Annotated in this window: 40 protein-coding genes and 2 tRNA genes (1 of these 42 running past the window's edge); 5 read left to right on the top strand and 37 right to left on the bottom strand. The window is 62.1% G+C overall.

Features of this window, described 5'->3' with window-relative positions; genetic code table 11:
• The 13 genes from IPP68_11905 to IPP68_11845 form a co-directional block, all read right to left on the bottom strand.
• Positions 1-555 carry a hypothetical protein gene (locus tag IPP68_11905; GenBank protein MBL0351057.1) on the bottom strand — a complete coding sequence of 185 codons (555 nt, stop codon included), beginning with the start codon at positions 553-555 and terminating at the stop codon, positions 1-3.
• Positions 556-663: 108 nt separating this feature from the next.
• The gene (locus IPP68_11900) at positions 664-1,017 is read right to left on the bottom strand and encodes a hypothetical protein (GenBank protein MBL0351056.1); all 354 of its coding nucleotides are present in this window, start codon (positions 1,015-1,017) and stop codon (positions 664-666) included.
• 49 nt (positions 1,018-1,066) lie between these two features.
• Positions 1,067-1,792 (bottom strand): DEAD/DEAH box helicase family protein, encoded by a 726-nt coding sequence (locus IPP68_11895; GenBank protein ID MBL0351055.1) that lies wholly within the window; start codon positions 1,790-1,792, stop codon positions 1,067-1,069.
• 535 nt (positions 1,793-2,327) lie between these two features.
• Entirely contained in the window at positions 2,328-2,528 is a 201-nt protein-coding gene (locus IPP68_11890) for a cold-shock protein (protein ID MBL0351054.1), read from the bottom strand.
• Positions 2,529-2,746: 218 nt separating this feature from the next.
• A complete protein-coding gene (locus IPP68_11885) occupies positions 2,747-3,532 on the bottom strand; it encodes an ATP-binding cassette domain-containing protein (protein ID MBL0351053.1) in 786 nt (261 codons plus the stop codon).
• 574 nt (positions 3,533-4,106) lie between these two features.
• Positions 4,107-4,988, bottom strand: coding sequence for a type II toxin-antitoxin system death-on-curing family toxin (locus tag IPP68_11880; GenBank protein ID MBL0351052.1), 882 nt, complete (start codon positions 4,986-4,988; stop codon positions 4,107-4,109).
• A gap of 284 nt (positions 4,989-5,272) precedes the next feature.
• Positions 5,273-5,353, bottom strand: coding sequence for a hypothetical protein (locus IPP68_11875; GenBank protein ID MBL0351051.1), 81 nt, complete (start codon positions 5,351-5,353; stop codon positions 5,273-5,275).
• A 192-nt stretch (positions 5,354-5,545) separates the two neighbouring features.
• Positions 5,546-6,586: a permease gene (locus IPP68_11870; protein MBL0351050.1), complete on the bottom strand. Its 1,041-nt coding sequence runs from the start codon at positions 6,584-6,586 to the stop codon at positions 5,546-5,548.
• Entirely contained in the window at positions 6,583-6,822 is a 240-nt protein-coding gene (locus tag IPP68_11865) for a TM0996/MTH895 family glutaredoxin-like protein (GenBank protein MBL0351049.1), read from the bottom strand. Before IPP68_11865 ends, IPP68_11870 begins: the two co-directional genes overlap by 4 nt.
• Before the next feature lie 262 nt (positions 6,823-7,084).
• Positions 7,085-7,285: a cold-shock protein gene (locus tag IPP68_11860; GenBank protein ID MBL0351048.1), complete on the bottom strand. Its 201-nt coding sequence runs from the start codon at positions 7,283-7,285 to the stop codon at positions 7,085-7,087.
• 330 nt (positions 7,286-7,615) lie between these two features.
• Complete coding sequence (locus IPP68_11855) at positions 7,616-7,777, bottom strand: DNA-directed RNA polymerase (GenBank protein MBL0351047.1); 162 nt, start codon at positions 7,775-7,777, stop codon at positions 7,616-7,618.
• 157 nt (positions 7,778-7,934) lie between these two features.
• Positions 7,935-10,424 (bottom strand): tetratricopeptide repeat protein, encoded by a 2,490-nt coding sequence (locus IPP68_11850; protein MBL0351046.1) that lies wholly within the window; start codon positions 10,422-10,424, stop codon positions 7,935-7,937.
• A 31-nt stretch (positions 10,425-10,455) separates the two neighbouring features.
• Positions 10,456-12,252, bottom strand: coding sequence for a hypothetical protein (locus IPP68_11845; GenBank protein ID MBL0351045.1), 1,797 nt, complete (start codon positions 12,250-12,252; stop codon positions 10,456-10,458).
• 400 nt (positions 12,253-12,652) lie between these two features.
• Between IPP68_11845 and IPP68_11840 the strand changes: the two genes are divergently transcribed.
• Positions 12,653-13,414 carry a hypothetical protein gene (locus tag IPP68_11840; protein ID MBL0351044.1) on the top strand — a complete coding sequence of 254 codons (762 nt, stop codon included), beginning with the start codon at positions 12,653-12,655 and terminating at the stop codon, positions 13,412-13,414.
• 233 nt (positions 13,415-13,647) lie between these two features.
• On the opposite strand, the gene IPP68_11835 is transcribed toward IPP68_11840, so the two are convergent.
• The 11 genes from IPP68_11835 to IPP68_11785 all read right to left on the bottom strand — a co-directional run bounded on the left by IPP68_11835 (position 13,648) and on the right by IPP68_11785 (position 31,346).
• Positions 13,648-14,250: a hypothetical protein gene (locus IPP68_11835; GenBank protein ID MBL0351043.1), complete on the bottom strand. Its 603-nt coding sequence runs from the start codon at positions 14,248-14,250 to the stop codon at positions 13,648-13,650.
• A 636-nt stretch (positions 14,251-14,886) separates the two neighbouring features.
• Positions 14,887-14,960: transfer RNA gene (locus IPP68_11830), tRNA-Gly, on the bottom strand.
• Positions 14,961-15,401: 441 nt separating this feature from the next.
• On the bottom strand, positions 15,402-21,107 hold the full coding sequence (locus IPP68_11825; GenBank protein MBL0351042.1) for an alpha-2-macroglobulin: 5,706 nt from the start codon (positions 21,105-21,107) through the stop codon (positions 15,402-15,404).
• Positions 21,108-21,290: 183 nt separating this feature from the next.
• Complete coding sequence (locus IPP68_11820; GenBank protein MBL0351041.1) at positions 21,291-23,498, bottom strand: T9SS type A sorting domain-containing protein; 2,208 nt, start codon at positions 23,496-23,498, stop codon at positions 21,291-21,293.
• 2 nt (positions 23,499-23,500) lie between these two features.
• Positions 23,501-24,397: a hypothetical protein gene (locus IPP68_11815; protein MBL0351040.1), complete on the bottom strand. Its 897-nt coding sequence runs from the start codon at positions 24,395-24,397 to the stop codon at positions 23,501-23,503.
• 31 nt (positions 24,398-24,428) lie between these two features.
• A complete protein-coding gene (locus IPP68_11810; GenBank protein MBL0351039.1) occupies positions 24,429-25,802 on the bottom strand; it encodes a sigma-54-dependent Fis family transcriptional regulator in 1,374 nt (457 codons plus the stop codon).
• Positions 25,799-26,893, bottom strand: a complete 1,095-nt coding sequence (locus tag IPP68_11805) for a response regulator (protein MBL0351038.1) — start codon at positions 26,891-26,893, stop codon at positions 25,799-25,801. The genes IPP68_11810 and IPP68_11805 overlap by 4 nt, the downstream gene beginning before the upstream one ends.
• A 13-nt stretch (positions 26,894-26,906) precedes the next feature.
• Positions 26,907-27,590: a response regulator transcription factor gene (locus IPP68_11800; GenBank protein MBL0351037.1), complete on the bottom strand. Its 684-nt coding sequence runs from the start codon at positions 27,588-27,590 to the stop codon at positions 26,907-26,909.
• A 38-nt stretch (positions 27,591-27,628) separates the two neighbouring features.
• Entirely contained in the window at positions 27,629-28,663 is a 1,035-nt protein-coding gene (locus IPP68_11795; protein ID MBL0351036.1) for a response regulator, read from the bottom strand.
• A gap of 3 nt (positions 28,664-28,666) precedes the next feature.
• Complete coding sequence (locus IPP68_11790) at positions 28,667-30,121, bottom strand: HAMP domain-containing histidine kinase (protein MBL0351035.1); 1,455 nt, start codon at positions 30,119-30,121, stop codon at positions 28,667-28,669.
• A gap of 76 nt (positions 30,122-30,197) precedes the next feature.
• Positions 30,198-31,346, bottom strand: coding sequence for an efflux RND transporter periplasmic adaptor subunit (locus tag IPP68_11785; protein ID MBL0351034.1), 1,149 nt, complete (start codon positions 31,344-31,346; stop codon positions 30,198-30,200).
• A 431-nt stretch (positions 31,347-31,777) separates the two neighbouring features.
• Here IPP68_11785 and IPP68_11780 point away from each other — a divergent pair, with 431 nt between their 5' ends.
• The 3 genes from IPP68_11780 (at position 31,778) to IPP68_11770 (ending at position 35,034) form a co-directional block, all read left to right on the top strand.
• Positions 31,778-33,151, top strand: coding sequence for a hypothetical protein (locus tag IPP68_11780; GenBank protein ID MBL0351033.1), 1,374 nt, complete (start codon positions 31,778-31,780; stop codon positions 33,149-33,151).
• An 86-nt stretch (positions 33,152-33,237) separates the two neighbouring features.
• Entirely contained in the window at positions 33,238-34,548 is a 1,311-nt protein-coding gene (locus IPP68_11775; protein MBL0351032.1) for an alginate export family protein, read from the top strand.
• 18 nt (positions 34,549-34,566) lie between these two features.
• Entirely contained in the window at positions 34,567-35,034 is a 468-nt protein-coding gene (locus IPP68_11770) for a hypothetical protein (protein ID MBL0351031.1), read from the top strand.
• Positions 35,035-35,108: 74 nt separating this feature from the next.
• Here the strand turns inward: IPP68_11770 and IPP68_11765 are convergent, their stop codons facing one another.
• From IPP68_11765 to IPP68_11730, 8 genes are all read right to left on the bottom strand, one after another.
• Positions 35,109-35,726 (bottom strand): energy transducer TonB, encoded by a 618-nt coding sequence (locus tag IPP68_11765; protein MBL0351030.1) that lies wholly within the window; start codon positions 35,724-35,726, stop codon positions 35,109-35,111.
• Positions 35,723-36,121 (bottom strand): biopolymer transporter ExbD, encoded by a 399-nt coding sequence (locus IPP68_11760; protein ID MBL0351029.1) that lies wholly within the window; start codon positions 36,119-36,121, stop codon positions 35,723-35,725. Before IPP68_11760 ends, IPP68_11765 begins: the two co-directional genes overlap by 4 nt.
• 10 nt (positions 36,122-36,131) lie before the next feature.
• Complete coding sequence (locus tag IPP68_11755) at positions 36,132-36,791, bottom strand: MotA/TolQ/ExbB proton channel family protein (protein MBL0351028.1); 660 nt, start codon at positions 36,789-36,791, stop codon at positions 36,132-36,134.
• On the bottom strand, positions 36,775-38,055 hold the full coding sequence (locus tag IPP68_11750; protein MBL0351027.1) for a PepSY domain-containing protein: 1,281 nt from the start codon (positions 38,053-38,055) through the stop codon (positions 36,775-36,777). The genes IPP68_11755 and IPP68_11750 overlap by 17 nt, the downstream gene beginning before the upstream one ends.
• A 62-nt stretch (positions 38,056-38,117) precedes the next feature.
• Positions 38,118-40,283 carry a TonB-dependent receptor gene (locus IPP68_11745; GenBank protein ID MBL0351026.1) on the bottom strand — a complete coding sequence of 722 codons (2,166 nt, stop codon included), beginning with the start codon at positions 40,281-40,283 and terminating at the stop codon, positions 38,118-38,120.
• Positions 40,284-40,443: 160 nt separating this feature from the next.
• Complete coding sequence (locus IPP68_11740) at positions 40,444-40,869, bottom strand: hypothetical protein (protein MBL0351025.1); 426 nt, start codon at positions 40,867-40,869, stop codon at positions 40,444-40,446.
• A gap of 390 nt (positions 40,870-41,259) precedes the next feature.
• Positions 41,260-41,333, bottom strand: a tRNA-Met gene (locus IPP68_11735).
• Positions 41,334-41,371: 38 nt separating this feature from the next.
• Positions 41,372-44,119, bottom strand: a complete 2,748-nt coding sequence (locus IPP68_11730; GenBank protein MBL0351024.1) for a proline dehydrogenase family protein — start codon at positions 44,117-44,119, stop codon at positions 41,372-41,374.
• Positions 44,120-44,224: 105 nt separating this feature from the next.
• Between IPP68_11730 and IPP68_11725 the strand changes: the two genes are divergently transcribed.
• A complete protein-coding gene (locus IPP68_11725; GenBank protein ID MBL0351023.1) occupies positions 44,225-45,094 on the top strand; it encodes an SDR family oxidoreductase in 870 nt (289 codons plus the stop codon).
• Positions 45,095-45,112: 18 nt separating this feature from the next.
• Here IPP68_11725 and lnt read toward each other — a convergent pair whose 3' ends face one another.
• The 5 genes in view from lnt to murJ are tightly spaced (at most 45 nt apart) and all read right to left on the bottom strand, a layout consistent with a single transcriptional unit that may run on beyond the window.
• Positions 45,113-46,639 (bottom strand): apolipoprotein N-acyltransferase, encoded by a 1,527-nt coding sequence (gene lnt / locus IPP68_11720; protein ID MBL0351022.1) that lies wholly within the window; start codon positions 46,637-46,639, stop codon positions 45,113-45,115.
• A 13-nt stretch (positions 46,640-46,652) separates the two neighbouring features.
• Complete coding sequence (gene secA / locus IPP68_11715; GenBank protein MBL0351021.1) at positions 46,653-49,688, bottom strand: preprotein translocase subunit SecA; 3,036 nt, start codon at positions 49,686-49,688, stop codon at positions 46,653-46,655.
• Between the two features lie 45 nt (positions 49,689-49,733).
• The gene (locus IPP68_11710; protein ID MBL0351020.1) at positions 49,734-50,018 is read right to left on the bottom strand and encodes an MGMT family protein; all 285 of its coding nucleotides are present in this window, start codon (positions 50,016-50,018) and stop codon (positions 49,734-49,736) included.
• A gap of 4 nt (positions 50,019-50,022) precedes the next feature.
• Positions 50,023-51,357 carry an excinuclease ABC subunit UvrC gene (locus IPP68_11705; protein ID MBL0351019.1) on the bottom strand — a complete coding sequence of 445 codons (1,335 nt, stop codon included), beginning with the start codon at positions 51,355-51,357 and terminating at the stop codon, positions 50,023-50,025.
• On the bottom strand, positions 51,347-52,297 hold the 3' portion of the coding sequence (gene murJ / locus IPP68_11700; protein ID MBL0351018.1) for a murein biosynthesis integral membrane protein MurJ. 639 nt of this gene lie beyond the right edge of the window; the window shows 951 of its 1,590 coding nt (coding positions 640-1,590); its start codon lies beyond the right edge, outside the window; the stop codon is at positions 51,347-51,349. Before murJ ends, IPP68_11705 begins: the two co-directional genes overlap by 11 nt.

Raw genomic sequence — 52,297 nt, 5'->3', positions numbered from 1 at the left:
CTATCTTCGCGGGCGTACCAACGTCCAAAACGAATCCTCCCAGGCTTGTTCAACCAGGGTCCAGACTTTTTTCACCGGGAACGACTCATGTGGGATGCGGGTCACCATCGCCCTCAGGTCGGACACGGCCTGGCGGGCCACCTCCGTCGTGTTGTCGGGAAGCTGGCTTTCCAATAGTTTGAGCCGCGTGTTGAATAAAGACACCAAAACGGGCACTTCAGCGGCGGGACGGTCCTCCGTCTGCTTATTGAAGTCGTTTTGCCAGAAATCGACGATCTTGAATTCGGTCTTCTTTCCTTCGGGCAGACGGTCGAAGAACCTACAAGCGGCATGGTTCCGGGAGCCCCGGCCGATCATCTGCCACAGCTTGATCCGCGACTGCACCGGTTTCATAAAAACCAGGTTCACCACCTCCGGCACGTCAACACCCGTGTCCAGCATGTCCACCGAGACGGCGATGCGGGGCTTGTCGTTCTTCTTGAACTTGGTAATGAGCCCGTCGCCATAACTACCATCCCGCGTCCGTTCGACGCTGGAAGTGATAACCTGAATCATATTTACGTGCTGGGGTACATCTCCTCAAAGACTTGGGCGATGCGATAGGCGTGGTCTTCGTCATGGCGAAGACGATAGTCTTGCCCGGCAACTGACCGGACTGGTCCTTCAGGCAGACCTCCATGAACTCTTCCATTGCTTTCGGAGGGTGTCCTTGTTCGTCAAGTCCACCTCCAACTGCGTCCCGGAGAAGTCCAGCGCATCGGGATCAACCCCCTTTTCCAGCAGGGCACTTTTCTCCTCTTCCGTCAGGTCCACCCCCTTGATGCCCTTCCGCTGAAAACCTGTCTGGGCCTGATACAGGACAAAGTTCACCAGGAAACCATCCTTCACGGCCTGAGGGTAGTCGTAGAGAAACGTCGGGGCGTTGGCATCGCAATCGAAGATTCGGAAGGTGTCCCTTTCAATGAAGTTGGCGGGCGTGGCCGTCAACCCAACCATCCGGGCGTCGAAGTAGTCCATAACCTCCGTGAACCGCTTGAAGATGGAGCGGTGGGCTCGTCGAAGACGATCAAGTCGAAGAAGCCGGGGCTGAACTTTTGAAGCACAGGGACATGGTCTGTTCCGTCGCCACGAAGAGACGCTTCCCCTTGTCGACTTGGTGGGTATAAATGCGGTCGCGGGGCTCGTGTGGCAGGTGGGTTTTGAAGCCGTCCGTTAACGCCTGCTGAACCAGGGCGTCGCGGTCCGCCAAAAAAAGGATGTTCTGCGCCTGCCGGGACCGCATGAAGACGTCAATCAAAGCCATCGTGGTACGGGTCTTGCCCGTCCCCGTCGCCATCACCAAGAGCGCCCGGCGCTTGTTGGCGGCGAAGGCCTCCGCCACGCGGCGAATGGCTTCATGCTGATAGGGCCGGTCCACGATGGATGCATTGATGGGGGTGCTCTCCAATGGCGTGCGGTTCAGACGAAGGGATTTGATCCGCGCCAAGTCCTCGGGAGTGAAGAACCCGGCCACCAACCGGGGGTTGGCGAGGCCCACTTCCCAAAACCAGATGTCCCGACCGTTGGCCATGAACCCGAAGGGGGCAAAGGACTGTTTTTTGGCGATTTCCGTCACGTAGTGCTGTAGTTGAGCATCGGCGTCTCGCGCGTTGCGGCTTGTCTTCTTCGCCTCCACAACAGCCAAAATATCGCCGCTTGAATCATAGAGGCAATAGTCCGTCACTCCATTCCAGGGCGCGGCGTCATAGCCATCCACCGGGACTTCCAACCGGACAAGTGATCGGTCTTTCATCGGCCACTCGGCAACCGCAAGTTGAGGGTCAATAAGTCGTACCCGTGTTTGGGCTTCTGATTGTCGCTCGGGTGGGCTATTTGGGGACATATTGCTGAAGGAGTTGAGTGGACGCCATACTTATCTCCATCAAATTCTTTTAAATCTACCATCCATAGTATACCCCATTCTTCCTCGCTAAAATTCCAGTGTTGCCCCATTCAAAACCATTGTAATGACCCACACATACACTCAGAAGGCCGAGCCAGTAACTGGGCCGCCATTCATCTTTCAAGTGATGCGGGTTATGGGAATCGACCCCACGTGGGCACCTTTGGGATTAAGGTTCCTATTAAAAAAACCGATTGCTCGGCACAGGAGACCCTTGGCGGAAGCGGGGGCGGGGGGCGGGGGAGGCCAGGGGGCCGCGCCATTCCGGGGACAGTTTACCTATTTCAAAAAGAGGAAGTGAAGGGCAATAACGCCCGCCCCGAACTATGCAAAAGAAGGGGCCCCCGCCGTTTCCGGCGGGGGCCCCTTCTTTTGTTTTAAGAGCTTAGGAAACCTTGACGCCGGCTGCCTGCAGGCCCTTGGGACCCTTGGTCGTCTCGAACTCCACCGCCTGACCGTCGGCCAAAGACTTATAGCCTTCGCTTTGGATAGCGGAGAAGTGAACGAACACGTCTTCGGTCCCGCCTTCGGGGGTGATGAAACCGAACCCCTTCTCAGCGTTAAACCATTTGACTGTACCCTTCATGGAAACTCACCAACCTTATGTAAGAGATTTTGAAGCAGCTTAATACTGGAGGGCGACGAAGGGCACAAAAAAACCGCCTGGGAGTATTCCCACGCGGCCTAAAGGCAATTGCATCGGACCAACAACGTTAGAAACTTACCTCAAACTTACTCGATTATTTTATCAAATGCGGCGCCGAATAGTAAGAAGAATCTCCCGATTATTAGGGGAAACCGCCCTTACGGGCGGGCCCGGGCCATGTAGAAGCGGCGCCGGCGGAACTTCACGCGGAGGCGGGCCCCGAAGGCGGCGGAGATGTTGGCGGAGTTGAGGGTCTCCTCGATGCCGCCCGCGGCCACGGCGCGGCCCTTCTTGAGGATGAGGACGTGCTTAAAAGCCGGGGATATTTCCTCGGTGTGGTGTGTGGCCAGCAGCAGGGTGGGCGCGCCCGGCAACCGGCTGAAGCGCCCAAGGAACCGCAGAAATTTCTCCCGGGCCGGGAAATCCAGCCCGGCGCAGGGCTCGTCCAGGATCAGCAGCCGCGGCCGCACCATCAGGGCCCGGCTGATGAGAACGCGTTGTTTCTCGCCCTGGGAGAGGGCGCTCCAGGGCCGTTCGGCCAGCTCCCGGCACCCCGTCAAACGCATCATCCGAAGGGCCCGGCGACGGTCGTTGGAGAAGTACCGCTTCAAAAATCCCAGCGCCCCGTATTGCCCCGACCTCACGGTGTCCAACGCGGCCTCGCGCGGGTTGATCTGGGCCGCCAGGCTTGAGCTCACCACCCCAATCCGATTCCGGACCTCTCCCCAGCCTTTCCCCCCCGGCCGGTGGCCGAGGACGTCGACGGTGCCCCTGTCCGGTGCCAGGGTCCCGGGCAAGGCCGCCAAAAGGGACGTTTTCCCCGAACCATTGGGCCCCAACACCGCCCAATGCTCCCCGGCCTCCACCTTCCAATGGAGCCGGTCCAAAACGGTCACGTCCCCCCGGATGACAGACAACTCCTGAACGTCAATGATTGGCCGCATGCCATAAGTCTAGGCCCTCCGCCCTGCCTTTTCCAGGGGTAGAATTGCCGCCATTGCCGGGCCCCGACGTTCAAATGGTTAGCACTCAACGGATTCTGGTGATGCCGGTTTCAAGCTCCGGGGCTGTCCGCCCGTTTAAAAGGGCATGTCGCAACCGGATTAACAGGGACAGTTTACTAATTTCCTTTTGAGTTCAATTTGAACAGCTCGGGGTGGTCGATATGTCTTGTTTTGAGGGAATAACAGGGACAGTTTACCAATTTGCCTATGGGTCCAATTTCGTGGTTTGCGTTTAACGGCAAGACATGTTTTATGAGGGAATTGGGAACCGCCCTTCCCGGGGATTGAAATCTGTCGAAGGGGCATTTTACGTATTAAGCGATAACACGTTATCGTTTAATACAAAAGAGGATTGTTAAACAAAACTTCAAAGGGCGATTCATGGATTTAGTGGAGATCGTGATGCCCCGTCCGAAGGCGACGGGGCTACCCGGTCTTCTATCGAATGCCGCGCCTTGTCCGTGAACAGGGCGTCGACGGGGTTTTGGGTCGCCGTTCGGAAGGTCCGATGGGGTCACCTGTTTCTCCCGTCGATGAGATTGACGACGACGCGCATCAACACGTCTTTCTCGGCCGGCAGGCTGGAGGCGATCAATAGGGTCATGGCCACCAAGGCGTTGTCGGCCACGCGCTTGGCGCCGTCCCGCCGATAAAGCCGCCCGTTGTTTTCTAAAAACCACAAAAACGCCGTCGCGGCGATGCGCTTGTTGCCGTCCACGAACGGATGGCTTTTCACCAAAAGATACAACAGCGCCGCCGCTTTCTCTTCCAGGCTGGGATAGACGTCTTTTCCTTGGAAGGTCTGAAACACGGCGCCGAGCACGCTTTTTAATCCGTTGTCTTTTTCCCGCCCAAAAAGCTCGGCCCCGCCGAACGTCTTCCGCAGGGACTCCACCAACCGCGACAGGTCTTCGTAGCCGATGGGGCGGACTTTTCCCGCCGTCACGTTCCGCACCGACACCCGCTGGTGGTCGTAGTCGTCCAAAAGAGTCAACGCCAACCCGTAATCGCTCACCACGCGCAGAACGGCCTTGGCTTCGTCTCCCGCGAAGTCCCGGCGTTCGGTCATGTCGGCGATCAGCTTGACCGCCTGGTTCAATTCTTTGAGCCTCCGCGCGTTGACCGTGTAGCCTTTCAACAGATGCGTCCGCAACACCTCCGTGGCCCACTGGCGGAACCGGGTGCCCTGTTTGGAATTCACCCGGTAACCCACGGACAAAATCATGTCCAAGTTGTAAATGTCCATCCGGCGGACTTTTCCGTCCGCGGCAACCTGTGCATTTTTTGCACAGGTTAAAGAACGCGACAATTCCCGGGTCGCGTAAACGTTGTGAATGTGTTTGACGATCACCGACCGATCCCGGCCAAAAAGAACGCCCATTTGATGGGCGTCCATCCAGGCGGTTTTGCCGTCAAAACGGACATCCACGCGCGTCTTTTTATCTTCCGCGTGGTAGACCAGGGTTTCGCCAAACGGGGAGGTTTTTGCTCATCGGTTGGGCTCCAGTAAGCGCGGCTTGCCGGTAAGAAGTTCCTGAATCATGGTCTGTTTCATTCCAGGGACAGTTTACCTATTTCAAATACGGGAGGCGAAGGGCGAAAAGCCCGCCCCGGATCTATGTAAAAGAAGAAGGGGCCCCCGCCGTTTCCGGCGGGGGCCCCTTCTTTTGTTTTATGAGCTTAGGAAACCTTGACGCCGGTTGCCTGCAGGCCCTTGGGACCCGTGGCCGTCTCGAACTCCACCGCCTGACCGTCGGCCAACGACTTATAGCCTTCGCTATTATGAAGTTCCGGGGACGCCGCACTTACCTCCCCCCTGCTATTTTCAAAATCACCTTCGGACTAGAGCCGGAATACATTAATTCACCACAACAAGAAAAGTAATTCAGTATGGCATCCCCGAACTCTGCAAGCGGCGTGAGGCGATTCTGCTATTTTGTGCCTCGAGTCCACTTATCCTTGCAATTTCCCGAAAATATACCCCCCGCTGACGGTTAAGAGGATTATGAGGGCCACGTAGGTCATCGTTCGTTTAAGTCCCATGATCTTGCTGACGACAATGATGCTTGGAAGCGACAGCACGGGGTCGGCGAGCAGGTAGGCCATCAAAGGGCCCTTGGCCATTCCCAGATCAAGAAAGGTCCTCGCCATGGGCACTTCAACCAACGTTGGGAAATAGACCAGAACCCCAAACACAACCGGAATGAAAACCGACCGCAAGGAATTGCTCCCGACAAACTGCAAAACATAGTCCTGCGGCAAGACAACTCGAATGACCCCCGAAGCGAACACCCCGATCAGCAAGAGCGGTGAAATGGTTTTCGTGAATCCCCAGCTTTCCGTCATCCAACCCTTTATTTCCTCCTTCGTAAAAAGAGCTCTGGAAACGAAAACGGACACAGCGACAAATATTGCGACAACGGCGTATTTAATCCACGGCTCCGAAATCCTTGTCCCCGCTAAGAGAACGACGATGAGAGCCCCGAACAAATAGATCAACCGCCGCGTGTTGTGCGGGGTGTCCGTCTTTTTGAATGTCTCGGCGCTTTCCGCGGCCGTTTCCTCGCGGAAAAGCCGGTCCAGCGCCAGTCCGATAAGGACCGCAAAGAATACGGAGAACAGAATACGCGCGATCGCCACGTCCCAACCGATCAAGCTTCCGGTATAAAGCACGGCGACGATGTTGGTGGCGGGCGCGGTGTAGAGGAAGGCGATGGCCGCGCCGAGCCCCGCGCCTCCCTTCCGAATGCCTGCGAAAAGTGGCAGAACCGTACAAGAGCAGACAGCGAGGAGCAGACCGGAGACCACGGCCAGGGGGTAGGCGACGTATTTCGGTGAATTTTTTCCCAGGTAGGGCAAAAGCAGGTCTTTGGGAATGAGGGCGGACATGGCTCCAGCAATGAAGAAGGCCGGCACCAGGCAAAACAGCGTGTGGGCTAGGACGTAGTCATAAATGGCCGCAAACCCCGCGGAAATTAAAGCGGCGGCGGTCACTTCGCTTTTCCCAATAACGCGCCGATTTCCTCAACGCTGGGAATCTTTCCGCTGGCAACGGTTTTGCCATCGACCACTAAGGCCGGCGTGACATAAATGCCCCGTTTGATTATTTCCGAGGTATCGTAAATATGTTCCACGGCGGCCTCCAAACCCGAAGCCGAAACGGCCGCCCGGGTCCTTTTCTCAAGCTCCAAGCACTTTGCGCATCCGGACCCACAGACTTCAATCTTCATGTGATCCTCCAAATTCAGTCGTCGCAACGGCGGGCAAGAGTCCGGAGTCCGGGTCCGGGACGCTCTAAACTATTAAACTATTTTAAACTTCTTCGATCACTTCACACCCGCCTGTACCAGTATTACCGTGCCAAGAACATATAGACAGTTTACCTATTTCAAATAAGGGAGGCGAAGGGCGAAAAGCCCGCCCCGGAACGATGCAAAATAAGAAGGGGCCCCCGCCGTTTCCGGCGGGGGCCCCTTCTTTTGTTTTAAGAGCTTAGGAAACCTTGACGCCGGTTGCCTGCAGGCCCTTGGGACCCGTGGCCGTTTCGAACTCCACCGCCTGACCGTCGGCCAAAGACTTATAGCCTTCGCTCTGGATAGCGGAGAAGTGAACGAACACGTCTTCGGACCCGCCCTCGGGGGTGATGAAACCGAACCCCTTCGCGGCGTTAAACCATTTAACTGTGCCCTTCATATGAAACTCACCAACCTTATGTAAGAGATTTTGAAGCAGCTAATACTGGAGGGCGACGAAGGGCACAAAAAAACCGCCTGGGAGTGTTCCCACGCGGCCTCAAGGCAACTACATCGGACCAACAACGTTAGAAACTTACCTCAAACTTACTCGATCATCGTATCAAATGCGACGACGAATAGGTAAAGAATCGTCGGGGGCCGCCGACCCCCAATCCCCCAATCCCGGGGACGTCGGACCCCACCGGCGCTCAACGCGGTGTGTAATTCGGAGCCCATGAAAGAAGCATGGGCCACCCGAATTGTCCCCGGAATTTGAGACTGTTTTTTCTTAGCGGCCGCTGTCCTTGCGTTTCGCGAAGCAATCCTTGCAATACACCGGGCGATCGCCGCGCGGCTTAAAGGGCACGTCGCATTCTTTCTTGCAATCCGCGCAAGTCGCCTTGTGCATCTCCCGCGGACCGCCGAAGCCACCACCTTGTAGATTGTCCATGTTACCTCCCTAATTTAATTAACGAAATCATACGAATTCCAAGGAGGGAAACGCGCTTTGACCGGGGCATCCAGGCGATTCAAAGATTTAGCGGGGATCGTGATGCCCCGTCAAAATGTCTTTTTGCGCCGGGGGTTCCGGGGGCAGGCGCCCCCCGCTACGGACGCCCCGTGCCGTTGCACACGGGGCATATCCCCATGGAGCCGGAGCTGTAGTTGGTGCGCACGCTGGAGGCGGAGTTGTAAAAATCCTCCCTTTGCGAGGAGCTGGAGCCGCTCGGCGCGGAGACCCGCTCCTGGCTGGCGCCGCCGGCGTGCCACAATTGGCCCGAGCCATTGCATCGGGAGCAAACGCGGCGCGTGGTTTCGGGCACGTAGCTCCGTGCCGCGCGAAGGGCGTCTTCCAGGGCTTCTTTCTCCTCGAACTTTCGTCGGCCTTCCTCATAGTCCCGCCAGGACGGCAGTTTGACGTTTCCCGCCGTCCGAATGGGTTCCGCGCCCGAGGCCGGGTAGGTGACCGACTTTTCCTCCCACACGCCTCCAAAATGGTAATACACCTCCCCGTCTTGACGGAGGACGATGGAGCTGTCGCGCTCCGGGAATTTCGTGGTCGCCGTCCCTTTCTGGGTGGTCGCCAGAAGGTCTCCCTTATAAAACAAGGACCATTGGCCGTCGTCGCGCGTCAACACGCCGGTGTAGGGAAGATGGTTTTGAGTGATGTCGCCCTGAAACCATCCCGCGCCGGGAATGTCGATGCGGGCTTGGCGCCCGGGCTGGGTGGTTTCGACCACCCCATCCGTGAAAGCGATGATGACTTTATCTCCCTCGGTGCGACGGGACACTTCCTTCATCGCGTGAACGGATTGCCCGAAGAGAAAAGGTCCGCCGTATTCCATCCCATTCACAAACACGTGCCGCCCGTTGGACGATGGCGCCACGGGAGCCAGCAATCCAAAATAGAACGAATCGCTGGGCAGCCAAGCGACGCTAAATTCCCCCAGAGGGTAAACGCGTTTCCCCCCGGAGGTTTCCTCCGGGGATTGAACGGGCCCCCGGCCGCCCTTGTCGAGAGCTTTTTGAAATTTCACGCCGTCCGGGAGAAGATAAAAGCCGTCGTCGTTTTGTGTCCAAAACCGGAGCGAGCCATCGGGCTGCCACTGGGTGCGAAGACCGGTTGAAACAAATTTCGGTTCCGGGTTTCCCTTTTCCCGCACATACGTGGGGAGGGGCGCGATCACCTCCAAGAGGTTCGCGGGTTTCACATCGCCTTGTTTTGACAGAAAGGTTTCCCGCGCGGCGCTCCATTTGGGGTAAAGTTTTTTGAAGGCGGATTCGTTCATTTGCATGGCGATCAAATAATTTTGCGCGGCCAACAAGTCGTTGCCCGCCACCGATTGGATATCCCCCCGCAATTCGTAATTTTTCCCCAACGGCTTGTAGGCGATGAGCTGGGCCGATGCGTAAAGCGCCTCGTTCAACCGCCCGGCTTTTGTCAACGCAACGGCTTTGTGGCGCAGCGCGGCGTCGTCCCAGGGATTTTTGGCCAGCAGTAAATTCCAATTTTTAACGGCCTCGTCAAAATTCCCAAGGCCGGCGTGAATAAAGCCCAAATTCGCAAATCCCGCCGGCGCGGAAAGGCCCGGGTCGATGGCGAGGGCCGCCTGGATGGCTTTCAAGGCTTCCTCGAATTTCCCTTGCAAACGAAGGGAGGCCCCCCGGTTGATCAGGGCCCGGGCGTATTGGGGATCGGCGCGGAGGGCCGCGTCGAGCGCCGCATCGGCCCGCTCGAAATCCGGGGCGGGTTGTTTGAGCAGGGTGGCGGCCAGATAGTTGTGGCCGCGCGGGTCGTCGGGCGTTGAACGAGCGGCCTCTTCACAGGCCGGCAGGGCCGTTTCATAGGGACCAAGGAAATTGTACAGGCACCAGTCAACGGCGCCCGCGGTTTCTTTTTTGAGAAACTTTCCGCGCCGGTACTGGCTCACGGGATCCATGTCTTTAATATAGGCGTTGAATCCATTGGGATCGTCGTATTTAATTTTTGTGTGGGCATTGGAATTCAAGTTTCCGACGGATTCGGAGAGTTTGACGGCGTCGAGCAAATCCTTATTTTGGGCCGGGTATTTTCCGAAGGCTTCATACCATTCCGACCGACTAAAATAATCCTTGTAATGCGGAGCCAGTTTGATCGCCTGGGTCATATCGGCAATGGCCTGTTTTAAATTGTTCCCTCTTCTATACGTGTGGGCCCGGTGGCTGTAGGCGTAAGACATCATCCATGGGCCGTAGGCCGCGATTTTCTTGAATTCCTCGTTGCGGACCTGTTCGCCCTTGGCGTCGTCATAATTTTTGAACGCCATTCGCCCCGTTTTCTGGCCGGACTCTTCCGACCGTCTCCAATACTCCTTAATGATTCCCCAGTTGGGCTCTTCGTTATCGACCTGACGTTCGGCGAGAGCAAGCCAGTCCCAAACGTTGGCGTCTGCCGGCAGGTCGCCATCGGCAATTAATTGCCCGCAGGTTTCAAACACTTTCCACGGGTCCTTGGTCTCATAAGCCGCGCGGCAGGCCTGCATTTGGGGGGACGCCGCTCCCCCCGAGATCACAAAGCCAACAAGAATGAAAACGACGACGCAAGAAATTCGTTTCATATTTTGAACCTCAACTTTCCGATGCCCCCCGCTACGGACGCCCCGTGCCGTTGCACACGGGGCATATCCCCATGGAGCCGGAGCTGTAGTTGGTGCGCACGCTGGAGGCGGAATTGTAAAAATCCTCCCGTTGCGAGGAGTTGGAGCCGCTCGGCGCGGAGACCCGCTCCTGGCTGGCGCCGCCGCCTTGCCAAAGGCGCCCCGTCCCATTGCACCGGGTGCAGATTTGAACCGAATTTTCCGGCACGTATCTCATGCCTTCACGGTACAACTCGTCCTGCGCTTCTTTTTCGGCCTGGGCCTCCCGGGCCGCTTCGAAGGCGGCCCAATCGGGTTTAATCGTTTCCATGGTTGTGAGGGGCCGCCCGCCATAGGCCGGATAAGTGATCCAGGTATGGTCGTCCCCTATTTGCTTGTGGTAAACGACATCCCCGTTGGCGTTGAGCTTTACGCCGCTGTAGAGGTCCACCTTGTGGTATTCCTCTTTTCCTTTGTAGGTGGTTCCGCGAATAGCGCCTTCGTAGAAGAGCGACCATTTGCCGTCTTCGCGTGTTAAAACGCCCGTGTAAGGGAAAAAATTGTTCTTGATATCGCCTTGAAACCATCCCGCGCCGGGGATGTCGATGCGGGCCTGGCGGGCGGACTCCGTGGTGACCATCAGCCCGTCGGTGTATGTGACGATGGTTTTATCGCCCTCCACCGCGCGCGACACTTCCTTCACCTCTCTCCAGGGTTGGCCATAGAAGAAGGGGCCTTCGAGTTGATTGTATTCGTCGGCCCTCACGAAATACCCCTCCGACTCCGGGACAAAGGCGGTCAACGGACCGAAATAAAACGAACCGAAGGGAGTCCAGGGGAGCGCGTCGGGAGGAAACCACGCGAGGCCTTCGAATTCGGTCCAAGGATAAAGGCGTTTGCCGCTGGGCATTTCCTTGGGAGACTCCACGGGGCCGCGTTTTCCGTCCACCAGCGCTTTTTGATAGCGGACGCCGTCGGGAAGGAGATAAACCCCCTCGGAACTCCGCGACCAAAGCCGGAGCGAGCCGTCCGCCTGCCATTGGGTGCGCAGGCCGATCGATGAATATTTGGGTTCCAGGTTTCCTTTTTCCCGGACGTAGGAGGCCATCGGCGCCATCATTTCCAGAAGGGTTCCGGGCTTGGCGCTCCCCCGCTTGGCGGTGAACGACCGGTAGGCCTCCTCCTGCTTGGCGCTGAACTTCAGGAACGCAATAACGTCCTTTTTCAAAAAGGAGGCCACCTTATAATTGTACGAGGCGTACAGATCGTTGCCCGCGGCGAACTGCACGTCGCCGCGGAGTCCGTAATTCTCCGGGGTGGGCTCATAGGCGATCAGCGCGGCGGAGACACGCAGCGCTTCCCCCCACTTTTTGGCCTCGGCAAGCGCGCGAATATTTTCGCGCATTTTTTCCGGATCGAACGCGGGGGATATTTTCTTCGCGTATTTATTGTGCAGCGCGTGGTACGCCTTCCAGTCGTCCGTGTGTCGACTGTGCGCATAGACGTTGAACCACGGCCCGAACGAACGAATCTCCCCGAAGAGTTCCTTTTCCCTTTTCTTGTCGTCGGCCCCTTCGATTTTGGCCAAGACCAAGGACCCTGTTCGTTGCCCGGACATTTGCGACTTTTTCCGGAGGTTTCGGATGTTGTCCCAGTTCGACTCCGCGTCGTTGACGTGTATTTGCGCGAGCATCAGCCAGTCCCACACGTTGGCGTCCACGGGTTCTTCTCCGTCGGCGACCAGTTGACCGCAGGCGTCGAACACTTTCCACGAGTCGAAGGATTCGTAGGCGGCGCGGCAAGGCGCCATCCCGGGCAACTCCGCACGACAAAGGGATGCCCCTCCCAACATCACTACCGCGAAAATGAAAATTCGATTCATTTGGCTTTGCCCCTGTTTGCAACCCGCTTCAACGATTGAGGATCAAATGGCGTTTATTTCCGTCACACGGTAAATTGGTGGACGCCACCTCCCCACCATCCCCATTATATCCTTTGGACCGCGTTCCGGTTTTCTTGGAGCCACCCCCCAGGCGCCCGTCGCGCCCTTTCACAAAGGCGCCGGGGAATTTGGCCCCGGGGAACCAACCCATCTTTTAATCGGTATAATCGCCCAAAATCCACGGAGAGGTCCCCCCCCCATGATGCACGATCGCACGCGTCCCCCAATGAAGGTGCCTTTGGCCTTCCTCAGCCTAATCCTCGCGTCAATGCTCGGATCAATTTCCCCGGTCCGGGCGGGAGACACCTGGGAGGGGGGCTGCGGCTCCCCGGAAGAGGCCTGCCGGAACAAAGTCGACGAAACGGGGGCCTTCAAATTCTCCCGGGCGGAGGTCCACGGCAACGTGGCCTATTGCTTCACCATCGCCAAGAAAGACGGGAAAGACGAATTTCACGACGCCTCCGTCACCCGGGACGAACCCGCGGAAAAGCCCAAAAATGACGAAGAAGCCGGCCCGGAGAGTTCCACCCCCGCCGAGGGAGCGAACGCGAGCGCGCCTCCCCCCGCGGCGGCGAACGACGTTTTCCCCACCGCCTGCATCGAAGCCTACGGGACCACGGATTTTGAAACCGAACTGGACGCCGCCTACAAGGCCAAGCCGTCCCCCACCGGCAACGTCGCCGTGCTGGAATGGAACGAGAAAGGGAAGAGGAAGACCCAATGGTTCAACTCCTCGGGGGCCCATTCGGAGCAAAACATCCTGGCCTACATGACGTCCCAGAAAATCCCCAAAGAGGCGGTCACGCGGATTTTCACGGAACTGTCCCCCTGCCAGGGCCAATGCCTGCCGGCGCTGTCCCAGCGCTTTGAGGGCGTGCGGAAGAACGTGACCCTGCAATTCCATTGGATCCACTCCACCGGCCAAAACTACAAGACCTGCGGCACCAGCACGAACGGAAAGATGGAGGACGCCAAACCCATCCGTCAAGCCAAGATGCTGGAGCGTTTCAACCGCGTCAAAGGGAAATGAAATAAGAAGCGGGGGAGTCCCCCCAAGGGCGGCGACGCACAATTATTTAAAGCGCCCTCAAAGGCATTGGCCGGTGTCCCCGCGATGGGCGAAAAGTCCCGGCCAATAAATTCACGCTCCCGTAAAACGAAACCCCCGCCGACTTATGTCGGCGGGGGTTTCGCGCTTAAATGAGGTGGGGCCGCCAAACCCAATCCCCCCGGGCACTGGCGGACGGGCAAATCCCGAAGACGTTACCGGTCCAGGAACGCGCGCAACAGCCTTTTAAGCAAGGGCTCTCTGACCCGACGGGCCGCTTCCATCGATTCGGCGTCCGCCCGAAGGCGATCTTCCCAGCTTTTGAAATGAAAGGAGGCATCGATCGCCGGCGGAATGGCGTCCAACACGACCGCCGGCAGGGGGGCGCCGGGAACGCCGGTCGACGGCGGAAGGGGCGGCGGGGGGCCAACCGTTCCGGGACGAGCCGGAGGGGGCGCCGGGTTCGCCGAACTTGTTCCCGCATTATCGGGGACGAGGCTCTCCAGCGGCACAACCGGGATGGTGCGCATTTCGATTCCTTTGGGCAATACGTTCCACACGTAGGCCGTAAGCGCAACAGGAAACGAGGTATGAATGCGGCCCCAGCCAAACTTAAACCGTTGATTTCCGCTTCCGATGGGATCCATCACCAATCGAACTTGGTTCAACGGTCGCACCGTGGCGGTCAGGGGAAAACCAAAATCCGGGAATAGGTTTCCCCCGCCGACCCCGGCCAATTTGGCTCGGTGCATTTCATTGCCGTCCAAGTCGAAAAGGGTGATTCGAATGTAGAGGTCCTGCGTGGTGTGGTTGGTCACCACCAGGATGGCGTCCTCCCTCTGCGACGACGGGTAACCGCGCACAACAAACGGTATAAGGAAAAAAGGCGGGTCCTCCGGGCGCGGTGGAAAATGAGCGACCTCCCTCCATTCTGGAAGGATGTACGTGTAAGGCAATATCACCGGGGGCATCGAACACCTCGCGAGGAATCATGGAGCAACAAGGACAGTCTACTAATTTCCTTTTCCGCCGCTTCGTCGGTGGAAAAACCGATGGGGCTAATCAATATTCAATGAAGGCACGTCGCCACCGGGCCCTTGACCAAACCATCAAGGGCGATTTCATAGATTTAACGGAGATCGTGATGCCCCTCCAGATGCGCTGTTGGCGCCGCCACACCGTGAAAACATTAAAGGCATGTCGCAAACGGGCCCTTGACCAAACCATCAAGGGCGATTTCAAACATTCAGTGGAGATCGTGATGCCCCGATCGAAACCTATCGGGGCTACCCGCGCATTTAAACAGAAAGCCGGGCCCAGATCGGGCCCGGCTTTCTTCTTTAAAAATAGAGGATGGAGCGAAACGGTGATGCCCCGATCGAAACCTATCGGGGCTACCCGCGCATTTAAACAGAAAGCCGGGCCCAGATCGGGCCCGGCTTTCTTCCTTGAAGTGGAGCGGGTGATGGGAATCGAACCCACGTGTGCAGCTTGGAAGGCTGCCGTTCTACCATTGAACTACACCCGCAACAATTTGTGGTGAAAAGTGCGGTAGCCCTGGCTGCCTTGGGCCAGGGCACCCGCGTTTTTAAAACTAGTGGTAAAAATGTCCGGAGCCCTTGCTAATTCGTGCCAGGGCCAGCACACTCCTACTAAGTTTAATCGTGTGTGCAGCCTTGGCTGATTTAGGCCAAGGACCCGCGTTTTGATACTCCAACCTCACACCGTGTCGAAAAAAACCATCTCGTTCGTCATTCCGGAATGATTTTGTCCGGAATCCAGAATTTTTCTCCGACGGTAATAATCCCCCCTGGATTCCGGCCAGAGGCATGCCGGAATGACGGGCAAGGGGGGAGGTCGGTGACTTGCTAATTTATGTGGCTGCGGAGATTCTAACAAAGAACTCGCAATTCCGATTTACGTCGGACATATGATAGGCCAATCGGCCCAAGCTGGCAAGACGGTTGCTTTAATCCTCGACGGTCATGCGCACTTCGTCGCTGTTGCCGCGGATCTCGGGGATGTACATGGCTTCGCCGATCGTGGGCAGGGCGTGGAACTCGCCGGGGGCTTCGGCGCGCAGGTCGTAGCTCAGCTCCCAGAGGCCCTGGGGCAGTTTGTCGATGAAGAGGGCCACCTTCCGGTCCCGCAGTTCCTGGTAAACCCAGGCGGTGCGGCCCGTGGGGACTTTCGTTTTGGGGTTGATCTCCCGGGCGTAGAGGGGCTGGCCGCTTTGAATCTGGACGGCCTCCAGGCCCGCGGGTTTCAAGTCCTCGATCATCAGGTATTCCTGGTCGGTCTTGCTTTCCAGGGTGAGGGTCGCCAAGACGCGCTCGCCGCTTTTCACCCGGCCTTTGTCGGCCAAAAGCTCCGGCTCGTATTGGATGCCCTTGAGCAATGTGGGCTTCCCTTTCCACCGGTCGTAGCGGCGGCGGACGAAGAGCTCGTTGCCGGCGGCGGCGATGGGTTCTTCCAGAGAGAAGAACGTGGCGTCGACCGAGAAATACACCGGGCGGCTCCCGCTTTTTTCCAATCGAATCTCGTTGGCCCCTTCCTTGAGCATGGACCGCTCCACCTTCCACACCGTGGGCTGGGACAGGCTCTTTTTGGCGTCGAAGCGGGCCTCGCCGACTTTCCGGCCGTTGACCAGAATGCGCACCGTCACGTCGCCCTCCAGCTCCTTGGACTTTTGCAAGTAGCTGGTCAAGGCCAGGATGGAGTACGCCGTGTCCCGGGTGTTGGACCACCGCCCGGCCCGGCGCTCCTTGACCAGCCAGTTGACCACGGGCTCGATGCGCTCGTTGGTCGGGTCGATCTCCAAGAGGGCCAAGAGGCCAAAGGCGGTGGATTCCCCCGCCCCGTCCCACCAGCGCCAATAGCCGGCGGCCTGGCCCCAGTGGGCGGTTTGCATCAGTTCCGCCGGGGCGTTCCCGGCCTTTTCCAAGACAGAGGTGTCGGGGCGGACATCGACCCGCAGGCCGTTCTCCAGGTTCTGGGCCAATATTTTGGCCCGCTCGTCGTTGCCGCGATGGGCGTAGGCCAGGGCCGTGAGCGCCCGGCCGAAAGAGCCGAGCTTCTCCCGTTTTTGCCAGAGGTTGTCCAGGGCGGTGTCCAGGGGCGGAAGGGCGGTTTTCTTTTTGCCCGTCAGGTCCATGGCCGCGGCCAGGGCCTGGACCATCCAAGCCTGAAGCTCCGGCGAGTTCTCCGCCTTGACCAGGTTGTTGGCCAAAAAGGTCTGGCCCTTCTCCACGACGCCGGTGCGGATGGAAATCCCCGCCCGTTCCGTCAAGGTGAGCCCCCAGACGGCGTAGGCCGTCATATAGAGGTCCGAGGTGCCTTCCTTCCACCAGCCCCAGCCCCCGTCGGAATGTTGGAAGTCGTAAAGCCGGTCCAACCCCGCGCGAACCACTTTGTTCAGTTCTCCCAGCCCGGGCGTGCGGCCCTGGGCGTCGGGTTTGGGTTCCTTGGCGCCGGGCTCCAGGCCGCCGAACATTTTGCCTTCGATGTCCGCGGGCGAGAGGCCCAGGTCCGTCAGGGCTTTCTTCACCACCACGGCGGGCAAAAAGCGGCTCAAAGTCTGCTCCGTGCAACCGTAGGGGTATTGGATCAAGTAGGGCAGAGCGTCCAACAGCGTCCCCGCCAAGCTGGGAGACAGGCGAACTTTGAAATCCGTCCCCTCTTCCCGGCGCGGCGGCAGGTCCAGGCGGATGGTGGCGTTGTCGCCCCGCACCTTGCCGGACTTGGAAAGGAATTTTTGAATGCCGTGGTCGTAGACCGGGTAGGTTTTCTCCATGGCGTCGGCGGCGCCGTCGGCCCAGGCCTTGGCCGTGACTTTCACGGGGCCCGGCTTGACCACCTTAAACCGTCGGTCCAGCCGCGCCTCGCCCCCGGTGGGCACGGTGAAGCGCTCCGCCCCCGAGGGGCCCGAGAGCCCGTCGCCCGCGGCCAGGGACACCTGCACGCTCATGTCCCGGTCCGTCACGTTGTTCACCAGGGCCGAGAGAGTCACCTCGTCCCCCACCACGAAAAACCGCGGCGCTTGCAGTCGCACCATGAGCGGCGCCCGCGTCCGCACCGAGGCCTTGGCCTCGCCCACCTGGGTCGCCGTGGTAAAAGCCCGGGCGTGCCCTTGCCAGGAGGTCAGCGTGTCCGGGAACTTCATGGACACCGTGGCCTCGCCGTCGGCCCCGGTTTGAAGGTCGGGTTGCCAGAAAGCCGTGGCCGAGAAATTCTGCCGCACCTGCACCGCGGGCTCCCCTCCGGGCGAGTCGGCATCTTTCTCCTGCTCCAATCCGCTTTTGGCCACGGAAGGCGCCGGGACGGCCTGCATCTCCGACTTTTCCTCCATCATTTCATCCCGGGCCATGCTCTTTTTCATTTTCATGCCGCCGAGGGCCATGCCGCCCGACCGCCGCGCCCGCATGGACCCGGAGAGCGCACTTCCCTTATCGTCCATGGAGCCTTCCGTTTCCCCGTTCGTCTCCCCCGTCGCCAACCGGAAGTTCCGCCACCCCAGGGTGGACCCGGACCGCACGCGGGCATACCTTTTTTGCCCGTAGAAAAACGGCCGCGGGTCCCCCGCGAGATCGGCTTGAATGGCGCTCACCGCTTCGTCGGACACGGCGAAGGACACGTCCGCCGGCACGGGCTTCCCCGCCCGGTCTTTGGTCGTCACGGTCCATTTCCCGGCCTCGCCGGGCTTGTGGTCCGCGTTGTCGGGCTTCACTTCCACGGTCAGAAACTTGTCCTCCGGCGGAACGACGACTTCCTTGTTCACTTCCGAAATTTCATAGTCCGACACCATGGTGGCCGAGAGGAAGAAGTTGGGAATGTGCTTTTCCCCCACCGGCACCTCCACCATCTTGACCGCCCCGTCCATGGAGAGGAGCTTCAGGCTTTCCAACCCCCCGGCCTCCACGCCGAAGAGCACGAAACGCCCCGTGGCCGGCGCCATCACCAGCACGCTCAAGGGCCCGCCGGCCTTCACGGTGTCTTTGTCCAACAAAATATCCAACCCGCCCGGCTGGTGGCCGATCACCGCTTGGTCCTTCGTGGCCACCCACAGGGTCGCCTGGGCAATGACGTTGGTGGGTTCGTCCGCCCCTTCCCACACCGCGCGGTAATAGCCCACCCCCGGAGCGGCAAAGGTCAAGGCCCCTTCGCCCGCCTCGTTGGTGTCCAGGCTTTGCTTCAACACCTCTTCGCTTTCGTAGCCGCGCCGTAGGCACCGGGCCCGGTCCTTGGCGAAATCCGTGGGGTAGGCGGTTCCCGCTTCCCAGCGGCGGGTCTTTCCGTCAACGCCTTCCCAGACCTCCACCCAACGGTCGCGGATGACCCGCAGGCGCCCCTCCGCCCGAACGGGGCGGTCGTTCACGTCGCGCGTCACCAGGTTCAAGGTCACCCGGTCCTGGGGCCGGTAAATCACGTGGTCCGTGGTCAAATTCGCCGCGTAGCGCTGGGACGACACGCGCACCGCGCCGGAACCCACCACTTCCCGTCGGGAGGCGTCCCGCACCCGGGCTTCGATGCGGTATTGCAAATCCCCGCCGTCGCCTTCCTCGGTCTCCACCCGGACCACCGCGCGCCCCTCGGCGTCGGTTTTCAAGGTTTGCCGCAACATTTCGGAGCCGCCGCCGTAGTTGTTCCAGGGGTTTTCGTCCTCGAAAAACCAGGGGTAGCGCCGGTCCCGGGGAAAATACCGGTAATAGGGCGATTGCGTGACGACGATTTCAACATCGGCGTTGGCCACCGCGCCGCCGAAGTAATATTCCACGTTGACGGTGGCTTCCAGCGTGTCGCCGGGGCGGTACAGCCGGGGTTTTCCCCCGTCTTCGGCGGGTTCCACCGCCACTTTAAATTCCGGCAGTTTGTACTCCTCCAGGCGGAAGAGGGACGCCGAACCGATCGTGTCGTTGTTGGCCGTCAGAAATTGGATTTGATACATGCCGAGCGGCGTGTCCGCCGAGAGCGCCACCTCGCCCCAGAGCGCGCCGAAGGCGTTCAAAGCCCCCGAGCCCTCTTTAAGCACCGTCCCCCGGGGATCGGTGAGGCGGTATTTGATCGTGTCGCGCCCCGGCAGTTCGTACCCCCCGCCCCGGGTGCGGCGAACCACGGCTTTCCACTTGACGGTGTCCTCGGGCCGGTAGGCCGGACGGTCCGTGTGCACGTAAACGCGCCAGCCCGCGGCGTCCGATTCCGCCGGTTGGGCGCTCGTCACCGCCACGGCCACGCGCTCGCCCTTTTTGACCGCCACAAAGGTTTCCCGCCCGCCGCTCCCCGTCACGTCGAAAGTGGCCAACCCGTCCGCGCCGGTCCGGCCGTCTTTCCGGTGCCACTCGTATTCCGATTTGCTCGAATTGTATTGCCGCTCCCAAAAGGCCACGACGGCCTCGGCCAGGGGCGCGCCCGAACGGGCGTCCGCCGCGAACACCGCGACCTTGCCGGGGTAGGCCCGGGTCAACGCCAAGGCGTCGGTCACCAAAATGATTTCCCGATGGGTCAGCTTGCCGCTGGTGGCGGTCAAGAGGTAGGCGCCCGCGGGCAGGGGCTCCTCCATGGTCACGGTTTCGTTGCCGGGGGCGTGCTCCGGGGCGGTGAAGGCCTTCTCCCACTGGCGCACGGTTTTGCCGCCTTTCCGCAACCCGTCGACCCAATTGGACGGCGAGTCGTCGGATTTGGGGGCGAAATCGGCCAGGGGGTCCATTTTTTCCAGCCGGAATTTGACGTCGGTCACGTTGCGCCAGGAAATTTGGTAGGTCGGCTTGCCGTTGGGCAAAAACATGTTCCCGACGCTCACGGACAGTTCGGGCTCCGTGATGTTTTTGGCGCTCTCCTGGGCCTGGTCCCAATAGCGGCTTTCGGATTTCTTGAATTCCTTCGTGAGCCGTTGGTAGAGAGCCAGGGCCTTGACGTAATCCGGCTCCTCCTCCCAGCGGCCGTCCCGGCGCACGCGGCGCCCGCCGTTTTCGTAGGTTTGGGCCAGAGCGAAGAGCGCGTCGTCGTAATAGGCCGTCTTGGCGGCGGCCAGGGATTTTTCAAAGGCGTCGATCACCAGGGCGGACCGCCCCCCCTGCTGCCGAAGGGACAGGGCCAGCAAATACTGGGCCCGGGCCCGGTCCTCGGGCGTGACCGCCAGGCGCGCCACGTTCCGCGCCACGGCCACGGGCAGCCAGTTGCCGTAATAGCCGTAGGTGTAGTATTCCGGCACCGACGGGGGCTCCATCGCCTTCCAGGCCAGGCGCAGATACTCCCGGCGAGCCGTTTCCAGGTCCGTCGAACCCGCCCAAAGCTCACAGGCCTTCTGGTAAAAATTCCAACCCATGTACCAGTTGCGGGAATTGACCGGCTCCCAATAGGAATCCCCCAGGCTTTCGTTGATCCAGGCGCGGGTGGCCTCGGGCCAGTCGGCGGAGGCCTTGTCGTTTAAAAGCGCTTGAAGGGTTTCCCGGGATTGCTGAACCCGCTGGTTGTCCGGCGTCCCGCCGGAGGACTCCTCCCGCCAGGCCGTGTCGGCCCGGCGGAAGGCCACCCAGATTTTTTCCGATGGGGACAGGGAAAGGTCCGCGGCCTGTTCGTAGAGCTCGTGGGACTGACGGAAGGATTTTTCCTCGTAAAATTTTTCGGCCCGGGCGCGAAGATCGGCGTAACCGGCGGCGGCGGAATCTTTAGGCGACATGGAAGCGACCCCCAATAAGAGTATGGATAGGACAAAGCGGGATGATTTCATCATAACCCTCCGACACCGTAAAAAGGATTTTGTTCCCGGGAAAATGGGGCTTGGATGGCACCTTGAAAGTATAGTGGAAGGACGGCCGGCGCGCCACACCCCGCCGGTCCCCAGCGCCCGTCAGGGGATGGGCTAGCGGAGGACGAGGATTTTGATGACGACGTCTTCCCCGCCGGCGGCGATTTTGCAGAAATAGACGCCGTTCGCCACGTCGGCCGTGGACCAGTCGTAGGCGTTGCGCCCCGAGGCGCCTTCCAGCGAAGCGTGGTGGATCTCCTCGTGGGCGGCGTTGAAAATCCGCAGGGTCACGCCCGCCGACTGGGAAAGGAAAAACCGAACGGTGGTGTTCCCCGTCCGGGCGGGGTTGGGGTAGTTGTAGACCTCCTCCGGCGGGAGGAGCCGTCCGGCGGATTTTTGCAGGGCCGAGCGGGCCGTCAAAATCAAAGGGGAGTCCGTGGCGGGCAGGGTGAACTCGCCGCCGCTGTCCAAGGTTTGAAAGGTGCCCTCCACCGGATCGATCAAAACGGGGTCTTTTAAAACCGGCAGGGACACCCGCACGCTTCGCGGGGCGAAGGAGTCCGCCGGGGGCGTGGCGATCCAATAGGCCACCAGGGGCACCCGGCCCTGGGTGAGATACGCCGCGGACTGAAAGCTCTGCCACTCCGCCGTTGACAAATTGACGTTGGCAAAGGTCGGCCGGTAGCTCGTCGCCGCCCCCACCCGGTCGTCCAACACGGAGGCCAGGGAAGACAGGGCGGTGAAGGATTTTTTGCGGGCCAGGTCCCCCCGCCGCACCAGGCGGATTTCGCTCAGGGACCCCGAATTGATTTGCACCTTTAAGGTGGCCGTGCCCGACAGGGTGAAGAAGGCCGGGTGGTAGGGAAGTTCCTGGTTGGGGACCAGGCCGACGTTAATTAGAGGAGAGTAGTAATACTTGGACAGATCGCTTTGGCCCTGAAGACCGGCGGCCAGGCCGCTGAAAGCGCCATAGACGTAGGACAGGTCGCCCGACGAAGTTCCCGAACTGCCGTTCACGGCGGCGTTCAGGTAGCCGTAGGTGGAGGCGTCGGGGCCCTTGAGGCGAAACCAGAAAAAATAATCCCCGGGGGTGGGAACGGCAACGGAATACTGGGCGTAGTTGTCGGCGTTGGTGGCGGTCAGGGTGGAGCCCGCGAAGGCGATGTTTAACGTGGCGCTCGTGGACGTGGTGGGGACGACCAGGGAGGTCGTCGGGTCCAGGACCAGGGGGGCGAAAGTGGCGAACTGCCCGAGGGCCATATAGGAGGGCGCGGTGTAGCTCTCCACCCAGGGTTGGCCCGTCGGCGTGTAGGCGTTGGTCAACAGGTTTTGGTCCAGGGCCCGAAACCAGGAGGAGCGCTCGATGCCCAGGGCGCGGTTCAACAGGAAATACCGGCAGAGGTTTTTGGCCTGCTTCGTTTCCGTTCCCGGAAAAAGTCCCGAGGCTTCGTTTTGGGAAGCGTAGCCCGCCTCGGTGCTCCAGATTTTTACTTTCGACAATCCGAGACCCGCCAGGAGAGCGCGCATCACGGCGATTTCTTCGGTGTAGGACGCCGCGCCCACGTTGGTAAAAGCGGCGTTGGGTTTAAGGAAGGGATAGAGGGCGACGAAATCGTCCTGGGACTGCTCCGGATATTGGCGGTAGGGGTGAAGGCCCACGGCGTCGATGTCGCCCCCCACCACGGGCAAGACCGCGGTCAAAAACGCTTTGTCCACCAGGGCCGTGCCGCCCAAAATGATGGTGGCCCCGGGCTGAAGGGACTTCACTTTTTGGATGGTCACCTGGGCCAGGGCCGCGTAATTCGCCGGGTTGGGCGCGGGCTGCCAGTCCAGGTTGGGCTCGTTCCAAATTTCCCAACAGGACACGTCGCCCCGGTAGCGTCGCACCGTGGCGTCCACGAAATTCAGCCAGGGCGGAAGGGCGCCGTTGCCGCTGGTGGGCGAATTTCCCCCGGCGTAAAAGGGGCTCCCCCCTCCCGCGCCGCCGTGGCTTCCGCCGTTCAACGTCATAAAAATCTTAAAGCCGTGGGACTTCAACCGGTTCATCAGGTTGTCCAGGCCCTGGTAAGTGTAGACGCCGGTGCTCCGCTCCACGAAGTCCCAGTTGGCCATGACCCGGGCCCACTTGGTTCCGCTTTGGGCCACGGCTCCCGCCACCTCGTCGGTCAAGGAGGCGTTCAAGGGGTCGTGCAGAAAGGTTTCGAAATCGACGGACAGGGGGCTGTCCGACACCTCCGCGTTGCCCCGGGAGGGAAGGCTTTCCGCCGCCCGGAGGGAGGCGGCGGCGAAAAGGGCGGCGATAAACAAAAGTCGTTTGGCCATGGTTAAAATTGAGCGCTCAGGCCGATCAAGTGGGCGTCGTTCAGCCCCTCGGCTTTAAACTCCAGACCGTAGTCCAACCGCAGGCGGATTTTGGCCAGGGCCGGCACCGACAAGCCGAACCCCAGGGTCGGGTGGTCGTGGTTGAAGCCCGCCCGGACCGCGATGTCCTTGTAGCGGCCTTCGAGGCCCCCGTGAACCCGCAGGGATTGGCCGTCCCCGCCCTCCAGGTCCAGGGCCGACAACAACCACGGATAAATTTGATACCCCGCCCCCGCCCGGAGGGTCGTTAGAAGATCGTCTTTTTTCCCCGTGGACCAGCGGAACTGCCCCAGGACGTTTTGCAAAGAGACGCCCAGGGCGAGGCGGTCGAATTTCCGCGCGGCGCCCAGGTCCAGGGCGGTGCCGCTCGCCCGGTCGGAAAGGCCCGAAAAGGATTGCGACAGGTATTTGATCGCCGCCCCGACGGAGTACCGCCCCCAGTTTTGTCCGTAGGCCAGGGACACCGCCGTCGCCCGGCTGGAGGCGCGGCTCGAAATATCGAATTCCTGCTGGCGCAACAGGATGTCCCCCACGGAATAGAACTGCGCCCCCAGTCCCCACACGCCCCGCCCGGCGGGGGCGACGGCCGACAGGGAACCGTACGTCTGGTCGAACTCCTGGGAGGAGAACAAGGTGGACACTTCGCGCGCGCTCGTCCCCGCCAGGGCCGCGGGGTTATCGTAGATCGCGTCGGCCCCTCGGGCCACGGCCGTTTGGGCGTTCCCCATGGCGAGCGGACGGGCGCCGGGCGCCGCCCGGAAAAAACCGGCCGACCCCCCGGCCCGGGGGTTGTTGCCGGCGAACGCGGTGGGGAAAGAGAAGAGAAGTCCGGCGATGGAACCGACAAGAATTTTTTTCATGGGGAAGGTCGACCCCGGGGGAAACCCCGGCTTACGTCAACCCGAAATCTTTCAGCTTCGCTTCCAGCGTGGCGTCGTCCAGGCCCAGAGCCCGGGCGGCGGCGGCCCGGTCGCCGCGGCAATGCTCCAGGGTTTTGGCGATGTGGTCCCGCTCCACCCGTCGGATGACGTCGTTCAACACGCCGCTCTCCCCGGAGGAGAAGGAACGGGGCCGGGCGTTTTGCACGCTCACGGGCAAATGGTCCGGCCGGATCACGTCGTCGGCCAGGAGCGACGCGCTCCGCAGGGCGTTTTGAAGCTCCCGGATGTTCCCCGGCCAGGGGTAGGACCGGAGCAGTTGAAGGGATTCCGGAGCCACCGAGAGCTTGGCCTTCCCCAACTGCCGTCGGAAATTTTCCAGGAGGGTGGACAGCAGGCCCTCCAGGTCCGCCGCGCCCCGGGAACGCAGGGGCGGCATGTCCACCACAAAAACTTTCAAACGATGGTAGAGGTCCTCCCGAAAGGTGCCGTTTTTGACCGCCGCTTCGAGGTCCACGTTGGTGGCGGCCACCACCCGCACGTTCAGGGCCACGGGGCCCCGGCGGCTTCCCAACCGCTCCACCGAGGGGTTTTGCAAAAAGCGCAAGAGCTTCACCTGGACCGCCAGGGGCAGATTGCCGATTTCGTCCAGGAACACCGTTCCGCCGTCGGCCTGCTCGAACTTGCCGGCCCGGGGCGCGTCGGCCCCGGTGAAGGCGCCTTTTTCGTGCCCGAAGAGTTCGCTTTCGATCAGGGATTCCGGAAGCGCGGCGCAGTCCACCACCACAAAGGGTTTTGACGCCCGGCTCGACAGGCGGTGGATTTGCCGGGCCGCCACTTCTTTTCCCGTGCCGCTTTCCCCCAGCACCAAGACCGGAATGTCCGTCGGGGAGACTTTTTCCACCAGGGACATCACCCGCGTCATCTCCGGGCCCCGGGCCACGATTTCCTCCGTGGGGAGGGTTTCGGGACGGCCCGCCGCTTTGACCGCCGGCGTCCGGCGGGTCACCTCGCCCAACTCCAGGGCCTGGTGCACGACGGATTTCAGCCGCTCCGCGTCCAGGGGCTTGATCAAATAGTCCAGGGCGCCCAGCTTCATGGTTTCCACGGCGGAGTGCACCGTCTGGTAGGCCGTCATGATGATGACGGTCAAGTCGGGGTGGGTTTCCCGCAGTCGCCGGAGGGTTTCGATGCCGTCCATGCCGGGCATTTGCAAATCCAGGAACACCAGTTCCGGCTCCTGCTTTTTGAGAGCCCGCAGGCCCTCCGCCCCGTTGGCGGCGGAGATCACCTCGTAGCCCGCGTCGCCCAAAATTCGATGAAAGATCATTCCCACCGAGGGCTCGTCGTCCACCACCAAGACCCGGGGGCCCGAGGGCTTTTTCACGGCCGCCCCTCCCGCCGCAGGGGCAGGCGAATCTCGAACGTGGTTTCCGGAAGGTCCAGCAGGACCAAGGTTCCGCCGTGGCTTTCCACCACCCGTCGTGAAATGGCCAGGCCGAGCCCCGTGCCCCGCTCCTTGGTCGTGAAAAAAGGTTCGAAGAGCCGCGGTCGGATGTCCGTCGGGATCGGCGCCCCCGTGTTTCCCACCTGGATCGCCGCGTCCTCCCCTTCCACCCGGGCCCGCACCGTGAGCGTCCCCGGGCCGCCCATGGCCTCCACGGCGTTGTCGATCAGGTAGCCCAGCACTTCCGACACCAGTTCCTTGTCCAGGGGCACGGGCGGAAGCTCCGCGTCCAGGGCCCGCGTCACCGTCACGCCGCTCATTCGGACGCCGGAGTCCGCCGCCGCCAGGACCTCCTCCACCAAGGCGCCGAGGTTCTCGGGCCGGAACCGGGGCTCGTAGGTTCGGGAAAAACGGATGAAGTCGTGGGTCATGCGCTCCAGGGCCTTGCCCTTGTCCTCGATGGCCATCACCACTTCCCGGCGTTCGTCCTGGTCGGAAAAACGGGCCTTGAGATACTGGGCGCACATTAAAATCACGTTCAAAGGATTGCGCATCCGGTGGGCCAGCCAGCCCGACACCGAGCCCAGGGCGGCCAGTTTTTCTTTTTCGATCAGCTGGTCCTGGACGCGGCGGAGTTCCATGGCCAGCCGCTGCTTTTCCAGGCAGCGGCCCACCGTGGCCAGGAGCGCGTCCCGGGTGAAGGGCTTGGTGATGTAGTCGTAGGCCCCGTGGCGCAGGGCTTCCAAGGCCGACTGCAGGCCGCCGAAGGCCGTCATGAGGATGATTTCCACCTGGGGGAATTTGACCTTGGCGGTTTTAAGGAAGGTGAGCCCGTCCATGACGGGCATGTTGATGTCGGTCAAAACGAGGTGGAAGGGGTGCGCCGCCAGGAGCTCCATGGCCGCGGCGCCGTTGTCCACGGCGTCCACGGCGTAGCCGCTGTCGGCCAACAGGTCGCCGCACAGTTCCCGGAAGCCCGCCTCGTCGTCCACCACCAGGATGCGGGGCGGAATCGCGGGGCGAAGTTCCATGGCGGCGGGCCGGTCAACCGTCGAAGCGGTAGCCAAACCCAAGCACGGTTTTGATTTTGTCGCCGTGGTTGCCGAGTTTTTTGCGCAGGTGGCGGATGTGGACGTCGATGGTCCCGGTGTTGCCGGGGGCGTCGTAGCCCCAGACCGTGCTCAACAAATGCTGGCGGCTGAGGGCCTTTTTGCGGGACCGGATGATCGTGGTGAGAAGGTCGAATTCCTTGGGCGTGAGGGCCAACGTCCGGCTTTTGACGCGCACCAGATGCTTGTCCAAATCCAACACGAGGTCGCCGGACTCCAGCACCTTGGCCTGGGGTTCGGCCCGGTCGAAGCGGCGCAGGAGCGCCTTGATGCGGGCCAACAGCTCCCGCTGGCTGAAGGGCTTCGTCATGTAATCGTCGGCGCCCATTTCCAGGCCCATGACCTTGTCCATTTCCTTGTCCTGGACGGTGAGCATGAGCACCGGCACGTGCTTGCCCTGCTCGTCCTGGCGGATCTGGCGGCAGAACTCCAGGCCGCCGATGGTGGGCAGCCAGACGTCCAGCACGATCAAATCGGGCGATCCGTCGTAGAGTTTCTTAAAGGCTTGATCGGTGTTGTTGGCGATGAGGGTCTGGTAGCCGTGCTCTTCCAAAATGTCCGACGTCAATTGGCAGAGCTGGATGTCATCGTCCACGACCAAAATGCGTTTGCTCGACATGGAAACCTGTCCTTTTTACGGTGTCACGGGTTGAAAATTCAGCCGGCGGCCGCCGCGGGCGGGGGCACGATGCCCACGGGGCCTTCCAAAACGTCCGCGGTGTTGCGACGCCGGTCCAGCACGTAGGCGCTTTTGCCGAAAGACTTGGCGAAGCTCTTCAATTCGCTGGCCATGGAGCTGATTTCGCCGGGGTGGGTGAAGCGCTTGTCCCCGTTGGAAACGATCACCAGCGCCATTCCGATAAACGGGTATTGGAGGGGTTGGCCCTGCCGGTTTTTCCCCAAAATGAACCCCCGCTGGCGGTCTTCCTCGTCGTAGAGGTTCGGCACCTGGCTGTCGAATTTTGAAATGATTTCCTTGCAGGTGTCCTCCGCCTGGTCGGCCGGAAGGACGATGATGAAATCATCGCCGCCCACGTGGCCGATGAACCAGGAACCGACCATGCCGGAAGAAAGGGACGCGCCCTTTTCCGCGCTCAACACGAGGCACTGGGCGGCCAATTTGATGGCCTGATCCCCCCGCAAAAAACCGTAGCGGTCGTTGAAGGCTTTAAAATTGTTCAAGTCGGCGTAGATGACGGCGAAGGGATTCTGCTGGTGGAGCTGCCGCTCGATTTCCTGAATGATGCTGGTGTTCCCCGGCAGGTGGGTCAGGGGGTTGGCGTCCAGCTCGCGGATGTTCCGGCTGATGGCGTTGTTGAGCCGGGCCAGGAGGCGCTCGGTGTCGATGGGCTTGGTGAGGTAGTCGTCGGCCCCGGCTTTGAGGCCGGCGATTTCGTTCCGCTGGTCCGCCAGGGCGGTCAACATGACGATGGGCACGGTGCGCAGCGTGCTGGTGCGCCGCATGCTCCGGCACAGGGAATAGCCGTCGATGTCGGGCAAATCCACGTCCAAAATGATGGCGTCGGGCGGGTTCTCCAGGGCGGTCCGCATGGCGGTTTTGCCCGTGTAGCACATGGAGACTTCGAAGCCGCTCTCTTCCAGAAAATCCTTGAGGAAAATGGGCAGGTTGGCCTCGTCGTCGATGACGAGGATGCGCGGTTTTCGAGCGGGCCCGTTCTCAAGCTCGGCCAATGATCAACCCCCCCGGGAAAAAATGTTCGCTTGAACCGACGACTCCGTCGCCGCCTTGGGCAGGGTGAACTTGAAGGAACTCCCCTGCCCCACTTCGCTTTCCACCCAAATTTTTCCGCCGTGGGCTTCCACGATGCCCTTGGCGATGGCCAGGCCCAGGCCGGTGCCCTTGGGGCCGCCCATTTTCTCGCGCGTGCCCGGCACCTGCTTGAAACGCTCGAACAGCTGGCTGACGTAGTCCTTGGGAATGCCGATGCCGGTGTCGGTCACGGCCACGACGATCGTGTCGCCGGAATCCTCGGCCGACACGGTGATGCGCCCGCCCTCGGGGGTGAACTTGTAGGCGTTCGAGATCAGGTTGGTGATCACCTGCTTCATCTTTTCCTCGTCCAGGGCCAAAATGGGAAGCTCCGACGGCACCGAGACCGTTCCGGTGATCTTCTTTTTCTCGAAGAGCGGCGCGAAGAGCCCCACGATTTCCTCGATGGATTTGCCCAGGTGCACGTTGGTCTTTCGAATGTCGACCCGCCCGGCTTTGATCTTGGCCAAATCCAAAATGTCGTTGATGAAGCCCGTGAGGCGCGTCGTGCTCTCTTGAATGATCCCGAAGGCCTTGGTGCGCTTCTCCACGGGGATCTGCTCCAGGGGCTTTCGGGTCATGAGCTCCACGTAGCCCGAAATGGCGGCCAGGGGCGAGCGCAGTTCGTGGGACACCGAGGACACGAAGTCGTCCTTCAACTGGTCGAGCTCCTTGAGCTTCACGGCCATGATGTTGAACTCGTCCGCCAAAAAGCCGAGCTCGTCTTTCCGGTTCACGTTGATGTGCGTGTCCAAATTGCCGTCGCCGATGGCCTTGGCGCCGTCGGCCAGCTGGCGGATGGGGTAGACCAACTGGCCCGACAACCAGAACGCGGCGAGGATCGCCAACAACAGGGCGCCGGCGGCCACGACGAACACGATCTGCTGCACCCGGTTGACCTTTTCGGCAACGGAGGCGTCGACGTATTTTTCATAAAAGCCCAACCGGGCGACCCCGTAGGATTCGCCGCGGACCACGATCTCGGCCGACATCTCCAGGATCACGTCGCCGCCCGGGGTGTTGACGTTGCGTCGGTCCGGCCCCAGGCGCGCGGCCATGGCGAGGTCCGAATAAATTTGAAGGAAGCGGGCGTTCTCGCCCAGGGTCCGCTGCAGGGGCACGTTGGTGAAGGCGGCGTAGGCCAGGCCGGGGACCGACTTTTCCAAGCTTTTGCTGAAATTCGAGGCGATGACGGGGTCGGAGGACTCGATGGATTCCTCGCACACCCGCTGAAAACTGCCCAACAGGGTCCTTTGGCTGGAGGCGCTGTCCACCACGAACAGGTTCCGAAGGAAAAACAGGGTGGACAAACTGATGCCGCCCACCAGGGACGCGATGATGAGAACGGTGAAAAGGCTAAGCCGGGCGCGGAGTTTCATAGAAGGGTACCCATCACTAATATGTATGCGACGAACGGGCCAAAATCAAGGGCTTTGTGGGCCCCCGGGCCGGGGATTACTTCTGCGTTTCGATGATCTTGACGGGAGAACCCGCCTTCAGGTCCTGGGGTTTCTGGGTGACCACCAATTCCCCCGCCTCCAACCCTTTGTTGATGAGGGAGAACTGGCTGGACACGTAACCGACCTCCACGTCGCGGGCGTCGGCTTTGTTGTCCTTGGTGACCACGTAGACCCGTTGGCCCGTGGGGGTTTTTTCAAGCGAATCGTTGGGGACGAACAGGGCGTTGTCCTGCTCAAAAATCGTGATGCGGGCCCGGGCGAACATGCCGGGCAGGAGCAACCCGCCTTCGTTTTCCAGCCGGGCCTCGACGCCCAGCGTCCGGCTGCCCTGGGTGACCATGGGGTTGATGTTTTCCACCCGGCCGGTGAATTCCACGTTGGGGTAGGTGTCGACGGTCAAAACGACTTTTTGGCCCGGGAAAATCCGGTCGATTTCCTTTTCGATGACGCCGATGGACACCAGCACGGTTTCGATGTTGACCAGGGTCGCCACTTTCTTGGCGGGGGTGACGAATTCCCCCACTTCGGCGTCCTTGTCCCCCAAAATGCCGTCCCGGGGGGACCGAAGAACGGTCTTTTCCAGTTCCAAGGCCGCCAGGTCCGAGGAGACCCGGGCCTCTTCCAATTTGTTCAAGGAGACGCCGCCGATGGCGTAGAGCTTTTCCATCTGCTCCAATTCCAACCGGGCCTTCTTGAGCTTCAAATAGGCGTCCCGCTGGCTGAGCCGGGCGATGATGTCGCCCTTGCGGACTTTGTCGCCCTGGCGGAACTCAAAGAGGTCGATGCCGCCCTCGACTTCGAAGCGAAGGGGGATTTCCGACCCGCCCTTGATGGAGCCCACGGCGATCATCATGTCCTGAAAATGGTCGGGTTTCATTTCCAACACGTTGACGGCGATGGTGCCGCTGCCGGTGTTTTGGGCGGGACCGGCGGCGGGTTTGCCGCCCATGAGCTTCAGGACCCCCCACATGAGGAAGCCGATGACGAGGAAGGCCCCGGCCATGGCGACGAACTTGTGTTTTTTAACGAAATCGGCGCCCTTCTTTTTGGCGGCCCCGGCGTGGGCGGCCGGCTTGGCGGCGGGGGCCGGCGTCGGCTTCGCCGCTCCGGCTTCGGGGGTATGGGAATGCGGTTTATCGGTCAATGAAAATCATCCTGGTGTAAATGAGTTGCGACAGTTATACCAAATCCGGCCGCGGAACGTAAATCCGTTTTCCGCTTTGCCGCTCCGGCCGGGGTTTTCACTGTGACTTATATATGTATAGCCCCGATGCCGCCCGGCTTTCAAGGATTAATTTAAAAGAAAACCCTTGCAATATTTGACAGCGCCAATACAATTTAATAGAAATAAGCCCGTGTGGTTGGGTCCCCTGCTTGAAAGCCGAGTCTTTGGCCGCTCTCACCGAAGGCGGTCGACGGTCGGTTTTTGCATAGGGGGTCAGGAAGCTCCGCCGTCCAAGGCCGGCTCCCTGTCCCCTTACGGTGGGGACCCCACCGTGATTCGGTGAACATGAGTTGTTCGGACGCGCGCTGACGCGCGGCCGGATTCTCTCCAACGAAGGAGGCAACACACAAATGAGAAACTGGACAGTGGCACTCGCTGCGTTGGCGCTCGCCGGATCCCCGGCGTTCGCTGCCGACGCGCTGGGTCTTAAGAACATCTCCACCGACGGCTCCATCGAAGTGTTGGGCGTGTCGGCCAGCAACGAAGCGGACTCCTCGGATCCCGCCAACGACCATCGCGGCAACACCGTCACCCGCGTTCGCGTGGGTCTCTCGGCCGAAGTGACCGACGACGTCAAAGCCCGCGTGGAAGTCGTGCGCAACCCGTCGACCACCGGTGCCGCCCAATACGGCTCCGCCGCCGTTCCGACGAATCTCAACACCGAACAGTCCGCCTTCGTCATCCAGAACTCCTATTTGGATCTGGCGAACTTCTTCTCCCTGGACAGCGTTCGTCTCGGCCGCCAATACGTCGGCCGCGCCAACGACTCCATCGTTTACTTCGGTCCCGTGAACGATGACAGCCTGAGCGTCAACGCCTTGGACGCCTTGGCGGTTTCGAAGAAAGTCGGTCCCGTCACCTTGCTCGGCGTCACCGGCAAAGTCTTCGACAACGACGCCGTGGGCTCCACGGACGCGGGCGAAGCGGCTCCCGGCGACACCAACGCCACCTGGATCACCGCCTCCTCCGACGAGCTCTTGAAGCTCCCGAACCTCAAAGTGCCCCTGGAAATCGGCTACTACAGCCGCACCCAGGCCAACACCTTTGCGACCAGCGACAACGACAACCTCACCGTGATCGACCTCCGCGCCGGTGTGGCTTGCCCCAAGGACACCTTCCACGCCAACTTGGAATACGCGATCAACGGCGGCCAGCTGAACGCGGGCGCCTCCAAGAAAAAGCACAAAGGCTCCCTCATGATCCTGTCGGCCGACTGGAACGGCGGCAAAGACAACGCCTTCGGCGTTCACGCCGACTTGGTCAACGCCTCCGGTGACAACAACGCGGACAACAGCGACAAGGCCTTCCGCGCCATCAGCAGCGACTACCGTTACGGCGAAATTCTGACCAACGACAACACCTTCGCCGCCTCGCACCCCGGCGTTGGCGCTGGGTTGGACTCCGGTCTTGAAGGCGCCGGCTTCAACATCATTAAGTTGGGCGGGCACTACGTCCTCCCGGTGATGGACAACAAAGTCAGCCTCCACGCCGATTACATCATGGCGAAGACCTCCAAAGCCCTCCCCGTCGGTGGCGGCACCAGCAAAAAGATCGGCAACGAAATCGACCTCGCCGTCAAATACAAACACAGCGACACCGTGATGGCGAAATTGGGTTACGCGATGCTCTCCCCGGACGATCTGGTGACCGGCGGCGGCTCGGCCCAGGACGACTCGGTTTCGAAAGCCTTCGCGAAACTGCTGGTCAAATGGGGCAGCAACTAATTAGACTCTGAATCATCTTTAAAGAAAACCCCCGTCCCGGGAATCCCGGGGCGGGGGTTTTTCTTTTTATGATAGAATCGACTCCGATGATTCGGCCCAAATCCCTTCTTTTTCTGTCGCTCCCCGCGCTTTGGGCGCTCGCGCCGTCTCTTCGGGCCGAACCGGGGTCCCTGAATCTCGGCATCGACTACGGCCTTCGCGGCATCGCCACCTTAAACCCGGACGCCAACGGGTCCACGCCCGGAACCCTCAACTATTATTCCCAGTCCGCCCGGCTTTCCCTCGCCACCGAGCTGTCGCCGGGCTTGAACGTGGATTTTCGAATTCGGTCCCTCAACCTCTGGGGCCTGGAGGGCACGGGCGCGCCGCTCACCCGCTACCCCGCCGCGGACGGCACCCCCTGGGTGGAGCGGGCCTCGGCCCGCCTCACCGGTCTGGCGTGGAACCGCCTGACCCTCACCCTGGGGCGGCAACCGTTCCTCCTGGGCGACGGGGTCCTTGTTTCCGACGATGAATTAGGGTTCAACGGCCTCCGGGCGGACGTAAAACTGCCCAAGAACCTCGACCTCACCCTTTTCACCGCGAAGATTTCCGAATCCCTGGGCGCGGGGAACGATTCCGATCTTTATCTCGGCTCCCTGGGTTTTTCCCGGGACATCAATCGTTGGGAATTGTCCTGGGCGCGGGAAAAAACCGGCGCCGACTCCGTTTACCAATTGGCCACCGGCACGGCGGCCGCGACCGACGTCCGGCGGGATTTCATCGACCTTCGGCTCTTCGGCGATTTGAAAGACGCTTATTACAAACTGGAATTGGCCTTTGAAAGCGGCGAAGCCCAAATCGGCGGCGCCAACACGTCCATCGGGGGCTCGGGACAGCGCATCGAACTGGGGGCCCAAACCGACGCCTCCCGCTGGGGACGTTTCGGCGTGAAGGCCCTTTACGCCTCGGGCTCCGGCGACGACGCGGGCACGCCCACCAAGGACGAAAGCTTTCAACCGACCTTTGCCCGTCGCTGGGACGGGTTCGAGCGAACGGGCTTCGGGTCCGTCTTCGGCGCCTCCCTGTCCAACGTGTTCAACGCCTCGGCGCCCTTTTCCAACGGGGGCTCGGGACTGCCGGCGGGGGCTTCCGGCGTCAAAACCCTCGGTTTGGGTTTGTCCACCGTCCAGAAAATTAAATGGACCGCGTCGCTGGACTACTACCTCTTCGATTCCCGGGTCAAGGTGGCCGGCCTCAATTCCCTGGGTTCCGAAGTGGATCTGACCTTGGTCTACCGACATTCCGGATACGTGACTTTTTCCACCGGCGCCGCCTACTTTTTCCCCGGCGACCTCTACGGCCCCGACGCTTCCCGCGTGAGCCGTTACACCCTCGAAACCCAAATTCATTTCTAACGACCCGTCGGCGTTCCCGTGAACCCCGAAGCCCTCCCCCCCCAAGCGACCTGGCGTCGAAAAACCCTTCTCCGCGCCCTCGCGGCATCGGCGGCGCTGTCGATCCTGGCCGGCTGCGCGCGCCCCGGCGTCAACGTCGAAATGTCCCGCTGGGTCGGCCAGCCCTACGCCCGGGTGCTTGACGCTTTCGGCGAACCGTCCCGGGAGACGGCCCTGCCCGACGGCCGCCGGTTGGTGACCTACGAATTCCCCCACCGGGCCGCCATCGTCAATCAATTCGCAAACGCCGCCGACCGCTTGGGCGCGACCATTCAAAACGCCGTCGGCACCGTTCAAGTTCCCCGCCCCGCCGAAGACCGCTACACCGACGGGGTCTCCAAACGCCTCTTTATCGTCACCGCCGACGCCGTCGAAGATTGCGTTTTCATCGACCACGCCGGAAAAGCCTCCCCCCCCGGCAAAGATTTCAAGTCCGACCGCCCTTAACGCCCCCCTCTAAAAAAAGAAAACCGCCCGCGCGTCGGCGCGGGCGGACGTGACCTCCCTTCCCTTCGGGAATATCAGCGAAGTTCAAACGAAATAGGCAGCGTCACCCGACAGGGCACCGCGCGTCCCGACGCGTCCCGCGCCGGGGTGAACCGCGCCCCTTTGACCTTTCGGAGGGCGACCTCGTTCAAGGCCTCGTACGCCCCTTCCAAAAGCCGAACGTCCACCACCCCGCCGTCGACGCCGATCCACACCGCCACCACCACGCGGCCGTCGCGTCCTTTCTGACGGGCGACGTAGGGGTAATCGCTGGCGAAAATCCGGTTCGCCACCCACACCGGCTTTCGCGCCACGTTGGCGACCGAGAAATACCCCCCGGGACCGTTTCCGCCGGCCCCCGCGGTCGCCGTCGCCTCCCCCCCGGCGGAACCGTCGGGTTCGGGCTCCGCCGCGGGCGGGGAGGGCGGAGGCGCTGTTTCTTTTGGGGTCTTCGCCCCCTCCCGCCAGGAATCGAGGCGAGCGGGCGTCCCGCCGCCGCTCGAAGGCGCCGGGGACAGAAGGCTCCCCATCGACAAATCCAACTCCGCGACGATCGGCAGCGGGGGGTCCCCGGCCAGGAACCACAGGAGCAACCCGCCGACCGCCGCGTGGACGGCGGTCGACACCCCCACCCCCGCCGCCAATCGTCTCACGGCTGGGCGGCCAAGGCCACCCGGGAAACGCCGGCTTTCTTGATCAGATCCAAGAGGGCCACGATTTCCCGGTAGGACAGGCTCTGATCGGCCGCCAGGGTGACCCGAACCGCGGGGTTGGCCCGCGCTTCCCGCTCCAAATTCTCCCGAAGGCCGTTCGCGTCCACCCGGTGTTCGAGCAGGAACGCCTCCCCCTTCGCGTTCAAGGTCACGCGCAGGCTCGGCGCCGAGGCGGCGTCCGCCGCGGCGGCGGCCGGCAAATGGATCTTCAAGGCCCCCTCGGAGGCAAAATGCGCCGTGACCATGAAAACGATCAACAACACCATCATAATGTCCACCAACGGCGTCACGTTGATCCCCGTGACAACCCCGTCGGCGTCGTTCTCGTTTTGCACGCGGCCCTCCTTACGGCACCGTCGTAAAGTCCGGGGTCGGCGCCTCGGCGGCTCGCCGGCTTTTGGCGAATAGCTGAACGGTGTGCGCCACCCCCTGGGCGTTGGCCAGCCGCCGACGGATCGCCGTTTGGAAATAGTTGTTGGCCATGACCGCGGGCAGCGCCACCAGGATGCCGAACGCCGTGGCGATCAACGCGGAGGAAATCCCCGCCATCACGACGGCCACTCCCCCCTGCCCGGCGGCCCCCAGGTCGTTGAAGGCCTTGATAATGCCGAGAACGGTGCCGAAGAGACCGATGAAGGGCGCGTTGTTGCCCAGGGTTCCCAGGAACACCAGGCGCCGTTCCAGCAGGGATCTTTCCAGGACCATTTGCGCCGCCATCGCCTCCGTCACGGAATCGGAGCCCAGCGGGAAATGGTCCAATCCCGCCAAGGCCACCCGGGCTTCCAGGGCCGGGATCGACCGGGCCCATTGACGTCCGCCGGTGAAATCGCCCTTTTCCAACAACCCGCGGAACCGTCCCAAAAACGCGGGAAAGTCCACCCGCGACCGGCGGAAAAGAAGCCAACGTTCCACGGCCACTCCCAGCGAAAGGACGCTCGCCGCCAAAAGGACCCACAACACCCACACGTCGCCCAATAGCGCCAGGCGTTTAAAGAGGAACAACATCGCGACGCCTCCATTGTTTTAGAATTCGATCCAGACCGAACAACGCCAGGGCCGAGGCCCCCGCCATGGGAACAAGGCAAAAAAACAAGGCCGACAACGCCCAAAAAGCCGCGGGCAAGGGTTCCCGCCCGGTGGCGGCCGGCGCTCCCGCCCAGGAACCGGCCGGGCGACGCTTCCACCACAGGATCGCCCCCGTGGCCACCAGCGCCAACACGCCGAGACCGACGATGGAATTCAAGACCAGGTTCCACGTCCCCAGCCACGTCCCCTCGTGCAAGGCCACCGACATCAACGTAAATTTGCCGATCCAACCGAAATCTTTCCACCGGTAATCGGCCAGGACGGCGCCCGTGGTGGGATCCACATGGATGTACGCCCGGTCCATGGGTCGGGGCGCTTTCCATCGGATGACCGCCGCCTTTCGGGGGTCCTTGGGCCAAAGGATCGTGGGCGTGGCGCCCGGAAGCCGCTCCCGGGCGACCGCCACCAATCGGTCCAAAGGAAGCGGTTTTTGACCCGGCGCCGGGTCGCAGGTGAACGGCGACCCGCCGAAACCGGGCGGCGAGCCCGTTCCGGTCGCCTGGGCGATTTGGGAAATCCATTTTCCCGTGACGCCGGTCCAAGGGACGCCCGTGCCCACGAAGAGGAACAGCAATCCGGCGAGGTAGAACGCCGGAACGGCGTGAAGATCCCTCCACCGGCCCCGGCCCGAAAGGGACAAGCGCGGATACCACACGCCCCCCCCGCCGCCTTTTTTGGGCCACCACAGGAACAACCCCGTCGCCAGGAGAAGGAACGCCCAGCCCGCCGTCATTTCCATGGCGATTTCCCCGGCCCGCCCGAGAAGAAGGGACCCGTGCAGATCGTGGGCCAACTGCATGAGGGTGCGGTCCGTCCTCTGGCTGCCCACGATGGTCCCGTCGTGCGGGTTCACGTACACGGTGAGCGGGGGGCCCTCTTTGGATTTCAAAAACACCTGGGTGGAACGGCCCGCTCCGGGGCTCGCGATCAGGCTTTGGGCGGTCCAGCCCGGGAACGCGCTTTGGGCGTTGTCCCATTGCCGTTGCACGGAGACTTCGGCGGGTCCGACCGGGACCCGAAGCCATTTTTCATACAGTTTCGGCTCCACCCGCGGTTTGAACAAATACACCAGCCCCGTGACGGCCAAGACGGCCAGGGTCGGGCTGAGGCAGACGCCCGCCCAAAAATGCCACCGCCACAGGCGCGCGTGGCCGGAGGACGCGTTTTGATCCGGAACACTCATAAGACTTCCCCCCTCCAACGGGCCCCCGGCGCTTCCCGAAAGGAAGCGCCGGGGGTCTCCATTCAGAACGTCAACTTCACTCCGCCGAACACGGACCGGTCCTGGCCCGCGAAAAACCCCTGCTTGGTGGCCCGCACCGTGTCGGGGGTGTCCCCCAGGGCGTCGGCCACCACGACCGTCGACCCGATGTATTTCTTGTCGAAGGCGTTCCGCAGGTCCACGAACAGGATCATTTTCTTAAAAGGCCCCTTGGTCAGCGTCCGGTTGACGTGCGCGTTCACGTTCCAAACCGTCGCGCTCAAGGATTTGAGCGTGTTGCTGTTGTTGATGTAGTACGGAGCGATGTAATTGGCCTCGATCCACGTCCCCCACCCGGCCCCGGCCTCGTAACCCAGGCGGGAGTTGAGCACGTGCTCCTCGGCGCCCGGCACCTTGTTTCCGCGGCGATCGAAGGCGACCCCGCTGATGTTTTCGGTGTATTTCTTGTAGACGTGGTTGTTGAAGGTGTACCCGACCGACCAGGACGCCCCCGCGACGGGCCGCCACTCCAAGGTCGCTTCCGCGCCCCGGTGGTCCGCCCGGGGAGCGTTGGAGGTGAAGCTCGAAAGCCCCGACCCGGGCGATTGGGTGACGAACTCGTCTTTGAATATCTCGTAGTAGCCCGCCCAGTCGAACGCCAGCGTTCCCCCCGCGTTGCCGACCGCGCCCAATTCAAACCCGACGTTCCGCATGGGGCGGAGGTCCCCGTTGTTGCCGGTGGTTCCCGCGGGCGTGGTCGTCAATTGGCCGATGCCGGGAATTCCATAACCGGTTCCCACCCGCCCGTGAAACTTCAAATCCGGCTTCGCCTGGAAGACGAGGTCGGCTTCGGGAGCGACGTTGAAGAAATTCCGCTCCACGCGAACGCGGGAGTACGCCTCGCTGGCCGTTCGGGTCTGAACCCGGGCGGTCACCCGGGAGGACTCCAGGCCGAGCCCCAGCACGCCGCTCCAGCGGTCGGTGAATTGGACCTCCTCGCGGAAACGGCCGCCGACGTTGCGGTGGTTGCCGCGCGTGTTGGATTGCGCCGCGCCGCGGGTGCCGCTCCAATCGGCGAGGTTCCGGTAGCTGGTCGCTTCCTGCTCCATGTAGTTAAAGAACACCCCGGCGAAATGCTTGGCCGGTTTGCCGAACAACGTCCCCTGGCGCGTGAGGTCCATGTACTGGTGGAAGTTGGGGTTCACGTTGTCGCCGATCGTCGCGAAGGTCTGGTTGATGTCTTTGGTGTCGTAGGCGCCCAGGAAGCGCAGCCCGGTGTCGGGCGTGAGGGCGTGTTCGTAGCGAACCCCCACGATCGTTCGCCGGTCTTCGCGGTTCTGGTCGGCCTGGGTGGCGGACACGTTGCCCACGCCCGTGACGCTGGTCGTGCCCTCCTGCCGCGGGTTGTCCGTGAATTGGTTCATCGTCAGCCGGTTGGGAACGTCGGCGCGCAGGTCGTTGTTTAAGTATTTAAAGACGATGGTCCGTTTTTCGTCCGGGGTGAAGGTCATCGTCAGGTTTTGCGTCCCCGTCCAAAAGGCGCTGTGGTCGATGTACCCGTCGCCTTGGATGAAACTGCCGAAGGCCGAATACTCGAACCCCGGGCTGCGGCCCCCCGCGTGCACGTAATGGTTGGAATAGGCGTGGCTCCCCAAGGTGGATCCCACGTCCACCCCGTCGATGTCGCGGCCCTGGCGCGAGCGGAAGTTCACGACGCCGCCCAGCGCGTAATTGTCGTAAAGGGAGGACGACGGCCCCCGGAGAACGTCGATTCCTTCGTACGCGTTGGGGTCGTTGATGTCCGTTCTCGACAACCCGTCCGATTGAGTGGTGGGGAACCAATCCTCGTACATTTTGATGTTCCGCACCGCGAAGGACTGTTTCGAACCCGAACCGCGGATCGAGATCGTGACGTCCCGCGGGCCGTTGCTTTGTCGCAGGGTGACCCCGGGGACGGTGGTGAACATTTCCCGGAGGTTGAAGGCGTCGGTCGCTTCGATTTTGTTTCGCTCCACCTTACCGATCGTCCGGCCGGCCGGGTTCCGTTCAATGCGCGTTCCCAAAACCTGGACGGCTTCCAGCACCACCTCCGGCGCCTCCCCGACGGGGGACCCCGCCGACGGAGGAGCCGACGGGGCGGCCGCCGTCGCCGTCGAAGCCCCGACGTCGTCGGTCGCGTGCCCCCCCGCCACCGCCGCCCACAATGCCAAGAATCCAACTCCCGCAAATCGATTGATCAACCGCAAAGGCATGATGATCCTCCCCAAGAACGCAAAGAAAACGCGGCGGTCGCCGGCGCGTGTCCGCCGGCGAATGACGCTTATATCGGAAATCGCCGGTCCCCGGAAAGGGACGGCGAACTATTTCGGATTAGACCAGGGGTTGGAAACGGGGGGGCGGAACGGGAACCGGCGAGAAAATGTTTCGGTACGGCAAAAAGGGACATCCGTCGGTGAAACGGGACAAATCCGCCTTCACCGGGCGGACCGCGAGCGTCGGGCCGCGCAAAGGCTCCGCCGGCCGGCACGCTTCTCGAAGAAAGGCGGGATTCCCCTCCAGGGGGCCCAACCGGCACTGGGCCTCTGAAACGCCGCAGGGGTCCTGGGCGGGGGCGTCCGCGCCCGACGAAGGCGCCGCGGATTTCCGGTTTTTAATTATTTTCGCGCAGACATCGGGGCAACAACACACGTGGCCGCACACCGCGCAATCGGCGGGTTGCTTTTTCGGCGCCGCGCCCCCGGCGTGGGCCGGCACCGCCAACATCACGGCCAAAAAAAGGGCGGACCATTTTCGCATGGGTGGAATATATCAGATCGGGAAAGCCTTGTTCAACCAAACGGTGGGACGATGGGGCCGCTCCCAGGGGCCAACGCCTTGTCCATCCCCCGATCCCCCGACAACGCAACACGAATCTTCCTTCGAACTTAAAAACGCTAAGGCGTGACTTTATTCGGGGGGGCTCCCGGCGGCCGCTCCCCGCCGCATTTCCACCAAGGCGGTCGCGCTCCAACCGTTTCGTCGGCGGAGGGGTTGCGCCTCCGGCGCGCCGCCGGCCCCAAGAGCTCTGCGGTGGGGTCGGCTCCCGCGCCTCCGTCGGATTTGGACTTTTATTTCTCCCGGTCGTAGGTTCAAATCCGCCAAAAAGCAAAAAAACCGCCCGCGCCAATGCGCGACCGGTTTTTTTTGTTGCGGGGGTAGGATTTGAACCTACGACCTCGAGGTTATGAGCCTCGCGAGCTACCAGGCTGCTCCACCCCGCGAAAGGATTTTAGCAGTTTTTAACGCGGCTTTGACAAGTTCACGGCAAATCGATTTCGTAGTGGGGCGGTTCTTCGATTTGAACTTCTTGGCGAAGGAATTGGAGGAGGGTGAACGGGCCGCCCGCGTGCGTACCGGTGCCCGAGGCCCGGGTTCCCCCGAAGGGGATGAGGCCCACGCTCGCGTGGGTGATTTTCCGGTTCACGTATTTGACCCCGGCGACGACGGACCGGCCGAAAAGCGCCTTGGTCTCTGACGACCGCGTAAAGACCCCGGCCGTCAAAGCGAAGCGCGTCGCGTTCATGATTTCAAAGGCGTCCGGCGCGCTTCCCGCGGTGAACACCGCGACCACGGGACCGAAAATCTCCTCCTGGGCCGACCGGGCCCGGGGCGACGTCAACTCCATCACCGCCGGCCACACCAGCCGCGCGGCGGCGTCCGCCTTTTCCGGCGTGAGCAATCGCCCCTCCGCTTTCCCCAATTCGACGTAGCCCCGCACCTTCCGGAACGCCGCATCGTCGATCAGCGGGCCCACCTGGGTCGAGGGGTCCGCGGGATCCCCCACCCGGAGAGCCGCCACCAACTCCAGAAATTGGGCCAGGAAACGCTCCCGGATTTTTTCGTGAAGAATCAATCGGGAACAGGCGCTGCATTTTTGACCGCTGTAGCCGAAAGCGGAGTCGATCACGCCGGCCAGGGCGAGGTCCAGATCGGCGTCCGCGTCGACGAAGATGGCGTTCTTGCCGCCCGTCTCCAGGATCAGTCGTTTTGCGAAAGGCGCGTCGGCCGCGTCTTGACGGATGTGTCGGGCGGTGTCGTCCGACCCCGTGAAGGCGATGAACTGGGTTCGGGGGTCTTTCACCAGGGCCGCGCCGACCGTTTCCCCGGGCCCGGGAACGAGCTGAATCACCCCGGGCGGGCACACCGTCGACAACAGGTCCACGAGCTCCCGGGCAATCCCGGGGGCCTGCTCCGCCGGTTTAAGGACGACGGTGTTGCCCGTGACGAGAGCCGCCACGGTCATCCCGCAGGGAATGGCCAGGGGGAAATTCCACGGAGCGATGACCACGCCCGGCCCCAGGGGCCGGTGGACCATCCGGTTCCGCAGCCCCGGGAGAGACGGAAGAGCCGGCGGAACGTCCAGGCGTTCGGCCTCGGCGGTGTAATACTCGATGAAGTCCACGGCTTCCGCCACATCGGCGTCGGCTTCGACCCAGGTTTTCCCCACTTCGCGGACGATTTTGGCCGCCAGCTCGAAACGGCGCCGCCGCATTTCCCGGGCCGCCGCCCGCAAGCGGTCGGCCCGATCCCGCACGGTTCGGCGCCCCCAGGCCTCCGCGGCGTTGGCCGCACGTTCCAGCGCCGCGCCGGGATCCCCGGCGCCTCCGCCGGGGGAGGGCGCCGACGACGCCTCGCGGGCCAAGGAATCCGCCATGCGTCCGCGGTTTTCCGGACGCGACCAATCCGTCAAGGGCTCGTTGACGAACCCCCGATTCTCCCCGGGGGCGCTCTCCTCCGCGGTCTCCGCCGCGGGCGGCCGGAGCAGAAGGGCGGGGCCCGCGCGGCGATGGGATTGGCGCAGAAAGGATTCGTTCGCCGTGTTTTCCAGCACCCGCCGGACCAGATAAGCCATCCCGGGAACCAGGCCTCCGTAGGGGGTGTAGACCCGGGTTCGTTGTCCCATGGCGTTCAGCGCCCGGCGGGTTTCCTCGGCCATGCCGAAGAGCGTTTGAAATTCCACGTCCCCCGGGGCCAATCCCCGGTCCTCCGCCAGGGCCAGGACGACGGCGAGGCTTCGGGCGTTGTGGGTGCCGAAGGCCGGCCGGAAAGCCTCGGGATTTTCCAGAAGGAAAGCCGACAGGGCCTCGAATTCCCGATCGGTTCGGTGTTTATGGGGCCAGACGGGCACCGGCCAGCCCGCTTTGGCCGCCCAAAGGTTTTCCTGGTCCCAGTAAGCGCCTTTCACGAGGCGAACCGGCGTCCGCCGTCCCCGGGCCAGGGACCAGGACTTCAGGTCCTCCAAATCGCGGGCCGTCTCCCGAAGATAGGCCTGCACCGCCAGGCCCAGGCCGTCAAAACCGGAAAATTCCTTTTCGTCGAGCAAATCCCGATAGACCTGAAAGATCCGGCTCTTCAGGCTGTGTTGCTCCATGTCGATCCAAAGAAAAGCCCCCGGCTGTTTTTGGGCGGCGCGCGCCACCCGCCGCAGACGCTCCCGGGCTTCCACCAGGGCCGCCTCGTTCAGCGGGCCGAAAAAAGGCGCCAGGGCGGACACTTTGATCGAAATATGGGGGCGCGGGAGGTGGGCCAGAAGGTCCAGGTAGCGGCCCACGTGCTCCTCGGAGGAGCGCGCGGAGGTGAGCCCTTCGCCCAGGACGTCCAAGAGCACGTCCGACCCTTCGCGGCGAAGGGCCTCCAGGCGGGGACCGGCCTCCTCGATGGTTTCGCCCGCGATGAAACGTTCGGCCATCCACCGCAGGCCGAAGCGGAGCCCCGGGGCCAGAAGATTCGCCGGAATCCACCGGGCGATCCAGCCGGGGGCGGCCGACTCTTCCAATAGATCCAAAAGTTTTCCTTTGACTTCGGCGTTGTTCGCGAGGGTCGGGCTCACGTCCAAAAAAGTCAGGAGGGCCCGCCGCAGGGCCCGGTGGTTCATCCCGGCGTCCAACAGCTTTTCCGTCAGCCCATTCCGCGAGAAAAGAGGGGAACGGAATTCCGCGGACCGGCGGAGGAGTTCCCGCCCCAGGGATTCCACGCGCCCCGACAATCGTTCCATCGACGTCGCCATGGTTTCAGTATATCCCGCCCGCCGACAAATTCAACCCGGCCGTTCCCGGGCGGGGGACGCGGAAAGACTTTTTTTTTGCCCGTTCCTCCCGTATACTCTACGGGCATGGAAAAATCGATCCTATTGACCGGCGCCTCCGGCGGTTTCGGCCGATTGCTGGTGACGGAATTGCACGCCCGGGGGCACCGGGTGCTGGCCGCCCTGCGGGGCGGCGAAGTCCGGGGCGCGGCGTTGTTTCCCGACCTGGCCGATTCCCCCCGGCTTAAATTCGCCGACGTCGACCTGCGGGACCCCGCTTCGATCCAACACCTGGTTGAAAAAACGAAACTCCATTTCGGACGGCAGTTGGACGTCTTGATCAACAACGCGGGGGCCGCGGTCCTGGGGCCGGTCGAACATCAATCCTTGACGGACGTCCGCAACCAATTCGATCTCAATTTTTTCGGTCCGTTGGCGCTCCTGCAGGGGCTCCTCCCCGTTCTGCGGTCCTCCCGGGGGCGGATTCTGAACGTCACCAGCCTGACGGCCTACACGACGTTTCCTTTTTACGGCACCTACGGCGCTTCCAAGCACGCCCTGGACGCCCTGACCGAGGCGCTCTTTTACGACCTCGCCGAGTCCGGCGTACAAGTCTGCGCGGTCGAGCCGGGGGCCTATCGAACCGGGTTTTCCCGGGCCGCCCTCCGGCCGCCCCTTAAGGAGGACGTCCCCGCGTCGGACAAAAAGCGGGTTCGGGCCTTTGAGGATTTCCTAAAAACCTTTCGGGAGAATTCGGAAAAAGATCCCCGGGCGGTGTCCCGGCGGATGGCGGACCTTTGCGAAGCCCGGCGGATTCCGCTCCGGGTGCGCATCGGGGGGGACGCCCATCTTCATTGGTTTCTTCGGAAGTGGGTGCCGGACGGGTGGTGGGTTAAAGCGGTGGAATGGTATTTTCGGCGGAAGGTTTTTCGCTCGGGGAACGGACCCGACCGATAAACCGGAAAAGAAAAACGATCAGCGCGAGGCCGCCGGGAAAGGTCTTCGCCTTTTTTGAATCAGCGCTTTCCCGGCTCCGAGGAGAACGATCAAACAACATCCCCCCGCGAACCAATCCCCGTGGCGAACATAAAAGGTCGGCCGGTCCGTGGCCGTTAGCGGCCCGGGAAGAACCGCGGCGGTGAGCAAGGCGGTTTTGGCGAGGATTTCCCCCCGGGGGTTGATGAAACCCGAGATCCCCGTGTTCGCGGCCCGCAGAACCCAACGGCCGTTTTCCACCGCCCGAAGCACGTTGGCCGAAAAATGCTGTTCCGGGGCCGCGTTGTCGCGGTACCAGCCGTCGTTGGTGATGTTCACCAGGACCTTCGCCCCCGCCCGGGAAAAGTCGGCGACAAGCCCCGGGAAAAGCCCTTCAAAGCAGACGCTCACGCCCAGAGGCACGGGCCCCGCCAAAACGCTGGCCTCGTCCCCGGCGTCGAAAGCCCCCAAAGCGCTCAACACGCCGTCCAACCGTCCCAGGATTTTTTGAAACGGGGCGTATTCGCCGAAAGGGACCAAGTGCCGCTTTCGGTATTGGCCGATCAATTCCCCCGCCGGGGACATGAGAAAGGCCGCGTTGTAATCCCGCCCCGCCTGCCGGGAGACGGCGCCGAAGAGAATGGGGATCCGGGCCGCCTTGGCCAATCCCGCCACCCACTCCAGATATTTCACGTCGTTGGGGATCCAGCCGGGCACCGCGGTCTCCGGCCACACGATGAGCGCGGGGGATTCCTGCGCGGCGGTTCGGGTGAGCGCGGTGTAGGCCGCGACGATTTCGTCCTCGTAATTTTGGTCCCATTTTTTGTATTGGTCGATGTTCCCCTGCACAATCGCGGCGCGGAGCGCGGGGCCTTCCGCCGGCGGGTGCCGCCACAGGGCGACGCTCCAGGCGGTCAAACCCACCAGGGCCAACAGGGCGGGCACGGCGGGGCGCGCCCAGCGCTTTTCCCCCCGGAGACGGCCGTCGATCGCCAGGGCCAAAGCGCCGTTAAAGAGCGCCACCATAAAGGACACCGCGTGGGCGCCGCCGATGGCGGCCAAGGGAAGGTGTTTGGGAACGAGCCACTGGGAACCGGCCAGGGGAAGCCAGGGGAAACCGGTCAGGAGGTGGGCACGAAGGTATTCCAGCGCCACCCAGGCGGCGGCCAGGAAAAACGGCCGGGCGGTTTTCATTTCCTCCCCCGCTTTGACCGCGGCGGCGAAGGCCGACCAATAGAGCGCGAGATAGGCCGACAAGGAAACCAACGCCAGCGCGCTCACCCCGATTCCGACGCCCCCCCACCGGCAGGTGGGATACACCCAATACAAGGTGCCGAGATGGGCCCCGAACCCCGCCAGGCCTCCGGCGATCAACGCTTTTTTAAGCGGCCACCGGGGAATCGCCAGAAGGAACGGAACCAGGACGACCCAGCCCAACCACCCGCCCGCGTTGAACCGCGGAAAACAAAAAACATAGAGAACCGCGGTGGCGAGCGGCCCGACCCAAAGGGGAATGTGGCGTTTCAACGGAGGGGGAGGATTATTTGCCGCAGCACTTCTTGTATTTCTTCCCGCTGCCGCAGGGGCAGGGGTCGTTGCGCCCGATGGTTTTCACCGTCGGAAGGGCGGCCACGGGGGCGGCCGGCGGGTTTTTCCCGTTGGGGCGGGCGGTGGCGATCAGGGGCGCCGGGCGAACGGCGCGCGCCGGCTCCGATCGGGAGGCTTCGCCCGCCACGTCGGGCGATTCGGGTTTTTCCAGCAACATCACCCGTTCGGCCGGGGCGGACTGGGGCGCGGCTTCCAGGTGGAACATGTATTCCAGAGTCTCTTCCCGGATCCGCTGCATCATGCCCTCAAAAAGGGCGAAGCCTTCTTTTTGGAACTCGATCAGGGGGTCCTTCTGCCCGTAGGCCCGAAGGAAGATGCCCTTCCGCAACTGTTCCAAATAGGTCAGGTGATCCACCCAGGCGGTGTCCATCACTTGCAAGAGAATGAAGCGCCCCATCTGGCGGAACAGGTCGGCGCCCACCGTCGACGCGCGCTTTTGAAAGGCGTCTTCCAACACCTCGGTCAATTCCGTCAACAAGGCGGCCGACGAAGGATAGGCCTCCAACTTAAATTCGCGCTCCACCCCGAACCCCCGGGCCAGCCAGGCCTTCAGGCTCTGGAACTCCCACTCGTCGGAATGGGCCTTTTCCGGCGCCCAGAGGGCCAGCTTTTCCTCGAGGGATTCCACCATCATGGTTTTCAGCCGGTCCGTCAGGTCCAAACCGTCCAAAATCGCGTTCCGCAATTTATACACGGCCTCGCGCTGCTTGTTCATGACGTTGTCGAAATCCAAAAGCTGTTTGCGGATGTCGAAGTTCATGGCTTCGACTTTGGTTTGGGCGCTCTCGATGGCTTTGTTCACCCAGGGGTGCTGAATGTCCTCCCCCTCCTGCATGCCCAAGCGCGACATCCACGCCTGCATCCGCTCGGAGCCGAAAAGGCGCATCAACTCGTCGTCCAACGCCAGATAGAACCGGGACGAGCCGGGATCGCCCTGGCGGCCGGCGCGGCCCCGCAGTTGGTTGTCGATGCGCCGGGACTCGTGGCGCTCGGTGCCCAGGATGTGCAAGCCGCCCCGGCGTTCCCGGGCCAGAATGTTTTCGGGGAGCAAACTTTCCAGAAGCGCCCGGTTGTACGTCCGAAGCGTATCGGTGTCGACCGCCTGCCCCGCGGTTCGCGCCTGGGCGACTTTCTCCTTAAGCTCGGCGCTCAAAGCGGCGGGCGCCCCGGCGATCTCCAGGGCCTTGTCCAAATCGGGTTGATCCAACAGGGCGTTCAGGGCGGCGATGGCTTGTTTTTCCGTCGCTTTGGGCCAGCCCTTGGCGTCCACGTTCATCTTGGCCAGAAGCACCCGGTCCACCGTTTCGGGTTTTTTGGCGCGGCTTTCGTAATCGTAAACGTTGAAATCGCCCAACCCGAAGAAGATCGAACCGTGCTTGACGATGTCGGCGGCCTCGGCGTCGGGCGGGTTGCCGCCCAAAATAATGTCCGTGCCGCGGCCCGCCATGTTGGTGGCGATGGTGACGGCGGCCTTCCGTCCGGCCTGGGCGATGATGCTCGCCTCCTGCTCGTGGTACTTGGCGTTTAAAACGCTGTGCGGGATGCCCTTGCGCCGGAGCATGGCGGCCAACCGCTCCGATTTTTCGATGGAGCGCGTGCCCACGAGCACGGGCTGGCCCCGCCGCCAACAATCCTCGATTTCGTCCACGATGGCTTCGTATTTTTCCCGCTCGGTGCGGAACACGCGGTCGGCCTGGTCGCCCCGGCGGGTGGGCTTGTTGGGCGGAATGGCGACGACGTCCAGCTTGTAGATTTCCCAAAATTCCTTCGCCTCGGTCAGGGCGGTGCCCGTCATGCCGGCCAGCTTTTTGTATTGCTTGAAGAAGTTCTGGAAGGTGATGGTGGCGAGGGTTTGATTTTCCTCCGCGACGCGGATGCCTTCCTTGGCCTCGACCGCCTGGTGCAGCCCGTCGGACCAGCGGCGCCCGGGCATCAACCGCCCCGTGAATTCGTCCACGATGATCACTTCACCGTCCTTGACGACGTAGTCGACGTCTTTCTGGTAAAGCTTGTGGGCCCGGATGGCCTGGGAGATGTGGTGCACCCATTCCCCGGAAATATCGTCGTAGAGGCTGCGCACGCTCAGGAGGGATTCGCACTTGCCGATGCCCTGGTCGGTCAGGGTCGCCGTGTGGGCCTTTTCGTCCACGATGTAATCGAACCCGGCGCCCAGGTCGATGCCCTTGTACTTGGCCTCGATTTCCTCGGACTCGGTGATGACCCGGCCCTTCAGCTGGGGAATCAGGCGGTTGACGATTTGGTAGCGCTGGCTGGAGGCTTCCCCGGGACCGGAAATGATGAGGGGCGTCCGGGCCTCGTCGATCAAGATGGAGTCCACTTCGTCCACGATGGCGAAATTGAAGGGCCGCAGAACCCGGTGGCCCGGGTCCCGCACCAGGTTGTCGCGCAAATAGTCGAAGCCGATTTCGTTGTTGGTGACGTAGGTCACGTCGCAGGCGTAAGCCCGGCGGCGTTCGTCGTTGGGCATGTCGTGCTGGACGAAGCCGACGGTCAATCCCAGGAATTCGTAAATGGGCCCCATCCACTGGCGGTCGCGTTTGGCCAGGTAGTCGTTGACGGTCACCAGGTGAACGCCCTTCCCGGTCAGGGCGTTCAAATACACCGGCAGGGTGGCGACCAGGGTCTTGCCTTCGCCGGTTTTCATTTCGGAAATCATGCCGCGATGGAGGACGATGCCGCCGATCAGTTGGCACCGGTAAGGGCGCAGGCCGATGGCCCGGGCCGCGCCCTCCCGGGCGACGGCGAAGGCCTCGGGCAACAGGTCGTCCAGGGTTTCGCCCTTGGCCAGGCGCTCCTTGAACTCCGGGGTTTTGGCTTTCAGCGCCTCGTCCGTCAGGGCGGCCGTGGCCTGGGCGTAGGTCTCCGCCCGGTCCACCAAGGGGTCGATGGCCTTGAGGGTCCGCTGATTTTGCGTGCCGATGAAGAACTTCAGGATGGTTTCAATCATAAAAAATGGCCCGGAATTCCGGGCACAATTTTTGAATTATATCAATTATCCCTTCCGTCCAACTTCCGCGCCTTCTTTTTCAAGCAATCGCCGCTTGGTCGCGACGCCCCCCCGGCCGGAATAGCCGCCCATCCCGCCGTCCGACCGCACCACCCGGTGGCAGGGGACCACGGGCGCGAAGGGGTTGGCCCCGAGGGCCGTCCCGACCGCTCGGGCCGCTCCGGGTTTGCCGATTTTTTGGGCGATCCAGCCGTAGGTGCGGACCTCGCCCCGGGGGATTTCGGCGCAGGCCTTCCAGACCGACTGGTAAAAAGCGGAATGGTCTTTCATGGCTTCACGGATTTTTTTCGGCAGGGGCATCGGCGTCTCCTTCGAACATTTTCTTGTCGCGGCGCGACCGGTGGAAGGTCACGGCGAAACGGTGGGCTTCGTCCCGAACGCGCTGAAGCAGGTGCAGGGCCGGGGAGGATTTGGGAAGGCAAATGGGCTCTTTGCGGTCGGGCAAAAATATTTCCTCCTCCCGTTTGGCCAGGGACGCCAGGGCCAAACGCCGCCCCAGGGGGGCCACGGCCCGGACGGCGGCCGACAACTGCCCCGGTCCTCCGTCGATCAAGGTCAAATCCGGCCAGGTCCCGCCCTCGGCTTGAACGCGCCGGTAGCGGCGCCCCACGACTTCCTCCATGGAGGCGAAATCGTCGATTCCCTTCACCGTGCGCACGCGGAACTTCCGGTATTGGGACTTGTCCGGTTTCCCGTCCCGAAGCACGACCAGGGAGGCCACGGTCTCCACCCCTTGAACGTGCGAGATGTCGAAACATTCGATCCACCGGGGCGGGCGCGGCAGGTCCAGCGCCCGCTGAAGTTCCTGGAGCGCCTGGGTGGATTGGATCCGCCCCAAAACGTCCTCCTCCCGCATGGCCCGGAACGTCACCGTTTGCCGCACGTGGGCCAGGGCGGCCAGGTGGTCGCGGAGAACGGCCGCCTTCTCGTATTTCATTTCGGCCGCGGCCTGCTTCATCTCGGCTTCCCAGCCCCGTCGAAGAAGGGTGTTTTTCCCCTCGAAAAAGAGAACGGCCCGGTCCACCAGGCCGCCGTAGTCCTTCCGGGAGATCCGCCCCAGGCAGGGCGCGGGGCATTCGCCCGTGTGCAGGTAAAGGCACGACCGGACTTTTTGATAGGTCAACGGTTGGGCTTCGGTGAATTCGTAGTCGCAGGGGCGCAGGGGAAAGAGTTTCCGCTTCCACAGCCCTTCCAGGAGGCCCCGCACCGCGCTGACGTTCGGGTACGGGCCGAAATAGCGGGCCCCGTCCCGCCGCCGATCCCGGGTGAGACGGATCCGGGGAAAATCCTCGTTGGTGGAAATTTTGACGAAGGGGTAGGTCTTCCCGTCCTTCCACATGACGTTGAACAAGGGCTGGTGGCGGCCGATGAGCCGTTGCTCGATCACCAGGGCCTCCCGCTCGCTGGCGGCCGCGATGTAATCGATGTGTTGCACCTCGTCCATGAGGGCCCGGGTCTTGGGTTCCAACCCCGTGGGGCGGAAATAATTCGCCACGCGTTTCCGTAAATCCACGGCCTTGCCGATGTAGACGATGGCCCCGGCCCGGTTCCGCATCAAATAGACGCCGGGTCGGTGGGGAAGGGTTTTGAGGAGTTCGTTACTCGGCAAGGGGAACGCTCGCCCCGCGCCGACGGCGGAGGAGGCTCATCATCCGGTCGTATTCGTCCATCTTTAAAATTCGCGTGAGTCCGATGTACACCGCGGCCCCGCCCCCGACGGCCACCAGGGTTCGAAGGGCCAAAACCCCCGGCGTCCAACGGAGCAGGGCCCAACTGGCCACGGCCATGGCCAGGGCCGCCCCGGCCATTTGAAGGAGGGACGCGCCGATGCGCCGCCCCCCCATGAGGCCGATCTTTTTGCGGAGGTAATGGACGAGCACGCCGACGTTGACAAAGGACGCCAGGGTCGTGGCGAAGGCCAAACCGCCCACGCCCCAGTAATGCATGAGCACCACGTTCCCCACCATGTTGATGAAGAGGCACAGGGTCGCCACGCGGACGGGGGTGCGGGTGTCTTTCTGGGCGTAAAAAGCGGTCACGATCACCTTGACCAGGGAATAGGCCGGCAGGCCCAGGGTGTAGGCCGCGAGCGCCGCGGCGGTGTATCCCGTTTGCACGGCCGTGAACCGCCCGTGTTCAAAAAGCAATTGCACCAGGGGCCGGGCCAGGAGGACCATTCCGACCGTGGCCGGCACCACCATATAGAGCGTCATGCGGATGGAAAAATTGAGGTTTTCTTTGAACGCCTCCCAATCCCCCTTGGCCGCGCTCAGCGCCAGGTGGGGCAAGGTGGCCGTCGACAGCGACACGCCGAAAAGAGCCAGGGAAAACTGCATCAACCGGTTGGAGTTGTAGAGGGCCGTCACCGACCCCTCGGCCAGGAAGGAAGCGCAAATGGTGTCCACGTAGGCGTTGACCTGGTCGATGGAGAGCCCCCAAATGGACGGGAGCACCAGCCAGCCCACCCGGCGAACGTCGGGGTCCCGGGGGTTCCAGCGCCAGCGGAACAACAGCCCCTCTTTCTTGAGTTGGGGCCACAGCATGAGGAA

The sequence above is a fragment of the Elusimicrobiota bacterium genome (assembly GCA_016722575.1).
In the GTDB taxonomy this organism is placed as follows: Bacteria; Elusimicrobiota; Elusimicrobia; order FEN-1173; family FEN-1173; genus JADKIY01.
The sequence above is the reverse complement of the archived record's forward strand: the minus strand, read 5'-3'. Positions and strand labels throughout refer to the sequence as shown.

Excerpts from the sequence above, each read along its gene's own strand:
- IPP68_11905 (MBL0351057.1), bottom strand. The coding sequence starts at position 555 with ATGATTCAGGTTATCACTTCCAGCGTCGAACGGACGCGGGATGGTAGT.
- IPP68_11900 (MBL0351056.1), bottom strand. The coding sequence starts at position 1,017 with ATGGACTACTTCGACGCCCGGATGGTTGGGTTGACGGCCACGCCCGCC.
- IPP68_11895 (MBL0351055.1), bottom strand. The coding sequence starts at position 1,792 with ATGAAAGACCGATCACTTGTCCGGTTGGAAGTCCCGGTGGATGGCTAT.
- IPP68_11890 (MBL0351054.1), bottom strand. The coding sequence starts at position 2,528 with ATGAAGGGTACAGTCAAATGGTTTAACGCTGAGAAGGGGTTCGGTTTC.
- IPP68_11885 (MBL0351053.1), bottom strand. The coding sequence starts at position 3,532 with ATGCGGCCAATCATTGACGTTCAGGAGTTGTCTGTCATCCGGGGGGAC.
- IPP68_11880 (MBL0351052.1), bottom strand. The coding sequence starts at position 4,988 with ATGGACGCCCATCAAATGGGCGTTCTTTTTGGCCGGGATCGGTCGGTG.
- IPP68_11865 (MBL0351049.1), bottom strand. The coding sequence starts at position 6,822 with ATGAAGATTGAAGTCTGTGGGTCCGGATGCGCAAAGTGCTTGGAGCTT.
- IPP68_11860 (MBL0351048.1), bottom strand. The coding sequence starts at position 7,285 with ATGAAGGGCACAGTTAAATGGTTTAACGCCGCGAAGGGGTTCGGTTTC.
- IPP68_11855 (MBL0351047.1), bottom strand. The coding sequence starts at position 7,777 with ATGGACAATCTACAAGGTGGTGGCTTCGGCGGTCCGCGGGAGATGCAC.
- IPP68_11850 (MBL0351046.1), bottom strand. The coding sequence starts at position 10,424 with ATGAAACGAATTTCTTGCGTCGTCGTTTTCATTCTTGTTGGCTTTGTG.
- IPP68_11845 (MBL0351045.1), bottom strand. The coding sequence starts at position 12,252 with ATGGCGCCTTGCCGCGCCGCCTACGAATCCTTCGACTCGTGGAAAGTG.
- IPP68_11840 (MBL0351044.1), top strand. The coding sequence starts at position 12,653 with ATGCTCGGATCAATTTCCCCGGTCCGGGCGGGAGACACCTGGGAGGGG.
- IPP68_11825 (MBL0351042.1), bottom strand. The coding sequence starts at position 21,107 with ATGTCGCCTAAAGATTCCGCCGCCGCCGGTTACGCCGATCTTCGCGCC.
- IPP68_11820 (MBL0351041.1), bottom strand. The coding sequence starts at position 23,498 with ATGGCCAAACGACTTTTGTTTATCGCCGCCCTTTTCGCCGCCGCCTCC.
- IPP68_11815 (MBL0351040.1), bottom strand. The coding sequence starts at position 24,397 with ATGAAAAAAATTCTTGTCGGTTCCATCGCCGGACTTCTCTTCTCTTTC.
- IPP68_11805 (MBL0351038.1), bottom strand. The coding sequence starts at position 26,893 with ATGGAACTTCGCCCCGCGATTCCGCCCCGCATCCTGGTGGTGGACGAC.
- IPP68_11800 (MBL0351037.1), bottom strand. The coding sequence starts at position 27,590 with ATGTCGAGCAAACGCATTTTGGTCGTGGACGATGACATCCAGCTCTGC.
- IPP68_11790 (MBL0351035.1), bottom strand. The coding sequence starts at position 30,121 with ATGAAACTCCGCGCCCGGCTTAGCCTTTTCACCGTTCTCATCATCGCG.
- IPP68_11780 (MBL0351033.1), top strand. The coding sequence starts at position 31,778 with ATGAGAAACTGGACAGTGGCACTCGCTGCGTTGGCGCTCGCCGGATCC.
- IPP68_11775 (MBL0351032.1), top strand. The coding sequence starts at position 33,238 with ATGATTCGGCCCAAATCCCTTCTTTTTCTGTCGCTCCCCGCGCTTTGG.
- IPP68_11755 (MBL0351028.1), bottom strand. The coding sequence starts at position 36,791 with ATGTTGTTCCTCTTTAAACGCCTGGCGCTATTGGGCGACGTGTGGGTG.
- IPP68_11750 (MBL0351027.1), bottom strand. The coding sequence starts at position 38,055 with ATGAGTGTTCCGGATCAAAACGCGTCCTCCGGCCACGCGCGCCTGTGG.
- IPP68_11740 (MBL0351025.1), bottom strand. The coding sequence starts at position 40,869 with ATGCGAAAATGGTCCGCCCTTTTTTTGGCCGTGATGTTGGCGGTGCCG.
- IPP68_11730 (MBL0351024.1), bottom strand. The coding sequence starts at position 44,119 with ATGGCGACGTCGATGGAACGATTGTCGGGGCGCGTGGAATCCCTGGGG.
- IPP68_11725 (MBL0351023.1), top strand. The coding sequence starts at position 44,225 with ATGGAAAAATCGATCCTATTGACCGGCGCCTCCGGCGGTTTCGGCCGA.
- secA (MBL0351021.1), bottom strand. The coding sequence starts at position 49,688 with ATGATTGAAACCATCCTGAAGTTCTTCATCGGCACGCAAAATCAGCGG.
- IPP68_11710 (MBL0351020.1), bottom strand. The coding sequence starts at position 50,018 with ATGAAAGACCATTCCGCTTTTTACCAGTCGGTCTGGAAGGCCTGCGCC.